Source organism: Marinimicrobium hydrolyticum, assembly GCF_030848505.1.
Taxonomy (GTDB): Bacteria; Pseudomonadota; Gammaproteobacteria; order Pseudomonadales; family Cellvibrionaceae; genus JAVDDU01.
Genome location: NZ_JAVDDU010000007.1, coordinates 1 through 56,517 on the forward strand (window position 1 = coordinate 1; position 56,517 = coordinate 56,517).

At 55.4% G+C, this 56,517-nt stretch carries 57 protein-coding genes and 1 tRNA gene (1 of these 58 only partly in view); 43 read left to right on the forward strand and 15 right to left on the reverse strand.

The genetic code is table 11. From position 1 onward, the window contains the following. The 5 genes from RBH33_RS12690 to ku (RBH33_RS12710) all read left to right on the forward strand — a co-directional run. On the forward strand, positions 1–265 hold a 265-nt coding region (locus RBH33_RS12690), incomplete at its 5' end, for a helix-turn-helix domain-containing protein (RefSeq protein WP_306732577.1). Between the two features lie 152 nt (positions 266–417). Continuing rightward, a complete protein-coding gene (locus RBH33_RS12695) occupies positions 418–1,416 on the forward strand; it encodes an SDR family oxidoreductase (protein ID WP_306732578.1) in 999 nt (332 codons plus the stop codon). A 35-nt stretch (positions 1,417–1,451) separates the two neighbouring features. Beyond that, the gene (gene ligD / locus RBH33_RS12700) at positions 1,452–3,965 is read left to right on the forward strand and encodes a DNA ligase D (RefSeq protein ID WP_306732579.1); all 2,514 of its coding nucleotides are present in this window, start codon (positions 1,452–1,454) and stop codon (positions 3,963–3,965) included. 169 nt (positions 3,966–4,134) lie between these two features. Beyond that, positions 4,135–4,983: a non-homologous end joining protein Ku gene (ku, locus tag RBH33_RS12705; protein ID WP_306732580.1), complete on the forward strand. Its 849-nt coding sequence runs from the start codon at positions 4,135–4,137 to the stop codon at positions 4,981–4,983. Then, complete coding sequence (gene ku / locus RBH33_RS12710; RefSeq protein WP_306732581.1) at positions 4,976–5,869, forward strand: non-homologous end joining protein Ku; 894 nt, start codon at positions 4,976–4,978, stop codon at positions 5,867–5,869. The genes ku (RBH33_RS12705) and ku (RBH33_RS12710) overlap by 8 nt, the downstream gene beginning before the upstream one ends. A 117-nt stretch (positions 5,870–5,986) precedes the next feature. On the opposite strand, the gene RBH33_RS12715 is transcribed toward ku (RBH33_RS12710), so the two are convergent. Continuing rightward, positions 5,987–7,885, reverse strand: a complete 1,899-nt coding sequence (locus RBH33_RS12715; protein ID WP_306732582.1) for an asparagine synthase-related protein — start codon at positions 7,883–7,885, stop codon at positions 5,987–5,989. A 262-nt stretch (positions 7,886–8,147) separates the two neighbouring features. Here RBH33_RS12715 and RBH33_RS12720 point away from each other — a divergent pair, with 262 nt between their 5' ends. From RBH33_RS12720 to folK, 7 genes are all read left to right on the forward strand, one after another. Continuing rightward, on the forward strand, positions 8,148–8,378 hold the full coding sequence (locus RBH33_RS12720; RefSeq protein WP_306732583.1) for a ChaB family protein: 231 nt from the start codon (positions 8,148–8,150) through the stop codon (positions 8,376–8,378). Positions 8,379–8,701: 323 nt separating this feature from the next. After that, complete coding sequence (locus tag RBH33_RS12725) at positions 8,702–8,863, forward strand: DUF1328 family protein (protein ID WP_306732584.1); 162 nt, start codon at positions 8,702–8,704, stop codon at positions 8,861–8,863. 115 nt (positions 8,864–8,978) lie between these two features. Then, positions 8,979–10,088, forward strand: coding sequence for an alcohol dehydrogenase family protein (locus RBH33_RS12730; RefSeq protein WP_306732585.1), 1,110 nt, complete (start codon positions 8,979–8,981; stop codon positions 10,086–10,088). 124 nt (positions 10,089–10,212) lie between these two features. Further along, the gene (locus RBH33_RS12735; RefSeq protein ID WP_306732586.1) at positions 10,213–11,034 is read left to right on the forward strand and encodes an alpha/beta hydrolase; all 822 of its coding nucleotides are present in this window, start codon (positions 10,213–10,215) and stop codon (positions 11,032–11,034) included. Between the two features lie 65 nt (positions 11,035–11,099). Then, complete coding sequence (tsaD, locus tag RBH33_RS12740; protein WP_306732587.1) at positions 11,100–12,140, forward strand: tRNA (adenosine(37)-N6)-threonylcarbamoyltransferase complex transferase subunit TsaD; 1,041 nt, start codon at positions 11,100–11,102, stop codon at positions 12,138–12,140. Between the two features lie 66 nt (positions 12,141–12,206). Further along, complete coding sequence (folB, locus tag RBH33_RS12745; RefSeq protein WP_306732588.1) at positions 12,207–12,566, forward strand: dihydroneopterin aldolase; 360 nt, start codon at positions 12,207–12,209, stop codon at positions 12,564–12,566. Next, positions 12,563–13,078, forward strand: coding sequence for a 2-amino-4-hydroxy-6-hydroxymethyldihydropteridine diphosphokinase (gene folK, locus RBH33_RS12750; RefSeq protein ID WP_306732589.1), 516 nt, complete (start codon positions 12,563–12,565; stop codon positions 13,076–13,078). The genes folB and folK overlap by 4 nt, the downstream gene beginning before the upstream one ends. Positions 13,079–13,119: 41 nt before the next feature. Here the strand turns inward: folK and RBH33_RS12755 are convergent, their stop codons facing one another. From RBH33_RS12755 to RBH33_RS12765, 3 genes are all read right to left on the reverse strand, one after another. Further along, a complete protein-coding gene (locus RBH33_RS12755; protein ID WP_306732590.1) occupies positions 13,120–13,548 on the reverse strand; it encodes an Hsp20/alpha crystallin family protein in 429 nt (142 codons plus the stop codon). A gap of 106 nt (positions 13,549–13,654) precedes the next feature. Continuing rightward, positions 13,655–14,398: a pteridine reductase gene (locus RBH33_RS12760; protein WP_306732591.1), complete on the reverse strand. Its 744-nt coding sequence runs from the start codon at positions 14,396–14,398 to the stop codon at positions 13,655–13,657. A gap of 374 nt (positions 14,399–14,772) precedes the next feature. Then, positions 14,773–16,002 carry a multifunctional CCA addition/repair protein gene (locus tag RBH33_RS12765; protein ID WP_306732592.1) on the reverse strand — a complete coding sequence of 410 codons (1,230 nt, stop codon included), beginning with the start codon at positions 16,000–16,002 and terminating at the stop codon, positions 14,773–14,775. A gap of 336 nt (positions 16,003–16,338) precedes the next feature. Between RBH33_RS12765 and RBH33_RS12770 the strand changes: the two genes are divergently transcribed. Both RBH33_RS12770 and RBH33_RS12775 read left to right on the forward strand, forming a co-directional pair. Next, complete coding sequence (locus RBH33_RS12770) at positions 16,339–17,232, forward strand: DMT family transporter (RefSeq protein WP_306732593.1); 894 nt, start codon at positions 16,339–16,341, stop codon at positions 17,230–17,232. A gap of 269 nt (positions 17,233–17,501) precedes the next feature. Beyond that, positions 17,502–18,134, forward strand: coding sequence for a TorF family putative porin (locus tag RBH33_RS12775; RefSeq protein ID WP_306732594.1), 633 nt, complete (start codon positions 17,502–17,504; stop codon positions 18,132–18,134). Positions 18,135–18,210: 76 nt separating this feature from the next. On the opposite strand, the gene RBH33_RS12780 is transcribed toward RBH33_RS12775, so the two are convergent. The 3 genes from RBH33_RS12780 to RBH33_RS12790 all read right to left on the reverse strand — a co-directional run bounded on the left by RBH33_RS12780 (position 18,211) and on the right by RBH33_RS12790 (position 20,819). Next, a complete protein-coding gene (locus RBH33_RS12780) occupies positions 18,211–18,930 on the reverse strand; it encodes a glycerophosphodiester phosphodiesterase (protein WP_306732595.1) in 720 nt (239 codons plus the stop codon). Between the two features lie 111 nt (positions 18,931–19,041). Then, the gene (murU, locus tag RBH33_RS12785; RefSeq protein WP_306732742.1) at positions 19,042–19,722 is read right to left on the reverse strand and encodes an N-acetylmuramate alpha-1-phosphate uridylyltransferase MurU; all 681 of its coding nucleotides are present in this window, start codon (positions 19,720–19,722) and stop codon (positions 19,042–19,044) included. Positions 19,723–19,727: 5 nt separating this feature from the next. Continuing rightward, a complete protein-coding gene (locus tag RBH33_RS12790; RefSeq protein ID WP_306732596.1) occupies positions 19,728–20,819 on the reverse strand; it encodes an aminoglycoside phosphotransferase family protein in 1,092 nt (363 codons plus the stop codon). Between the two features lie 304 nt (positions 20,820–21,123). Between RBH33_RS12790 and RBH33_RS12795 the strand changes: the two genes are divergently transcribed. The 9 genes from RBH33_RS12795 to RBH33_RS12835 all read left to right on the forward strand — a co-directional run bounded on the left by RBH33_RS12795 (position 21,124) and on the right by RBH33_RS12835 (position 30,851). Beyond that, a complete protein-coding gene (locus tag RBH33_RS12795) occupies positions 21,124–23,601 on the forward strand; it encodes an LPS-assembly protein LptD (RefSeq protein ID WP_306732597.1) in 2,478 nt (825 codons plus the stop codon). Positions 23,602–23,635: 34 nt separating this feature from the next. Continuing rightward, positions 23,636–24,934: a peptidylprolyl isomerase gene (locus RBH33_RS12800; protein WP_306732598.1), complete on the forward strand. Its 1,299-nt coding sequence runs from the start codon at positions 23,636–23,638 to the stop codon at positions 24,932–24,934. Positions 24,935–24,958: 24 nt separating this feature from the next. After that, on the forward strand, positions 24,959–25,963 hold the full coding sequence (gene pdxA / locus RBH33_RS12805) for a 4-hydroxythreonine-4-phosphate dehydrogenase PdxA (protein WP_306732599.1): 1,005 nt from the start codon (positions 24,959–24,961) through the stop codon (positions 25,961–25,963). Between the two features lie 7 nt (positions 25,964–25,970). Further along, complete coding sequence (rsmA, locus tag RBH33_RS12810; protein ID WP_306732600.1) at positions 25,971–26,795, forward strand: 16S rRNA (adenine(1518)-N(6)/adenine(1519)-N(6))-dimethyltransferase RsmA; 825 nt, start codon at positions 25,971–25,973, stop codon at positions 26,793–26,795. A 14-nt stretch (positions 26,796–26,809) separates the two neighbouring features. Then, the gene (gene apaG, locus RBH33_RS12815; RefSeq protein ID WP_306732601.1) at positions 26,810–27,181 is read left to right on the forward strand and encodes a Co2+/Mg2+ efflux protein ApaG; all 372 of its coding nucleotides are present in this window, start codon (positions 26,810–26,812) and stop codon (positions 27,179–27,181) included. Between the two features lie 47 nt (positions 27,182–27,228). Further along, positions 27,229–28,038, forward strand: a complete 810-nt coding sequence (locus RBH33_RS12820) for a symmetrical bis(5'-nucleosyl)-tetraphosphatase (RefSeq protein WP_306732602.1) — start codon at positions 27,229–27,231, stop codon at positions 28,036–28,038. A gap of 205 nt (positions 28,039–28,243) precedes the next feature. Further along, positions 28,244–28,942 (forward strand): putative porin, encoded by a 699-nt coding sequence (locus RBH33_RS12825; RefSeq protein WP_306732603.1) that lies wholly within the window; start codon positions 28,244–28,246, stop codon positions 28,940–28,942. Between the two features lie 227 nt (positions 28,943–29,169). Further along, positions 29,170–29,877 (forward strand): putative porin, encoded by a 708-nt coding sequence (locus RBH33_RS12830; protein ID WP_306732604.1) that lies wholly within the window; start codon positions 29,170–29,172, stop codon positions 29,875–29,877. A gap of 134 nt (positions 29,878–30,011) precedes the next feature. After that, positions 30,012–30,851, forward strand: a complete 840-nt coding sequence (locus tag RBH33_RS12835; protein ID WP_306732605.1) for a LysR family transcriptional regulator — start codon at positions 30,012–30,014, stop codon at positions 30,849–30,851. A gap of 55 nt (positions 30,852–30,906) precedes the next feature. Here RBH33_RS12835 and RBH33_RS12840 read toward each other — a convergent pair whose 3' ends face one another. After that, complete coding sequence (locus RBH33_RS12840) at positions 30,907–31,119, reverse strand: PA3496 family putative envelope integrity protein (protein ID WP_306732606.1); 213 nt, start codon at positions 31,117–31,119, stop codon at positions 30,907–30,909. Positions 31,120–31,278: 159 nt separating this feature from the next. On the opposite strand from RBH33_RS12840, the gene RBH33_RS12845 reads away from it, so the two are divergent. From RBH33_RS12845 to RBH33_RS12855, 3 genes are read left to right on the forward strand one after another with little or no spacing between them, the layout of a single operon-like run. Further along, a complete protein-coding gene (locus RBH33_RS12845) occupies positions 31,279–31,740 on the forward strand; it encodes an ATP-dependent zinc protease family protein (RefSeq protein ID WP_306732607.1) in 462 nt (153 codons plus the stop codon). 48 nt (positions 31,741–31,788) lie between these two features. Next, positions 31,789–32,694 carry a 30S ribosomal protein S6--L-glutamate ligase gene (rimK, locus tag RBH33_RS12850; RefSeq protein WP_306732608.1) on the forward strand — a complete coding sequence of 302 codons (906 nt, stop codon included), beginning with the start codon at positions 31,789–31,791 and terminating at the stop codon, positions 32,692–32,694. After that, complete coding sequence (locus tag RBH33_RS12855; RefSeq protein ID WP_306732609.1) at positions 32,694–33,773, forward strand: succinylglutamate desuccinylase/aspartoacylase family protein; 1,080 nt, start codon at positions 32,694–32,696, stop codon at positions 33,771–33,773. Before rimK ends, RBH33_RS12855 begins: the two co-directional genes overlap by 1 nt. A 34-nt stretch (positions 33,774–33,807) precedes the next feature. On the opposite strand, the gene RBH33_RS12860 is transcribed toward RBH33_RS12855, so the two are convergent. Then, complete coding sequence (locus RBH33_RS12860) at positions 33,808–36,108, reverse strand: putative bifunctional diguanylate cyclase/phosphodiesterase (protein ID WP_306732610.1); 2,301 nt, start codon at positions 36,106–36,108, stop codon at positions 33,808–33,810. 425 nt (positions 36,109–36,533) lie between these two features. Continuing rightward, complete coding sequence (gene hisC, locus RBH33_RS12865) at positions 36,534–37,610, reverse strand: histidinol-phosphate transaminase (RefSeq protein WP_306732611.1); 1,077 nt, start codon at positions 37,608–37,610, stop codon at positions 36,534–36,536. 133 nt (positions 37,611–37,743) lie between these two features. Between hisC and RBH33_RS12870 the strand changes: the two genes are divergently transcribed. After that, positions 37,744–38,943 (forward strand): amino acid aminotransferase, encoded by a 1,200-nt coding sequence (locus RBH33_RS12870; RefSeq protein WP_306732612.1) that lies wholly within the window; start codon positions 37,744–37,746, stop codon positions 38,941–38,943. A 3-nt stretch (positions 38,944–38,946) separates the two neighbouring features. Here the strand turns inward: RBH33_RS12870 and RBH33_RS12875 are convergent, their stop codons facing one another. Further along, a complete protein-coding gene (locus RBH33_RS12875) occupies positions 38,947–39,933 on the reverse strand; it encodes a DUF3530 family protein (RefSeq protein WP_306732613.1) in 987 nt (328 codons plus the stop codon). An 83-nt stretch (positions 39,934–40,016) separates the two neighbouring features. Here RBH33_RS12875 and rpe point away from each other — a divergent pair, with 83 nt between their 5' ends. The 5 genes from rpe to trpC all read left to right on the forward strand — a co-directional run bounded on the left by rpe (position 40,017) and on the right by trpC (position 44,970). Continuing rightward, the gene (gene rpe / locus RBH33_RS12880) at positions 40,017–40,718 is read left to right on the forward strand and encodes a ribulose-phosphate 3-epimerase (protein WP_306732614.1); all 702 of its coding nucleotides are present in this window, start codon (positions 40,017–40,019) and stop codon (positions 40,716–40,718) included. Between the two features lie 269 nt (positions 40,719–40,987). Continuing rightward, complete coding sequence (gene trpE, locus RBH33_RS12885) at positions 40,988–42,469, forward strand: anthranilate synthase component I (RefSeq protein WP_306732615.1); 1,482 nt, start codon at positions 40,988–40,990, stop codon at positions 42,467–42,469. Continuing rightward, on the forward strand, positions 42,466–43,047 hold the full coding sequence (locus RBH33_RS12890; RefSeq protein WP_306732616.1) for an anthranilate synthase component II: 582 nt from the start codon (positions 42,466–42,468) through the stop codon (positions 43,045–43,047). The genes trpE and RBH33_RS12890 overlap by 4 nt, the downstream gene beginning before the upstream one ends. Before the next feature lie 29 nt (positions 43,048–43,076). Next, on the forward strand, positions 43,077–44,114 hold the full coding sequence (gene trpD, locus RBH33_RS12895) for an anthranilate phosphoribosyltransferase (RefSeq protein WP_306732618.1): 1,038 nt from the start codon (positions 43,077–43,079) through the stop codon (positions 44,112–44,114). A gap of 58 nt (positions 44,115–44,172) precedes the next feature. Then, positions 44,173–44,970 (forward strand): indole-3-glycerol phosphate synthase TrpC, encoded by a 798-nt coding sequence (gene trpC, locus RBH33_RS12900; RefSeq protein ID WP_306732619.1) that lies wholly within the window; start codon positions 44,173–44,175, stop codon positions 44,968–44,970. A gap of 333 nt (positions 44,971–45,303) precedes the next feature. Here the strand turns inward: trpC and crp are convergent, their stop codons facing one another. Further along, entirely contained in the window at positions 45,304–45,939 is a 636-nt protein-coding gene (gene crp, locus RBH33_RS12905; protein WP_306732620.1) for a cAMP-activated global transcriptional regulator CRP, read from the reverse strand. A gap of 238 nt (positions 45,940–46,177) precedes the next feature. On the opposite strand from crp, the gene RBH33_RS12910 reads away from it, so the two are divergent. Next, positions 46,178–46,603 (forward strand): OsmC family protein, encoded by a 426-nt coding sequence (locus tag RBH33_RS12910; RefSeq protein WP_306732621.1) that lies wholly within the window; start codon positions 46,178–46,180, stop codon positions 46,601–46,603. Between the two features lie 8 nt (positions 46,604–46,611). Here RBH33_RS12910 and coq7 read toward each other — a convergent pair whose 3' ends face one another. After that, positions 46,612–47,259, reverse strand: a complete 648-nt coding sequence (gene coq7, locus RBH33_RS12915) for a 2-polyprenyl-3-methyl-6-methoxy-1,4-benzoquinone monooxygenase (protein ID WP_306732622.1) — start codon at positions 47,257–47,259, stop codon at positions 46,612–46,614. 139 nt (positions 47,260–47,398) lie between these two features. Here coq7 and RBH33_RS12920 point away from each other — a divergent pair, with 139 nt between their 5' ends. The 3 genes from RBH33_RS12920 to RBH33_RS12930 all read left to right on the forward strand — a co-directional run bounded on the left by RBH33_RS12920 (position 47,399) and on the right by RBH33_RS12930 (position 49,337). Further along, a complete protein-coding gene (locus RBH33_RS12920; protein ID WP_306732623.1) occupies positions 47,399–47,638 on the forward strand; it encodes a hypothetical protein in 240 nt (79 codons plus the stop codon). Positions 47,639–47,963: 325 nt separating this feature from the next. Next, positions 47,964–48,728, forward strand: a complete 765-nt coding sequence (locus RBH33_RS12925) for a sulfite exporter TauE/SafE family protein (RefSeq protein ID WP_306732624.1) — start codon at positions 47,964–47,966, stop codon at positions 48,726–48,728. 69 nt (positions 48,729–48,797) lie between these two features. Next, positions 48,798–49,337, forward strand: a complete 540-nt coding sequence (locus tag RBH33_RS12930; protein WP_306732625.1) for a hypothetical protein — start codon at positions 48,798–48,800, stop codon at positions 49,335–49,337. A gap of 39 nt (positions 49,338–49,376) precedes the next feature. Here the strand turns inward: RBH33_RS12930 and hpf are convergent, their stop codons facing one another. Further along, positions 49,377–49,733 (reverse strand): ribosome hibernation-promoting factor, HPF/YfiA family, encoded by a 357-nt coding sequence (gene hpf, locus RBH33_RS12935; protein WP_306732626.1) that lies wholly within the window; start codon positions 49,731–49,733, stop codon positions 49,377–49,379. Positions 49,734–50,081: 348 nt separating this feature from the next. Between hpf and RBH33_RS12940 the strand changes: the two genes are divergently transcribed. The 4 genes from RBH33_RS12940 (at position 50,082) to RBH33_RS12955 (ending at position 54,385) form a co-directional block, all read left to right on the forward strand. After that, positions 50,082–50,669, forward strand: a complete 588-nt coding sequence (locus RBH33_RS12940; protein ID WP_306732627.1) for a hypothetical protein — start codon at positions 50,082–50,084, stop codon at positions 50,667–50,669. 115 nt (positions 50,670–50,784) lie between these two features. Next, complete coding sequence (locus RBH33_RS12945; RefSeq protein ID WP_306732628.1) at positions 50,785–52,770, forward strand: M64 family metallopeptidase; 1,986 nt, start codon at positions 50,785–50,787, stop codon at positions 52,768–52,770. A 2-nt stretch (positions 52,771–52,772) separates the two neighbouring features. After that, positions 52,773–53,273, forward strand: a complete 501-nt coding sequence (locus tag RBH33_RS12950; RefSeq protein WP_306732629.1) for a hypothetical protein — start codon at positions 52,773–52,775, stop codon at positions 53,271–53,273. A gap of 146 nt (positions 53,274–53,419) precedes the next feature. Then, the gene (locus RBH33_RS12955; protein WP_306732630.1) at positions 53,420–54,385 is read left to right on the forward strand and encodes a cation diffusion facilitator family transporter; all 966 of its coding nucleotides are present in this window, start codon (positions 53,420–53,422) and stop codon (positions 54,383–54,385) included. Positions 54,386–54,490: 105 nt separating this feature from the next. Here RBH33_RS12955 and RBH33_RS12960 read toward each other — a convergent pair. Beyond that, a tRNA-Leu gene (locus tag RBH33_RS12960) sits at positions 54,491–54,562 on the reverse strand. A 145-nt stretch (positions 54,563–54,707) separates the two neighbouring features. On the opposite strand from RBH33_RS12960, the gene RBH33_RS12965 reads away from it, so the two are divergent. The 3 genes from RBH33_RS12965 to RBH33_RS12975 all read left to right on the forward strand — a co-directional run. After that, positions 54,708–55,982 (forward strand): site-specific integrase, encoded by a 1,275-nt coding sequence (locus RBH33_RS12965; protein WP_306732631.1) that lies wholly within the window; start codon positions 54,708–54,710, stop codon positions 55,980–55,982. A gap of 82 nt (positions 55,983–56,064) precedes the next feature. After that, positions 56,065–56,319: a hypothetical protein gene (locus RBH33_RS12970; protein WP_306732632.1), complete on the forward strand. Its 255-nt coding sequence runs from the start codon at positions 56,065–56,067 to the stop codon at positions 56,317–56,319. Then, positions 56,316–56,517 carry the 5' portion of a hypothetical protein gene (locus RBH33_RS12975; RefSeq protein ID WP_306732633.1) on the forward strand. 23 nt of this gene lie beyond the right edge of the window, so the window shows 202 of its 225 coding nt (coding positions 1–202); it begins with the start codon at positions 56,316–56,318; its stop codon lies off the right edge, out of view. Before RBH33_RS12970 ends, RBH33_RS12975 begins: the two co-directional genes overlap by 4 nt.

The following is a 56,517-nucleotide window of genomic DNA, read 5'->3' on the forward strand; positions in this document are numbered from 1 at the left end:
CGTTCAGGACCTGCCCCCGCACATCCAAAACCCCAACTCTACGGTGCGTCAACGCGGATCGAGCTTGACCATCAACATAGGCACCTCTGTGGCGGAAGTGGAAAAGAACCTGATTATGGCGACCTTGGATCAGTGCGGCGGGCGAAAGGAAAAAGCGGCTGGGATTTTGGGCGTGAGTGTGAAAACCCTTTACAACCGCCTGCGTGAATACGAAGAGCGGGTGCTGACTGACAACACCCAGAGTGACACGGAGAGCAATCAGTAAAATTTTCGCAGTGGATTGTAAGGCTTGCGCGTATAGAGCGAAGTTTACGACGCGAAACAAGGTAACGAATTGTTTTAAAACAACTTTTTTAAGGGGCTGAGCTGGCCTACCGATTGCAACCCTATGGGAGTGCCCGTCATAAGGAATGAGAAGTGCTGTCCAGGGATGGACCGGACACCGAGTGCGAACGGCGCACAGCTTCTGGCAGTGTCCTTGAATCCATTTCAGCGGTAGAGAAAATGGAGGTTGTAAGCATGGCCCACCCACAGCACAACAACTTACAAGATCCTCGCGAACGCTATCCCCGGCCCGAATACGATTCCCAGCCTCAGGATCTTCCTGGGCACGTGGATGCCATGCGCCCGGTTCCGGATCACGGCGAAAAAACCTATCAGGGCAGCGGCAAGCTGGATGGTTTGGTTGCATTGATTACCGGCGGCGACAGCGGTATCGGTCGAGCCGTAGCCATAGCTTATGCGCGCGAAGGTTCAGATATCGTTTTTACCTATCTCAGCGAAGACGATGACGCGCGAGAAACTGAGCGCCTGGTGCGCGGTGCTGGGCGGAAAGTGATCTCCATAAAAATGGATCAGGCGAACAACCGCGAAGGCTGTGAGCAGGTGGTCCAGCGTTGCATTGACGAGTTTGGTCATCTGGATATTTTGGTGAATAACGCGGCCTTTCAGAAAACCTATGAAAAGCTGGAAGATATTCCCGATGAAGAGATTACATACGCTTTTCAAACCAACATTGAAGCGTTTTTTCATTTTTCCAAGGCTGCCTTGAGACATCTCCCGCCGGGCGGCTCCATCATTAATGCCACGTCTATTCAGGCGTTTGACCCTAGCCCCCAGCTCTCGCCCTACGCGTCCACCAAAGCCGCTATTGCCAACTTTACGTTGTCCTTGGCTAACGAGGCAATCGAGAAAGGCGTGCGCGTTAACGCGGTCGCGCCAGGGCCAGTGTGGACACCCCTTATTCCAGCGACTATGCCAGAGGAAAAGGTTCAAAAATTTGGCGTCAATACCCTGCTGAAACGGCCAGCTCAACCGGCCGAGCTGGCGCCACTGTTCGTCTTCCTCGCCTCTCCTGATGCCAGTTACATCACTGGTGAGATCTATGGCATTACTGGCGGTCGTCTACAGGTCTAATGTTTTCTGTGGCCTCGCATTTGCAGGCAGCGGTTATGGCAGAAAGACTCGAAACCTATCAGCAAAAAAGGAATTTTTCACGCACCGGCGAGCCGGGTGGTTCGCTCCAGGGTGGAGCGGATCAAGCCCGTTATGTCATGCATTGGCATTTGGCCAGCCACGATCACTTTGATTTGCGACTGGAGCAGGATGGCGTGTTGCGCAGTTGGGCGTTACCCAAAGGGCCGAGTTTGCAGCCTGGAGAAAAACGTCTAGCGGTGGAGGTGGAAGATCACCCGTTGGAGTACGGGGATTTTGAAGGGGTAATTCCTCAAGGCGAGTACGGCGGCGGAACCGCCATGCTGTGGGATAAGGGGCGGTGGGAAACTCGTGGCAAGCCCAAGCGGGATAAGCTGGATTTTGAATTGCACGGAAAAAAGCTCGCCGGCCGCTGGACACTGGTCAGAATGCACGGCAAGGCGGCAGGGCGTCGCAAGGAAAACTGGTTGCTGATCAAGCGTAGCGATCCGGACGGAAACGGCTCGCGCCCAGACGACTTAAGCGTGGTTTCCGGACGGACCATGGACGAAATTGCGCAAGAGGCCAGTCCCAATCCGCCAGTGCCGGATCCAAAGGACCTGGAGCAGGCGAGTCAGGGCTCAGTTCCCGAAAACTTTACCCCCCAGCTTGCAACTCTGACCGACAGTGCTCCGGAGGGGAACAATTGGCTGCATGAAATAAAATTCGACGGCTACCGAATTATGGCCCGGCTTCAGGGTGGCAGCGTGCAGTTGACGACCCGGAACGGCAAAGATTGGACGCGACGCTTCCCGGAATTGGCCGCGCGTTTGGCGAATCTGCCGGTGGAAGCGGCGTTGTTGGACGGTGAGATCGCGTCTTTCGAACAGGACGGTTCCACGAGCTTTCGCAAACTTCAGGACAGCGTAGGCACGGCAACCCGGCCGGGCCAAACTGATCAACTCGTTTATCAAGTTTTCGATCTTCTGCAACTCAACGACTATGACCTTCGTCGCACACCCTTAATAACCCGCAAGAGCGTTTTGGCGAAACTGCTTAAAACTCTAGATGCCGGCGCTTTAGTGCGCTACTCGGATCATATCACTGGCCAAGGGCCGGAGTTTTACACTCAGGCATGTGAGTTGGGCTTGGAGGGCATTATTTCCAAGAGTGCCGACGCTCGCTATCGCTTCGGCCGCCATCGCAGCTGGTTGAAAACTAAATGCACCCTGCAGGATGAATTCATTGTCGGTGGTTACACACGACCTTCCGGTGCACGTCGTGGTTTCGGATCGCTTTTGCTGGGCGGCTACCACCATAAACAACTGGTGTACGTGGGGCGTGTGGGGTCTGGATTTACAGACGATCAATTACACAATTTGCATGAGCAACTGAAACAGTTGCAAATTGACCGGTCGCCATTTTCCGGTCCTGTTCCTGAGGCTGCGGGAGTCCAATGGGTGGCGCCCGAATTGGTGGTGGATGTGGAATTTACCGAGCGCACCCAGGGTGGCGCCTTGCGCCATCCGGTGTACCGCGGTTTGCGTGAAGACAAAGAGGCATCGGAGGTAGTTATGCATGGCCGTGCACAAGGGCATAGCGGGGAAGCGGTAGAAGATCAGACAAAGCGGCGCAGCCGAGTGCGTGCGGACCCAGTAGTCGCAGGAGTGCGCTTAAGTCACTCGGATCGAATGCTTTATCCAGAGCAAGGCATAACCAAGCTTGATCTGGCACGGTATTACGAGGACGTGCAAGATTGGATTTTACCCTACATTGTCAACCGACCCCTGTCGCTTTTGCGTTGCCCGGATGCTTGGGATCAGACGTGCTTTTTTCAAAAGCACCCCGGGCAACGAAACTTTGCCAAGGGAGTTCTGCGCGTGGCGATTGACGAAAAGCGTGGAGGCAGCTCCGATTATCTGTACGTGACTTCTGTGAGAGATCTCGTGACCTTGGCACAGTTTGGCGTGCTGGAGTTGCACCCCTGGGGCAGTCGAATTGAGGATGTGGAATCGCCCGATACCCTGGTCTTTGATTTGGACCCGGGGCCGGATGTGCCCTGGAGCAAGATTGCCCATGGTGCCAGCGGTGTGCGTGAGCGACTTCGTCAACTGGGGTTAGTTGGGTTTCTGCAGGCGACGGGAGGCAAAGGTTTACACGTTATTGTGCCCATTGAGCCAGGGCTCTCCTGGGATCAGGCGAAAGACTTTTCCCATGCGGTGGCGCGCGCTCACGCCCACGACGATCCCACTAACTTCACCACGAATATGGCCAAAACAAAACGCCAGGGGCGAATCTTTATCGACTACCTTCGTAATGGTCGCGGCAGCACCAGCATTGGCCGCTATTCAATTCGGGCCCGAAAGAATGCTCCCGTGGCCGTTCCCCTGCGCTGGGAAGAGCTCACCCCGGCGATTTCCGCCAATCGCTACACCATTAACAACCTTCGCCGCCGGTTGAGCTCCCTGAAACGGGATCCCTGGGAGGGTTATACCGAGGCGAGCCGTACCATCACCGACCAAATGTTCAAAGCAGTGGGGGGGAGCTTATGAGCGCCTTCGACCCCAGCTGTCACTCCGCGCTCGACTCTGACCTCGATCCAAGCTCAGCCGACCCCTGGTGGCTTGCGCCCGGCCCTGAGGAGTGTTGGGCTTGTGCTGAAACGGTACATCGCGAAACCTTGATCTACTGTATTGCGTGTGACCGGCCTACGTGCACCTTGTGCATAGGCAAGTGGACGAGCTCGGGGCAGCACTGCGTGGAGTGCGCCGACGTGCCAGAGGTTACTTCCTAATGGCAGCCCGGGCCATTTGGAAAGGAAGGATTCGTTGCGCCGATGCCGATATTCCGGTGAAACTCTACTCCGCTATTGAGGATCGTGCGGTTCACTTTCGTTTACTTCACAAAACCGATAAAACACCCGTAAAGCAAGCCCTGATCAACCCCGAAACCGAGGTGGTAGTTCCCTTCGGTGACACTTGGCGAGCTTACAGCACGGGCGAAGGTCAGCAAGTGCTGCTTACGACAGAAGAGCTGGATGATCTAAAGCCGGAGCCTTCCAGGGATATTCAAGTACTCAAGTTTCTTCCGCTGCAAGCCATCGATCATCGTTGGTACGACCGCCCCTACTATCTGGGCCCGGACGACTCAATGGATCGCTATGCGGCCCTCGCTCAGTTGCTCTCATCATCCGGGCGCGAGGCGTTGGTGCACTGGGTCATGCGCAACAAGGAATACTACGGAGCCCTATCTGTGTTTCGCGGCTATCCCATGCTGATGTCGTTGCGCCATACGGAGCAAGTGGTGTCTGTCGATGAATTGCAAGCGCCGGCAGGGAAACCCTTGGATGAGAAGGAGCTGGCTATGGCGCGGCAGTTGATTGGCATGTTGGAGGCTGACTTCAGCCCAGAAGAGTATCACGATGAGTATCGCGAGCGAGTTCTGGAATTGGTGGAGAAGAAGCAGCGCGGGGGTGGCGTAGAGCGTCCGCCGCCCTCCCAGAAGCCTGCACCGGACGATCTCATTCATGCCTTGGAGGCGAGTCTCAAAGAGGTGCGTGCTCATGGCTAAAGACAAGTCAGCCAAAACAGATCATCAAGAAACGCACGACGGTGATAATGAACAGTTTCAACCTCGGCCGTTTTGGTCTGGCGTCATCGCGTTCGGTTTGGTGAGTCTCCCCGTCAGTTTGTTTCCAGCCAACCGAAGCAAGGGAAATTCACTCAAAATGGTGGACCGGGAAGGGTCACCATTGAAGCGGCGATTCTACTGCGAACGAGACGGGGAAATCTTGGAGCGCGAGGACGTGGTGCGCGGCTTCCCCCTTGATAAAGAGCATTTTGTGCTGGTTGACGATGAGGAGCTGGAAGCCTTGGCGCCCGATAAATCTCGTGAAATAGACTTGCGTCGTTTTGTCCCCCTGGAACAGATCAACCCCATATTCTTTCAGCGCGGCTACTTCCTGGCGCCTGACTCTGGCGCTCACAAGGCTTATCGATTACTGGCCAAAAGTATGGAGGAAGAGCAGCGCGCCGGTGTCGCTACTTTTGTGATGCGGGACAAAGAATACATCATCGCCATCATGGCCGAGCACGGTATATTGCGTGCTGAAACACTGCGCTTTAGCGACGAGATTCGCTCACCGGAACAGATTGGCTTGCCTGCCCTGCCAGAGGCGGATTCCAGGCAAGTGGAAAGTCTACGACAAGCCCTGGAGTCTGTTGCTGCCGACACGCTGGACATTTCCCTGCTGGAAGATCAGGACACTCGTCGGTTGCGAGAATTGGCGGAAAGTAAGTTAGATGCAGGCGATCACGTCATGCAGGAGCCGGAAGTTGCCGAACCTACCGAAGAGGCCAACGTCATAGACTTAATGGAGGTGTTGAAGGCTCGCCTGAAAGGAAAGAGCGCGCCGGAGGATGAGCAAGCGGCTCCTAAGAAAGATGCAACGTCGTGAACTCGGCGCACACACCCGAATTGAATTATACTCCGCCCGAACGCGGCGCCACATCGTGGGTCCAAACAGGTTTGTCCGTTTCCACGTGCACTGATCAAGGCCGATGCCACTGAGCCACTACCCGATCGCCACGGCTTCGGTCTGTGTTGCAGTTTGTGCTCTGCGGTCGGGGAAATAACAGTCCAGCCAAAGCTCAAGGCCAATCAAGGTGTACACCAGTTGGCAAGTCGCATTTTTTAATCGACCGATACTCACTTGCTCCCGGTAGCGGGCAATAATGGCGTTAATGGCGTCTCCGTTTAGGTATTCGCGGATTTTGGCCTTGGGTGAACTCAATGTGTACACAAAATCCTGGAGTTGCTGCGACTCGCTCAGCCAAACGACGCCTGGGGACGAAAATTTGGTTTTTTCTCGGTAGGCAAACTCGGGCGAAAACAGCCTGGCCGTCAGCGCCCGGAGATACGGTTTGGTGTGTTTTCGGCAGATCTTCCCCCGATACGGCATTTCCAACGACAGATCATATAGGGCGCGACCCTGAAACGGGTGAACCACATCAATGCCGTGCTGGCTGCTCAACTGTTCGAACAGCTCGTTCCAACAATGCCCGTACATGATGTGATCCGTAAGGGTGTATTCGTCTTCGGGATTGAAGTCAGCGATGGCTTCACGAACCTGGCTTATGTGCGGCGCACATTTCGCCAGTTCCGGGTCCTCAACCAGCCCCCGCAAAGTGCCGTTGAAGCGCTCGTGTTTGAGCAGGTATTCCTGCATGGAGTCCACGTCTCCGCGTTTAAACCAAGCGGCGTAGCCCCGAACTCTGGGGATCTTTCGTAATGCGGGAAGAAGTTTTCGAATGAGGTTTCGGCTGCGTTCGGGCAACCAGTTTCGAAATCCGTAGATGGGCGTGTCATATTGCTTCTCTTCGCCAAACAGGGCATCCGCAAAAGTGCCTGTCATCAGACAGTCGACGTCGTTTTGCACAGCAGACAAGGTCTTTTCGATGGGAATCGCTATAAAGGTGCGGGGCGGCTCCTCTGTGGCTAAAACAATCCGTCTGAGCAAGCTCAGAAGATCGTCATTGGACGAAGTCAGCGTGCTTTTAAAAGGAAGTTCGCAAAGCAGAGCGTTTTGTTCGGCGATGTGAGTTTCATCGTTGTCGAGGGCATCCGGCTCGGAATAACCACAGCTCACGGCCAACGGGTTGGTTAAATCGCACTCCATCTGGGCCTTGGCCAGCAGCGCCGAATCCGTGCCTCCCGACAGCAATAAACCCGTTTTTAAATTTTCGCCACCAGAAAGGCTGGCGCGCACGTTGGTAACCAAACGTGTCCAGATTTTCTCTCCGTAGATCCGCGCAGACAGTCGTAGCTTGGGTTTTTTAGGTACGTTGGCGTAGAAGTGCAAGGTGGGCTTCGAGCCCACTTTACCTTTCGCGCAAAACCCCGGAATAGCCTTATAGATATCCTTGAACAAGGTTTCCGGACCAAAATTACCGCGATAGGTCAGTTGCTGAGGTAGGTTGCTGACGTTGACTTCCTGGGTGAAATCCGGGGCCTGAGTAATCGGTGAAATTTCCGATGCAAACCAGAAGCGGCCATCTTGGATGCCATAATATAGTGGGCGCCGGGCGAACATATCCCTGATTAGAGTGACACGCTCACTTCGATGGTCATACAGACAAATAGCGAAGCCGCCGTCCATGTCGTCAAGGAACGCAAGGCCATCTTCCAGATACGCCGCGTGAACAAACTCGGCCAAGCTCTGTGAGCCCAGGAGATTGCGTCCGTCGGTGCCGTGCACATGACCATCGGCGACAACGGTCATGGTGTCGGACGAGTGGATGCTGGCTTTGTACACCCCCGATGAATTTTGGCGGACGAAAAATCCGGCGTGGGAGCAAGGATGCAGCTGAACGTCAGCGTCTCCTCTGTGTGCGAGTGACGCACTCATCCCGCCCACGCAGCTTTCCGGCACCGTCTCACCAGCGGGATAAACAACCCCTCCAAAACCACTCATGGCGTCGCTCCTAGACAGAATGAGTGGGCGTTTGTTGAAACGCCCTCTGTTATTGGTGTAAGTGCTAAAGCATTGAAACAACTCTCGCCCCGAGAAACAAGCGCTATTGCTGACCATCAGGTTTTATGTGCCACAATGCGGACTCAACAGCAGCCGGGTTGCAGGAGCCAAAAACGGGTATAGAAAAAACTCAGGGATGTTGTTGAAGTCTAATTTTTTACGGTCCGGCGATCACAATCCACAGACTAATGAGGATATTGCCATGCCCTACAAGTCCAATGAAGAATTGCCCGACAACGTTAAGGGAAACTTGCCGCTCCACGCTCAGGAGATTTACCGTAAAGCACATAACTCTGCCTGGGATCAGTACAAAGATCCGGAAGAACGCCGGGGCGACGCGGATCGAGAGGAAACCTCTCATAAGGTTGCTTGGGCGGCGGTGAAGCAGGAATATCACAAAGAAGGTGATAATTGGGTTAGAAATCAACATTGAACTCGACACAATCGCTCTCAGTTGATAGCGCGTGGAGTAAGGATATCGATCCTACTGTAAGGTGAATATCCGTAAATTTTTCGCCGTCGACCGGTAATAGTTTCCTGGCTCAGGGTATGGCTTTGCGTTGAGAATTTTACGGCCACCGACAACATGCGGGCTACAGGCATTTCTCAAACCTGGCCCGCTCGTTGCAACGTAAGAAATGTGGTCTTCAGAAGGAGCTGCGGTAGCTGCATTGTTGTCCAAGGAAGGACCGGCCACTTTTATCGCCGGTTACCCGGAAGCCGTTTTGATTTCCGGACACTCTAAGGAGGGGACCTATGCTCTATTGGGCGTTGGTGTTTCTCATCGTCGCTATTATTTCGGGCATCCTGGGTTTTGGCGCTGTTGCCGGGGCTGCTGCGAACATCGCCAAAATTCTGTTTTATGTTTTCCTGGTTCTGCTAGTAGTGACGCTGGCGGCCAATTTTCTGGGGACATAGTTAATTAGTCTCTAGCACGGTTTGCTCAAGCGGCGATGGTTGATTGCTCGGAACACCACAAAAAATGTGGCGTTCTGATTTTTGGGGTCGGTCTCACCGGCTACAGGAGTCAACCATGCATTCCGTTAGGCTACCGGACACCATGAAGGCGGTACAGCTGATCGGCTATGGCGGCCTGGATAAATTGATTTACCGCCAGGACTTGCCCCTGCCCGAACCCGGCGCTGGTGAAGTGCTTGTCCAGGTCAGTGCCTGTGGTATGAACAACACCGATGTGTGGGTGCGTGAGGGTGCCTTTGGCGATATCAGCGCGGGCATCCCCGACGGCCGAGGCGGGCACATTGCCTTGGCATTTCCGCGCATACAGGGAACTGATTCTGTAGGGCGAATTGTCGCTGTAGGCTCCGGCGTAAACTCGCATCGTATTGGCGAGCGGGTCATTGTCGATTTTTGCCTTTATCAAGAAACCTCCGATCACACTCCTATTGCCGTCGATTATATGGGTCATGGCCGCGATGGTGGCTATGCGGAATACTTAACCGCTCCTGCTGACAATGCGCAGGCCATCAACAGCGACATGACCGATGCCGAGTTAGCCACCTTTTGCTGCGCCTATTTAACCGCTGAACGAATGCTGGACCGTTCGCGCCTGACCGAAGGTGAGCGGGTCCTGGTCACCGGTGCCTCGGGGGGCGTGGGCTCCGCCGTTGTACAACTGGCGCGGGTACGCGGGGCCATTCCTTACGTGATTACCAGTCGGGGCAAAGAGGCCGCGCTGAAAAACTTGGGCGCCGAAGCGGTTGTACTCAGAGAGAAGCGGGATGTGATTCATGGGGTTGAACAAGCCACTGAGGGCCAGCCTATCGATGTGGTGGCGGATGTGGTGGCCGGCCCACTGTTTAGCGACTTGTTGCACATCTTACGTCCAGAAGGTCGATACTGCACAGCGGGAGCCATAGCCGGTCCCATCGTGCATCTGGATTTGCGTACGCTCTACCTCAAGCAGCTTGAACTACACGGCTCTTCCCAAGGTACCCGTGAGGCCTTTCAACGTTTGGTTCGCTATATCGAAGAAAAAAAATTACGTCCGCTGTTGGATCAAACCTTCCGTCTCTCCGATTTTCATCGAGCCCAACAAACCTTTATGGGCCGATCTCATATTGGCAAGTTGGTCGTCGTGCCTGATAGCCTTTGGGAGGAAAAAGGCGCGCCCTATGCCCACTAGGCCAATGCATCGCCCGGCCATCCTTGTTACTCTCCCTGGTGTGGACTTGTGCTCCGGCAATCGTACTGGCATTGCGTGCGTCATTGCCAGGTACCGTCAATGAGCGAACAGGGGGGCATTTATTGTGAGATGGATCAAGCGCTGGTTGTTACCCTTGGGGGTGGGTTATCTAACTTTGGTGGCGCTGGCGGCAATGCTGCAAGGTTGCATGGTGCATTTTCCCAGTCGTGATTTGGTGGGTAGCCCGGCAGACCGAGGCCTGGGCTACGAGGAAGTCACCATTACCACCCGTGACGACCAGGAGTTGCACTCATGGTTTATCCCCGCGCCTGAAGCACAAGGCGTGCTTTTGTTTTTGCACGGTAACGCGGGCAACATTTCTCACCGTTTGGAATCACTGGAAATCTTTCACCAGCTCGGCATGAGTGTGCTGATTATTGATTACCGCGGTTACGGGAAAAGCACGGGTCGGCCCAGTGAAGAGGGCTTGAAGCTGGACGCGGAGGCGGGGCTCCACTATCTGGTGGAAGAGCGCGGTTACGAATCGGAGCAGGTTGTAGCGTTCGGTCGCTCACTGGGTGCAGCCTTGAGCGCGGAGCTGGCCTCACGCCATTCCCTGGCGGGTGTCATTTTAGAGTCGGCCTTTACGTCCCTACCCGATATTGGCTCGGACCTTTACCCTTTTTTGCCGGTGCGGCTATTGCTGCGCTATGAGTACGACACTAAGGCGGCTCTGGTACAAGCCTCCGAGCCGGTGTTGGTGATCCACAGCGAGGGTGACGAAATCATTCCCTACTCGCACGGCCGCGCTTTGTATGACGCTGCCCCCGAGCCGCGTTACTTTCTGACCATTCAAGGCGACCACAACACCGGCTTTCTGCGCTCGCGGGATACTTACATGGCCGGGCTGAGAGACTTCTTTGAAACGGTGTACGAGTCTCCCTGACATCGGCTGGCCCTGGGAGCGTCGGGTCTATATTATAGGCGCCTGATTAATGAGGGCCTTTAATAATGCGCGTTTTGGGCATAGAAACGTCTTGTGATGAAACCGGTATTGCGGTTTACGACAGCGACAAGGGGCTGCTGGGGCACGCCTTGTACAGCCAAATCGATGTGCACGCGGAATACGGCGGAGTGGTTCCAGAGCTTGCCTCTCGGGACCATGTGCGGAAAATCCTGCCGCTCATCGAAGAAGTTATGGCTGCGGCGGGCACAGAGCCGGAGGCGCTGGACGGTATTGCCTATACTGCAGGCCCCGGACTGATCGGCGCGCTGATGGTGGGCGCCTCCGTTGGGCGAGCACTGGCCTACGGTTGGAACATTCCTGCACTGGGCGTACACCACATGGAGGGTCACTTGTTGGCGCCCATGCTGGAGCCGGAGCCGCCTGCGTTCCCGTTTGTCGCCCTGCTGGTGTCTGGCGGACACACTCAGTTGGTGGAAGTGTTGGGCATCGGTGAGTACACGCTGTTAGGGGAAAGTCTCGATGACGCGGTGGGCGAGGCATTCGACAAAGCCGCTAAAATGCTCGATCTGGATTACCCCGGCGGACCGCAAATCGCTAAGTTGGCCCAACAGGGGCGCGCGGGACGTTTTACCTTCCCGCGGCCGATGGTGGATCGGCCCGGCCTGGACTTCAGTTTCAGCGGCTTGAAAACCCACACTCTGAACACCGTGGCGGAACACGCCGGCCCCGATGGCCTGCCGGATCAGCAAACGTGTGCCGACATTGCTCTGGCGTTCGAGTCGGCGGTCGTCTCCACGCTGGTGATCAAATGCCGGCGCGCCTTGGAGCAGACCGGCTTGCGTACACTTGTGATTGCCGGTGGTGTTTCCGCCAACGTTCATCTGCGTTCCGAATTGACTTCGGCGCTAACAAAAATCGGCGCGGGTGTTTTTTACGCGCGCCACGAGTTTTGCACCGACAACGGTGCCATGATTGCCTATGCCGGTTGCCAGAGGCTGCTGGCCGGGCAGAGCGAACCCCTGGGCGTCACAGTGCGCGCCCGCTGGCCATTGGATAGCCTGCCAGAGTGTAAAGTGAATAAATAGTACGGCACGGCTAGCCCGCATTTTGAGACGCGCTCTAACTAATCGTCATGACCACCGGAAAACACCATGGATATTGTTTACATCAGAGACTTGCGCATTGAAACCATCATTGGCATTTACGATTGGGAGCGCGAGGTCAAACAAACCGTCAGTCTGGATTTGGAAATGGCGACGGACATCCGAGCGGCCGCGAGCAGTGATGACATTGAGCATGCGCTCAACTACAAAGCGGTGTCCAAACGACTGATTGCACACGTGGAAAATCGTCAGGCGCAGTTAGTGGAGACGCTGGCTGAAGAAATCGCCGGCTTGGTATTAAAAGAGTTTCCTGTGCCTTGGTTGCGATTGCGCGTCAGCAAACCCGGGGCCGTACGGGGCGCCCGGGATGTGGGATTGATTATTGAGCGGGGGAGCAAACCCCAATGACGTCCGTCTACTTGAGCCTCGGGAGCAACATTGACCGGCATCGGCACATCAAGGCCGGACTGGACGCTCTTGCCGAGCAGTTCGGTGACTTAACCGTTTCATCCGTGTTTGAAAGTGAAGCGGTGGGCTTCAGTGGTAACAATTTTTTAAACCTGGCCGTGGGTATCGACACAGATTTGAGTGTGGCAGAGCTGTCGGAACAGCTGAAGGGGATTGAGGCGGCCCACGGGCGCGAACGTCAAGCGCCGAAGTTCAGTTCCAGAACTCTGGATATTGATATCCTTACCTACGACGACTGGGTGGGCGAGCAGGCCGGTGTTCGGTTGCCAAGGCCGGAAATTATCCAAAACGCTTTTGTATTGCAGCCCTTAGCGGAGATCGCGCCGGATCAAAAACACCCTGAGTTAAACTTGTCGTATGCGGAGCTGTGGCGCCGCTATGACAAAACAACACAAATTCTCTGGCCAGTGGATTTTCACTGGCGAGGGCAACAAGTATCGGTAGCGAAATAAGCCTGGAGTGAACCGATTGGCTCGCTCCAGGCACCATTGCCTCAGTGAATTTCAATCCGACGGCTGACAGGGGCTTTTTCTTCCACTTTGGGAACTCTAAGTTTCAGTACCCCATCTTTAAACTCAGCCTTGATGTCCTTTTCTTTTACGTCAGTGCCCAGATTAAAGCTGCGCACAAACTTTCCGTAGCGACGCTCCTGGCGAATTAACCGGCCTTCTTCTTCCTGTTTTTCTTCCTGGCGAGATTCCGCTTGGATGGTCAGAATGCCATTCTCCAGCGTTACTTCAATATCCTTTTTCTCGATGCCGGGTAGCTCGGCATTAATTTCATAATTCTTCTTGTGCTCAGTTACGTCCACTCGCGGGGTGAAGGATACCTCGCTGCTGGCACGCTGCTGATTCACGGGTGCCCAGAAGTTATCCAGTACACTGTCAAAGTCAAACAGGGAGTTACGTGGAATCAAGTTCATAGCTGCACCTCCTTTGAAAGGTTTCTGTTGCCTCACTTATAAGGTGGGGATTTTGGACGGAAGTTCAAGCGGTTTTTCGCGGGGAAAAAGCAAAAAAAGTGGCTCTTTAGGCGACGCTTCGGCCGCCGTCCACAGCGATAATCTGTCCAGTAATATAAGGAGAATTTTTTATTAAAAACAGTACTGTTTCGGCGATATCCAAAGGGTTGCCGGAGCGCTTTAACGGGACGCGGTCCAAAATATCTTGACGGTCCTGGGGAGCCAATTCGGCGTCCTGCTCTGGCCACAAGATGGCGCCGGGGGCGATCGCGTTCACGCGCACATCCGGTGCCAGCTCCCGCGCCAGGGATTTGGTCAGCATCACATGGCCAGCTTTGGCGGCGGAATAAATGGGGTAGCCCTTCAGTGGGCGCTCGGCATGGATGTCCACGATATTCACAACACAGCCGCGCCCTTGGCGCAGAGGTTCCGCCAGGGCTTGGGTTAAAAAAAACGGGGCTTTCAAATTGCTGTTGATCAAGTCGTCCCACTGCTCGGCAGTGGCGGTACCTAAAGGTGTGGGGTAAAAACTCGAAGCGTTGTTGATCAGCACGTCCAATCGCTGCCATTGCGCCAGCGCAGCGCGCGCCAGCTCGTTAATCTGGGTAATATCATTGAGGTCAGCTTGGAAGGCGGCAGCGGAGTCGGGCCTTTGTTCATTGAGCTCCGCAACCAGCGCGCTGGCTTCCTCCACAGAGCGATTGTAATGCACAATAATTCGGTAGCCTGCTTCATGCAGGCTTCTTGCCAGTTGCGCGCCGATACGACGGCCGGCGCCAGTGATTAGTGTTACTGGGGATTTGTTGGTCATGGGATTACCTTCTTAAGAAACTCAAGTATCGGGGTTCGATCGAGACGCTGGCATGGCGAACCACTCTGCGGGACACGCTGTGAATACATCCCTGTAAGCTCGACGTCGGCATCCCTGCCTCCGACGGTCCCGCAGAGTGGTTCGCCATGCCACCTTAGCGCCACCCAACGAGTTTTGAACCCCGAAACTTGAGGAAGAAAGAATAGCCTGCAGGCGCCACGGGGTTTACGAAGTCGCTTTAGAACGTGTCCGCATACTCTCAGCACCGAAGGAAAGGATATCGGCATTTTGAGACCCTCGGAGGCGGGAAGCCGACGCGGAGCGTACAGGGACGTATCTACAGCGTGTCTCAAAATGCCGATATCCTTTCCTGCTCAGTCGGTTAGCGCACTTTTCACTTTGCTCAACTGACGCAAGCGCTCCTTATCAAGCGCCTGCCCAAAAGCTTTGCCGGTGAATCCCTGGGCCGCAATCTCGCCATTGTCGATAGCGCGACAGCGTGCCAACGCCGAGCGCAAATAATTGGCCTGCGGGTAAGGGCGATCTTCGAAGCCGGTGCGCCCGCGTGCGTCGGCCTCGCAGCACAACAAAAATTCTTCGAAACGTGTCGGGCGGCGGAAGGCGTCCGCTGCCTTGAACAGTTTCAGCACCGTGCTCGGCTTTAGCTCCATCGCTCGGTGGCCATGGGTGTGATACTGGGCGGCTAGCCGGGCCAGCTCCCGGAATTCCTTTGGGGCTGCCAGGCGTTCGCACAGCTCGTTAACCAGAGACAAACTTCGCTGTTCGTGACCAATGTGTTTCGGCCACTCGGCTGGGGGCGTGGCGCCCTTACCTAGATCGTGCGTAAGGGCCGCAAAGCGCACGCGCGCCGAGCCGTTCATCCGGACGGCTTGCTGCAGAACCATTAAGCAGTGTTCGCCGGTGTCGATTTCCGGATGGTGCTCGGCCGGTTGCGGTACGCCAAAAAGTGCGTCCAGCTCAGGCATGATTCGCGCCAGTGCTCCGCAATCACGCAGGCTAGTAATAAACACCTCGGGTGATTTTTCCATCAGCGCGCGTTCGGTTTCCTTCCAAATACGCTCGGCCACTAAGTGGTCGACTTCTCCGTTGTCGACCAGCTGTTTCATCAGCTCTACAGTTTCTGGCGCTATGCGAAAACCCAGGTGATGATAGCGCGCTGCCAAACGCGCGACTCGCAATACACGAACCGGGTCCTCCGCGAAGGCGGGTGACACATGCCGAAGCAGTTTCCGTTGCAAATCTTCCCGGCCGCCGTAGGGATCGACAAGCTGGCCGGAATCATCCTCGGCCATGGCATTAATGGTCAGGTCACGGCGACGTAAATCTTCTTCCAGGGTAACTTCCGGAGAGCTGTGGAAGCTGAAGCCCGTGTAGCCGGGTCCGGTTTTGCGCTCGGTGCGCGCCAGGGCATACTCTTCCTTGGTTTTTGGGTGCAGGAAGACAGGAAAATCTTTCCCCACCGGGATGAAGCCCTGGGCCTCCAACTCCTCCGGACGGGCGCCCACCACCACCCAGTCCCGTTCGTGATGAGGGTAGCCCAACAATTTGTCGCGCACTGCGCCGCCTACCAGGTAGATCTTCATGCTTGCGGTGTTTGGCCTTTTAAGTCGATTGAACTAGGTGCACCATATTGACACAAAAAAAACCGGGCTGCTTATTGTGTGCAGCCGATGCTTGAATTACAGTAGCCGCTTACTGTTCATTACCGGTTAATTGTATGCCGCTTTCTTTTGCCGCAAAACCCGTCGTCTGCGTGCTACGCCAAGTTTGGCGTATGGTGCGCGCACGTGCGTATGCGGCAGGGGATTTGTAAAGCGAAAACCACTTAACCCCAAAAGGCCGCAGCATCTTCTGCGGCCTTTTTTGTTTTACCTCTGTTAAAAAGCCCCGGAACATGCTGCACGACAAAGGAGCGTCCCGTGCACGTTTACCTGGCGTACACCCTCGTAATCTTAATTTGGTCCACCACGCCGCTGGCCATTCAGTGGAGCAGTGACAGTGTGCCGTTTATGACGGCCGTTGCGTTGCGCATGAGCTTGGCCCTTGCGCTGGCACTGCTTGCCCTGGCGTGGCTGCGTCGCGGTTCCCTGTTCGCCCGCCCTGGTGCCTGGAAAGTTTATCTGGTGGCATCACTGGGAATATTCCCCAATATGCCCCTGGTGTATTGGTCAGCGCAATTTATACCCTCCGGTTTGATTGCTGTGATCTTTGCACTGTCACCCTTCGTGACCGGGCTTTTGTCCATGGCGATTCTGCGCGAAAACCCATTCGATCGTTTTCGGGTATTGGCACTGCTGATTGCTCTGGTTGGGTTGCTGGTGATTTTCTGGGGCCAACTGCGGATTGATGCTCGCTCCGTCTACGGGATTGTGGGTCTGCTACTGTCCTGCGTCTTGTTTGGCACCAGTAGCGTGACGTTAAAGCGCTTGAATCAAGGCACCGATGCCTTCAGTCAGACGGCGGGCGCGCTCTTGTTTGCACTGCCGGGGCTTTTGCTGACCTGGTGGTGGACGGATGGCCAATGGCCCACAGAGATGTCCGATAAAACATTTTGGGCGGTGCTTTATTTAGCCGTGTTTGGCTCGGTACTCGGTTTCACGCTGTTTTACTTCGTGCTCAATGAGCTCTCGCCAAGCTCGGTTTCGCTCATCACCTTGATCACGCCCGTTCTGGCGCTAGTGATCGGCGCTTTGGTGGCCCAGGAGCGGCTGACCCTTTCACTGCTTCTGGGGGCGGGCCTGGTGATTGGCGCACTGTTGGTCTATCTGGACCTGAAACCCTGGTTACGACGCTTATGGGCGGCGTGTAAATAGTCGATCTGACGCCCGGCTCTTCTTTGCAAGTAAAAGGTGCACGCTTATGGTGCGCCTGGGGGGTAGGGGTGCGTGCGGTCTGCTTCACTTTGGTGCGCTTTGTGTGCTGAGAACCCCGGTCTCTGTGCTGAATCTCACTTAAGTGGATGATTTTAAACGACAATTTAAAGTTGGCTCGCTACCTGCTAATACCTGGGCAAGCTTGTTCGGTGTGGCATCGACAGCTGTAAAAGACAAAATATTGCCCAAAATACTTAGAGGAAGAACTCATGAAAATGAAGCAAAAATTACTGGCCAGTGCTATCGCGGTAACGGCCTTGGCTGGCACGGCTATGGCTCCCTTGGCATCTGCTGAAGTAGAAGTTTCCGCCTCGGTCGGCGCTGCCAACATGTACTACTGGCGCGGTTTTGATCTGGGTAATGGCACACCGGCCGTTTGGGGTGACTTGACTGTTAGCGCTGGTGGTTTTTACGGCGGTATGTGGACTTCTTCTGGTGATTCGTCAAGCGTCGAGTACGATCTGTACGTGGGATACGGTGGTGAGGCCGGAGCCTTTACTTACGACGTGAGCCTGTGGAGTTATTCCTATCCGTCTGCTGCTGACCCTGTCGGTCCGGGCGAGCTGATGGAAGCAGTGGTTGGTCTGGGTTTTGGGCCCCTTTCGCTGACTTACTTCCACGGTTTGGAAGATCTGGATGACTATTGGTATACCACCGTAGGTTTGGATGTAGGTGATTTCAACTTTACCTACGGTCATCACGAAGACGACGTATCACACTTGGACGTCACCTATGGTTATAACGAGAATTTGAGTTTCACCTTGGGCCTGATACTGGACGACGGCGGTTACGCCAACGACGAACCCAAGTTCATCGTAAGCTTTACTATCCCCATTAATTAAGGGGAGCCTGCCCAGAAAGTGGGGCAGTGAGTACTTCGTTAGAGGGCAAGCCATTCGTGGCTTGCCCTCTATGCGTTTAGGAGCGTTGCTCAGCGTTGAAGGCCATCAGTTCTGCGGGAAAATCAGTAAAAGCACCGTCCACGCCCATGGCGGACAGGGCACGCCATTCGTCTTTGTGATTGGCGGTATACACCCAACTTTTCAGGCCACGTGCGTGAGCATCATCCACCAGAGACTGGTTTAGGAAGTCGATGCTGGTGTTGAAGGAATAGGCGCGCAGCGCGTCGCAACAGCGGGCGTAATCCAGGGGTATGCCTTCCACCAGAACGCCTCTTTTTAGTTGGGGTGCTCGGTGCATCAACTGGTACAGCTGTTGGTGATCGAAGCTGGAAACCAGGTATTGCTCCAACTGGCCCCCATTGTCGTGGCAATGGTCCAGGATGGCTTCGGCTAGGGGTAATGCACACGCCGGCCCTTTGATCTCTATGTTCAAGAGTGCGCGCTCGCCCACGGTGTGCAGTACATCGTGCAGGGTCGGTACCAATTCGCCATTTTTCAGGCGCAGATTTTGGAGTTTGCTGTGGGGTTGGTCCAACAGCGGGCCTTCGCCGGGGATCTGTCGCCCCAGTCGCCGGTCATGGGTTACCAGCAACCGGCCTTCCACATACCAAATATCAATTTCAATGGCATCCACGCCCAGGTCGAGGCTTTTCTTAATGGCTTCGAGGCTGTTTTCGGGGCTGTGTTCGGTGCCTGGCCCACCGCGATGGGCGATGCAAAGTAGCCTGCGAGTCACGGCTTCCTCCTGAAGGTGGTGTAATGAGCGCCCCTAAATCACCGGTGGGCAAATCAGGGTCGCTGAAGGACAGCATACAGAAGACGGGTATCGGTGTGCAGGCCCCAGCGGTTATTGAGGGCGGGAAGCCAATTCTGATTGTAAAGAGTGCAATCGCTCCGGCGTGCCCACGTCACTCCAGGAACCGGTGTGAACTTCGCCTTCCAGCCGTTGCTCGGCGATGGCCGAGTTGAGTGCCTCCAGCAAAGGAAACTTGCTGCGTTTGTCCGGGTAGTCGCGGATCAGGGCAGGGCGCAGCAAGCTGATACCGGCAAAGGTAAAACGGGCGTGCTCCGGTGCGTGAGTCAGATAGCCGTCCGTGGATAGCCCAAAATCCCCGCGCGGATGGAAATCGGGGTTGGGCACCAACAGTAGGCGGCCTAGGCTAGAGTCCCGAAGCGGTCTGTTGGCAAGCGTGGTCGGATCGTAATCCGTCCAAACGTCACCATTAATTAATAAAAAAGGCGCTTCCCCAAGCAGCGGCAGGGCGTGGGCAATGGCGCCACCCGTTTCTAACGGTTCGGGTTCGGGGGAATAAGTCACTTGGATCCCGAAGCGACTTCCATCGCCCACAAAAGCGCGAATATGATCGCCCAAGTACGCCAGATTGATGATGACCTCGCGCACCCCTGAAGCGGCCAGGGACTCCAAATGGTATTGCAGCAGAGGTTTGCCGGCGAGCTTGAGCAGCGGTTTGGGGGTGTCGTCGGTGAGTGGCCGCATGCGCTTGCCAAGGCCTGCGGCCAGGATCATCGCTTTCACTCAGGCCGATCCCCCGCGCACCGGTAATCACGGTACCAGGATTGTTGTTGGGCCAGTGGCAGCAGCCGCTGCTCGAACCACTGTTGGAATTCAGCCAACTCTGGATAGCCTTGACAGGCTTCCAATACATAGCGAATCACCAGGGGCAGGTCGTCCATATAATGATTTTTGCCGTCGCGCAGGGACAGGCGGGCAAAGATGCCCAGCACTTTCAAATGTCGTTGCAGCCCCATCCAGTCGAACCACCGCAGGTACTGAGCTTCGTCCACATCCGTCAGTAAGCCCGCCTCCGCCGCCATATTGCCGTAACCCAGCGCCCACTGGCGCACCTGCTCGGCAGGCCAGCGCAGGTAGCAATCCCGCAACAGTGATACCAGATCGTAGGTAATAGGCCCCCAAAGTGCGTCCTGGAAGTCGACGATGCCCAGGCGTCCATCGGTCTTCAGTAGCAAGTTGCGCGAGTGATAATCCCGGTGCACCAGTACCTGGGGTTGTTCCAGAGCGCTGTCTTCCAGGCGCGTGAACACGTCTTGTACAAGCTGATGCTCTTGGTCAGACAAGCTGTACTGCAGCAGCTCTGCGAGGAACCAATCAGTAAACAGTGCCAGTTCGGCGCCTAAATTCTCTCGGTCGTAAACGCCCAGCAGTTCGCGCGCATGGGGGCTCTGCTGAAGCGCTAGAAGCTCGATTAACGCCTCCCCGTAAAGTATCGGGGCCGAGTCGGGCGACTCTTCCAGCTCGTATTGGAGAAGTTGATCACCAAAATCCTCTATAAGCAGAAAACCCCGTTCCGCATCCGCAGCAATGACAGCTGGAACATCAATGCCCTGGGGGCGGAGATATTGCGCAAGGTGCACAAACTGCTTGCTGTCCTCGTGGGCCGGAGGCGCGTCAACCGCCAGCATGGAGGGCTGGGTGTTCAAACGATGGTACTGCCGGAAGCCGGCGTCTCCCCGCAGTGTGGTCATACTCAATTCATTCAGCGGTCTTGTTGGGTGTAGCGTCTGCAGCTGCTGACGAATCCAGGTCTTGAAGTTGTCCGAGCGTTCCTTGGAGGAAGGCGAGTGCTGTGCGTGCTGATCGGCCATCGTAACTCCGCCGCGAGTATCGGCAATTAAAGTGGAATAGCGGATTCTACCCCGGCGATGCAGGTAAAAGTCAAAAGCTATTGCGGTTCACGCCAAGTTCATTCCAAGCGCTTGCATATTCAAGTAGAATTCCCGCCTTTACTCGCGTTGGCCTGTAAGCGGGGCCCGCCAATCCCGTGTGGCCAGTGACGGGCAGCCGGATCTGAGAATGTCGAGACGTCTATTCATGCATTTTGCCCACTCTGGTAATCGGAGTTCTGGCCCTGGTTCGACTCCCGGAGCCAGACGCGGGCGCCTGGTCCCAATGCTGGCCCTGCTGGTTAGCCTAGGCGCTGCGGCAGAGGATCCCTATGCACCCTACGACTGGGTGCCTATTGATGACTTGACCGAGGAGCAACTGGAGTTGCTACGCCCCGGTTGCTGCGGCGTGTATATCTCTCCCGTACGAGACGATGAAGACGCTCTGTTACACCCCGATGACTCCCCCATTCGCGCATTTTCCGATACGGCCGAGCGCAGCCGGGAGGGGCTGACCACCCTGGAAGGCAATGTGCTCTTTACTCAGGGTTACCGCAGTATTGAGGCCGAGTGCGCGCGCTATGACCCCGTTGCTGGTTCAGCGGAGGCCAGCGGAAATGTGGTGCTGCGCGAGCCCGGCGTACTGTTGAGGGCCGATAGCGCTCAGGTCGATCTGGACACGGGTGACGCGCAGCTCGATGGTGCCCGGTTTGTCTTGCACGGAGCGCATTTTCGCGGCAGTGCTGAACAGCTGGACAAGGTGGGCATGGACATGTTGCGCCTGACCAACAGTGAAATTACCCGCTGTGAGCCGGGCCGCAACGACTGGGTGCTGGAAGGGTCGGATATTCGCATATACCCGGATCAGCATTACGGCACCGCGCGTCATGCCCGGTTCAAGCTTTTTAATGTACCGGTTTTTTATACTCCCTATGTGCGCTTTCCTGTTGGGGACGAACGCCAAACCGGCTTCCTGTTCCCTGCCATCGGCGAAAGCCGACGCGACGGGGTGGAATTCTCCTTACCCTTTTACTGGAACATTGCCCCCAATTACGACATGACGATCACGCCCAACTATATGTCTCGGCGTGGCACCTTGTGGAATGTAGAGGGTCGGCATTTAGCGCGGCACTTTGAGACCACGGTGGACGGCAGCTGGATTAGCACCGACCGGGGCGGCTATAGCCGGCGCCTGGAGAACCAGATCGCCCGCGGTGAGATTACCGAGGAGGAGGCCTACCCCTTTCGCGGCGAGGAGCGCTGGCGCGTGCAGTTGGACCAGACCGGTGGCGCAGGTGAGCGTTGGAGCACTGAGATCGACTACACGGATCTGAGTGACAACGATTATTTGCGTGATTTGGACAGCGGCTCCCTGGACGTCAACCGTTCCGCTGTGGTTCGGCAAATGGCCGGGGCAGGCTATCAAAGCGAACATTGGACCTACGGCATCCGGGTGGAGGAACTACGCTCACTGACCACCGCCCGCTGGCCGCATCGGGAGGTGCCGCGGGTTAATGCCGACGGTCGGTATTACTGGAACAATTGGCAGCTGGATCTGGATAACGAGTATGCTCGCTTCGATTTGAGCCGAACCTTTGAGGGCACCGAGCGGCAAATCGAAAACATTGTCATCGGCGAACGGGTCCGCACGGACTATGGTTTAACCTGGAATCAAGAGTGGCTCTGGGGCTTTGTTCGGCCCCGGGCCATGGTGAAAACCCTGTCCTACGAGTTGGACGACGGTAATCTGCTGGAAGGCGCTGAGACCCGCCCCTCCCTGGTGGTTCCCCAGGGCTCATTGGACACGGGTTTGTTTTTCGAGCGCTACGGTAGCGCTTTGGGCACGCCTTACCTACAGACTTTTGAGCCGCGCCTGTTTTACTTTTACAGCGATTACGAAGATCACGGCGAACTGCTCGACGTGACCGCTGGCGGGCGCGCTGTCAACTTTGACACCAAAGACTTGACCTTTAGCTACGACCAGCTTTACCGTACCACGCGTTTTGCCGGTGGCGACCGAATTGACGATGCCAACCAACTGTCGGTCGGCTTGACCACTCGCTTTATCGATGCTTTGAGTGGGACCGAGCACTTAAGCCTAAGCGTGGGGCAAATTTTTTACTTTGAGGATCGTCGAGTCGGCCTGCGTGAGCCCCGGCCAGCCCCTGAAGGGGAAATCGCAGATCACGAACGCACTCGATCGGACGTGGCTGCTCAAGTGAACGCCCGCGTGACGGACCGCTGGAGCCTGACCACCAACGTAACCTATGACCCGTTTGAACACGAGTACACCCGAGCGAATGCCTCGTTGCGTTATTTGGACTCGCAGTACCGGATCTTCAACGTGTCTTACCGGTTCAACCGCCGGCCCCCGGCTCCCGGTCGCTTGGACCCTACGGAGGAGCTGGATCGAAGTCAGAATCAGATCGATGCAACGTTTCACTGGCCAGTGTATGGCCGCTGGAGCTTGATTGGCCGGGGCCACTACGACATTACGTACCGCCAGGAACTCGATACCTTTCTGGGACTCGAATACGACGACTGTTGTTACCGGATACGCCTACTGGCCCGGCGCTGGCTCAACTTCGACTACACCTTCAGCTCCAATTTCTTGGAGACTGTGGGTCCCGAGGACCTGGAAGACAGCATTATCCTGGACATTCAGTTTAAAGGTTTGGGCAGTGTCAACAGGCGGGTCGGTGACCTGCTGCAGAAAGCGATTCCAGGCTACGGCGCCCGGGAAACGCATTACATTTCAGACTAACAATACATCAATCTATAGTGATCAATATATGCCTATGTCCCGGATGAAACCCCTGCTTTTTTGTCTCGTACTGTGTCTGCCCTTTGGTGGCCCAGCGGTATGGGCGCAAACCGAGCGGCTGGATCGAATAGTAGCCATTGTCGATAGTGACGTGGTGCTGGAAAGTGAATTGCAACAGCGCTATCAGGTGGTCATGGAGCGTCTGAGCCAATCGGGTAATCGGCAGCAGCTGCCCCCGGAAGACGTCCTCAAAAAACAAATTCTCGATCAACTCATTCTCGAAAGCCTGCAGATTCAGATGGGCCGGCGATACGGTATTGAGCTGACCGAACAGCAACTGAATATGGCCATTCAGAACATCATGCGCAGCAACCAGATGACCGAAGAAGACCTGCGCAGAGATCTGGCCCTCAGAGGCGAGACCATGGAACAGTTCAGGGCTCAAATCCAAACGGAGATGGCCGTGAATCAGATTCAGCAGGCCGTGGTAAACAGTCGGCTGCAAATCAACGATCGGGACATTGACAGCTTCCTGGCTTCCACCGACGGCAAGTTCGCCACCTCTCCGGAGTACCGGCTGGGGCACATACTGATTGCCGTTCCCAGTGGCGCCGATGCCGAAGTGGTCGCACAAGCGCAAGAAAAGGCAGAGGGCCTTCAGGCCGAATTGATCGAAGGTGCGGATTTCGAACAAATGGCGATTACTCACTCCAACGACCCCAACGCACTACAAGGTGGGGAACTGGGATGGCGGCGGCTGGAGCAGCTGCCAGAGTTGTTTAGCGAACCGGTGAGCCGCTTGCGAGCTGGGCAGGTAACGGCACCTTTGCGCAGTGGCGCGGGCTTTCATATTCTCAAGGCCCACGAAACTCGCAGTCGGCGCGACGACAGTATTATTGAGCAGACTCGCGCCCGTCATATCCTGATCAAAACCTCAGAATTGATTGATGACGCCGCTGCTGAGCGGAGATTGAGCGATATCCGCCAGAGAATTTTGGATGGGGAAGATTTCGCTGCGTTGGCCCGCGAACACTCAGAAGACATCGGCTCCATGCTGCAGGGCGGCGATTTGGGCTGGAGCAACCCCGGCCAGATGGTCCCCGCTTTCGAGCAGGTCATGGCCCAGTCAGAGCCCGGTGACATCAGTGAGCCCTTTCAGAGCCGTTTCGGCTGGCACATACTGCAAGTCCAAGAGCGGCGAAAAAAGGATATGAGTGATGTTATGTTGCGCAACGAAGCGGCCGAAATGCTGCGCGAACGACGCTTCGATGAAGAGCTGCAAACCTGGTTGGCTGAGATTCGCGAAGAAGCGTACATTGAAGTCAAACTCTGAGCCCCAGCGTGAGGCGGGACTCTAATGACTAGCCCTCGTATCGTCTATACGCCTGGAGAACCCGCCGGCATTGGGCCCGACTTAATCGTGGCCCTGGCTCAAGCGCCGCAGCAGGCGGAGCTTGTGGTAGCGGCCGACCCAGCCCTGCTGGAAGCGCGGGCCGCCGCCCTGGGGGTGCCTCTGAGGCTGCGCGAGTGGAACCCGGCGCTTGCTCCCCGCCCCTCGCCGGGAGGCGAGCTGTTGGTGGCGCCGGTGTTTTTGTCCTCGCCAGTGACTGCCGGGAAGCTCGATCCCAATAATGCCCATTACGTCTTAACGACTTTGGATCTCGCCATCGAGGGTTGCTTAGGCGGCCAATTCGACGCCTTGGTGACTGGCCCCGTTCACAAAGGAGTCATCAACGAGGCGGGCATCGCCTTTACCGGACACACGGAATACCTCGCCGATAAAACCCATACCTCGCGCGTGGTGATGATGCTCGCCACGGAAGGTCTGCGCGTGGCGCTCGCCACCACTCACCTCCCGCTGAAAGACGTAGCCGCCGCACTCAACGCACAGCTACTGACCGAAGTGATCGATATTCTGCATGCGTCCTTGCAAAGGGATTTCGGTCTGGTGCAGCCGCGAATTCTGGTGTGCGGTCTCAACCCCCACGCCGGGGAAGGAGGGCACCTGGGGAGAGAAGAAATCGACATTCTGGAGCCGGTTTTGGCCCGGGGTCGGGAGCGCGGTTTCGATCTTATCGGCCCCCTACCGGCGGATACCCTGTTTACGCCCAAACACCTGGACGGCGCCGACGCGGTTCTGGCCATGTATCATGATCAAGGTTTGCCAGTGCTCAAGTACAAAGGGTTTGGTCAAGCTGTAAACGTCACCTTGGGGCTGCCTCTGGTGCGCACCTCTGTAGACCATGGCACAGCTCTGGATCTCGCCGGCACCGGCCGTGCCGACTTGGGCAGTCTCAGAACCGCGTTGGATTACGCCGTGACCATGGCACAAGCCAGGGGTCGCCACTTCGCACAGGAATAAGCGACGAATGACAAAATTTATAAACGGTGAGGCACCGCACCGGGCACGTAAGCGTTTTGGCCAAAACTTTTTGGTGGATCAAAACGTCTTGGACAGAATTCTGCGCGCGGTAAATCCATCGGCGGGGCAGCACCTGGTGGAAATCGGTCCCGGCAAAGGCGCTTTGACGTCGCTGTTGGCGGAAGCCGCCGAACGGCTTACCGTGATTGAGTTGGACCGGGATTTGGTGCCCTGGTTGAAAGTGAAGTTCGAGCGCTACCCCGGCTTTGAATTGTTTCAGGCCGACGCGTTGAAATTTGATTTTGCGGCTCTGGCTGGCGAGGCCGAGCCGTTGCGCATTGTCGGCAACCTTCCCTACAATATCTCCACGCCGCTGATTTTCCACCTGTTGGCCTGTGCAAGCCAGGTGCAGGACATGCACTTCATGCTGCAAAAGGAAGTGGTTCAGCGCATGGCCGCTCAACCGGGTGACAAAGCGTACGGTCGTTTGGGGATCATGGTTCAATACTACTGCAAGGTGGAAAACCTGTTCGAGGTGCCACCGGGCGCCTTTGCGCCGGCCCCCAAAGTGGACTCAGCCGTGGTGCGCCTTGTGCCTCATCAGAATCTGCCTTACCCCGCCCAACATTTGAAAACGTTGGAAAAGTTGGTCAACGTGGCTTTTCAACAACGGCGTAAAACCTTGCGCAACGCCCTAAAACAACTGTTGCCGGTGGAGCTGATTGACGAACTACCGGTGGACACAGGCTTGAGGCCGGAAAATATTTCCTTGGAAACTTTTGTGGACTTGAGTAACGTCATCGGCGATCTGGACGCTCTTCCAGAACCTTGACTGTGGATGACATCATGACCAGTGCCATAGAGATTACTGTTAAAACCCACTACGTGGCCGCGCAGTCACGTCCGGCCGATCGGCGCTACGTTTACGCTTACACGATCACCATTGCTAATCGCGGTGACTTGGCTGCACAGCTCATTGCCCGGCACTGGATTATTCAGGACGACCAGAACAAACGACAGGAGGTCAAAGGTGTTGGCGTGGTCGGTGAGCAGCCCCACTTGGCTCCGGGTGCGAGCTATACCTATACGAGCGGTGTTGTTCTCGAAACCGAATCTGGCTTGATGGAAGGCAGTTACCAAATGCGCACCGACGAAGGCGCGCAATTCCAAGTGCCGATCCCCGCCTTTGCCCTCGTGCCGCCCCATGCCATACACTGAGCCGATGAAGAGTAAGCGCAAGCGCAAGCGTTAATCAGGGAGTCGCAATGAGCACGTACGCCATCGGTGATTTGCAAGGCTGTTTGGAGCCGTTGAAGCGTTTGCTGGGGCAGGTCAACTTTGACCCCTGTGCGGACCGGCTCTGGATCGCGGGAGATTTGGTTAATCGTGGCCCCAGCTCCCTGGAAACTCTGCGCTATCTCTACGAGCTGCGAGACTCGGTAACCGCCGTGCTGGGTAATCACGACCTGCACTTTTTGGCCGTCGCCTTCGGGCACAAACGAAAAAGCCGCTATGACACGCTTGAAGATTTGCTCAAGGCGGAGGACTGCACCGACATGATTGCCTGGTTGCGCCAGTGCCCCTTGTTGCATAGAGACGAAGCGCTGGGATTTACCATGGTACACGCAGGCATCCCGCCCAACTGGACCATGGAGCAGGCCGAGGCCCACGCGCGTGAAGTAGAAGCTGTCCTGCAGAGTAACCAGTTGGATCATTTTCTCTCTCACATGTACGGCAATAAACCCAGACGCTGGAAGAACAAGTTAATTGGTGTGGATCGTTTACGGCTAATCACCAACTACTTTACCCGCATGCGCTTTTGCACCGAAGATGGCGAGCTGGAATTGGAAAGTAAAGCGGGCGCCGACCAACATCCACCAGGTTTTGCGCCATGGTTTGCGCACCCAAAACACAAGTGCCGAAAACACAAAATCGTGTTTGGTCATTGGGCGGCTTTGGAGGGCAAAGCGGATGCGCCCAACGTGTATGCCTTGGATACAGGCTGTGTTTGGGGCGGCTCGCTGACGGCTCTGCGTCTAGAGGATGAGCATCTATTTCGGTGTCAGTGCGGCTGAGTCACGGATTCTTATCGCTGCTCGTTAGTTTGCTTGTTAGGTTTCCCCTTTTTTGCCGCTGGCGGCCAACTCATCCTGTGTTGTTCAACACTACATTTGGGTGCAAAGTGTGGCTCAAAACTCCTCTCTATGGCACAATAATTTTGATGGGCGTCGGCGAAAGCTCCGACCCCGCCCGCCGAGTCATGAATGGGAGAACCCCCGGATGAAAGTCGTTAGAGCGTTTGCCGCCCTGGGGCTGGCCCTGTGTTGTGTATCCGCACTGGCCAATACGTATCAAGTTGAAGGTGGAATGAGTTTTATCCGTGACTCCGGTATTGGCAATGACCGACTGAGCTTGCGCGGAGAATATTTTTTCACGCCCGTGCTGACGTTAAACCATCCATTGGCGGAAGCGGCTTTTCTGGAACAATCCCCCCGCTTGTTTGTAGAAACCGATACCGATTTTGATTGGATGAAGTTGGGCGGGGAAGTGTATCTCCCCGACACTATGTTCTACGTTGGGGCGGCCATCGTTCGTACCCAAGACGGTGGTTCGGAGACCCGGTTGGTGGCGACTTTTGGCTTGGTGCCACTTGAGGGCTTGCTCATTACCACCCACTTGACCGACGACGGTTACGACCCCAATGTGCGCGCCAAATACTTGGCCGACCTCGGTGGCGGCAACTTTGTGAATGTCGAAGCCGAATTTATCGACCGGGACATCGATAACTTCCTGAGCCTGATGGCCGACTTCTATATTAATCGAAGTTGGAGTATCGGCGGTGGATACGCCGATAACTATGGTGATGAGTTCACTCTGCGAACGCGTAAATTCTTTAACAATGAATTGAGCGGTGAAGTGTCCGTGACGGATACCGACTGGGGAAGCCGAGTAATGGTTGGTGGCACTTTGCGATTCTGACAATCGTTGTGAAAGTGAAACCTAAAGCCCCGCTTCGAGTGGGGTTTTTTGCGGCTGAAAAAAGTTCAAGCAAGAATGGCAGCGCAATCAAAAGAAACATGTGCCAGAATCGTCAAAAGCTGTGAGGAAAATGTGCTGTGGGTTATGACAATGTTGAGTTTTCCGTCTAAAATGCGCGCCGCACTGAGTGGTGCGACTGGACACTTTAGCTAACGGAGAATTAGAAAATGAAATTGAAAGCATTGGCGATTGCCACAGGAATGATTTTTAGCTCTGCAGTTATGGCTGCTCCCTACCAAGTTGAAGTTGGCGCGAACTACCAGCACTGGGACGTTGACGGCGGCGGCAGTGACGGCGCGTTTGGCGTGCGCGGCGAATACCACTTTGCTCCTGTACAGACCGGAAATCACCCCTTGGCGGAAGCGGCCTTCTTGGAGCGCTCCACTAACGTATACGCGGAAGCAAACGACGACTTCGATCACCTGACTTTGGGTGGCGAGTTGTATATTCCCAATACCATGTTTTACGTAGCCGCTGAAGTTTTCCGCACTGACTACAACGGTTCGGACACCGGAGTAGCCGGCGCCGTAGGTATCATGCCCATCGACGGTCTGTTGGTAAGCACCCGTTTTACAGACGACGGCTATGATGCCAATGTCAGCGTCAAGTACGTTACCGCTATCGGTACTGTTAACTACTTGAACGTGGAAGGTACCTACCAGGATGGCGATTTCGATGATTACTTGAGCGTGTCTGCCGATTTCTACATCGATCGCACGTTCAGCGTAGGCGCTGGATATGCCGATGAATACGGCAACGACGTGTTCAGTTTGCGCGCACGCAAGTTCTTCACCAGCGAAATCAGCGGTGAGCTGCAGTTGAGCGACAGTGACTGGGGCACCGGTGTTCTTGTAGGCGCTTCCATACGCTTCTAAGCGGTACCCGTTCTCAGGAATGAAAAAGCCCCACCTTTAACGAGGTGGGGCTTTTTTTGTGTCCAGTGCAGAGGCTTTCTTGCTGTGAATGCCGTGTCGGTGTAGATTCGCCCTAAACCTTGCTAGTGGGCATTATGGACATAGAGCTTCTAAAAACCTTCATTGAGGTCACCCAAACCCGCAACTTTGCTCGAGCCGCCGGCAACATGCACTTGAGTCCCTCGGCCGTCAGTGCCCGTATTCGCCAGTTGGAGCAGGCCCTTGGGGTAACGCTCTTGTTCCGCAAGCGGGGCAATATTCAAATGACCGCCGAAGGCGAACTGTTGCTGCCCAGGGCTCATCAAATGCTGGAAACCTGGGCCCAAGCGCGTGGCGAGATGGCTCGCCAGGCAGAGCCGGCCAGTCATTTGAGTCTGGGCGCTACGCCAGGCCTCTGGCGTTTTGTGTTAAATAATTTGAGCGTGCATTTGCGCCGAGAGCTGCCGGAACTGACCTTGCGCGCGGAAGCTTATTCGCAGGATGATCTGGTAGAGCGCGTGCTGGCCAAGCAGTTGGATGCCGCTCTGGTGTACGAACTGCCGGGCGACCCTGCATTGAAATCCCGTCGCGTGGGCCAGTTGAGCCTGGTCCTGCTGAGTTCCATGCCAAATCTGGACCTGCGCAGCTCCCAAGCCCTGGACTATGTGTATGTGGACTGGGGAGCGGCTTTCGCCCTCTTTCACGCCCGCCGCTTTGGCAGTCGGGATAGTCATCTTTATACCAACCAGCCGGGCGTGGCGCTGGACAGCCTGTTGGCTGGCGGCGGATGCGCCTATTTGCCGGCGAGCTTATTGGACGACGCGAATCCCGGTCTGTACCGGGTGAATGACGCCCCAGAGTTTTCTCGCTCCCTGTATCTGGTGTGTCGAGTTGAGAATGAATATGCCCATGGTATCCAGCAGCTTCTGCCACTGCTGGAGCTCGGGAGCCTCTGAACAAGTCCAAGCCGAGCTTTGGCTTGCAGGGCTTCCCGAGAGGCTCCCTAGATGATTAGAAATCCAGCTCCCATAGATCGTCGCAGCCCAGCTCATCCCGCAGCCGTCGCCGTTCGAGCCGGTCTTCCAGTTTGCGGCGGATCTCTAGGATGTGCTGGCTGGTTTCTTTGGCGGAAAGTTTGGGCTGTCCGTCATCGTCATCCATATCAGTGTTAATATCGTGCAACAGATCAGAATCGTTTTCAGAGTGGTCGACTTCGACAGCCATGGGGATACCTCCTATCAGGGCGTAAGGCCAGGTGAACAACGCTGGCCCTAAGGCTTTACCTCAGGCGCTATGTACCATAGCCTCAGCTTGCGGCAAAGCAAAATATTTTTGACGTGACGAACACTTTTTTTGTTGATGGCAGCACCGTAAGGAGATCCAGTGCAGACGAACAGTATGCAGACCATCGGTTGGCGCGAGTGGGTGAACCTACCCGGCCTTGGAGCCGTAGTAACCAAGGCCAAAATTGATACCGGAGCCCGCACCAGCGCCCTGCACGCCTATTACGTGGAGCCCTTCAGGCGGGACGGAAAAAACTGGGTGCGCTTTGGCTTGCACCCCTTGCAGGGGGATAAGGATACGGCGGTGGACTGCGAAGCGCCGGTGGTGGATCGACGCCAAGTGACAGACTCCGGCGGCCACCGGGAAATGCGTTATGTTATTGCTACCCCGGTCCAGTTGGGAGCGGCCCGCTTCGATGTGGAGGTTACCCTAACCGACCGGGAGAACATGCGCTTTCGCATGTTGCTGGGGCGCACTGCCCTTAAGGCCCGCTTTCTGGTGGATAGTAATCGCTCTTTCTTGCTCGGTGGCGACAAGACTCATCCACCGAAACAGGCTTAAACGATTCCGCCTGTTCCGTTTTTCACTTCCATAGACGTAGGAAAGCCTATGAAAATTGCCATACTCTCGCGTAACCGCCGCCTGTACTCCACCCGCCGCTTGGTGGAGGCGGGCACCGAGCGCGGCCACGAGATGCATGTTATCGATATTCTCAAGTGCTACATGGATATTACGCCGGGAAATCCGACCATTTGGTACATGGGTGAGAAGCTTGAAGGTTTCGATGCGGTCATTCCCCGTATCGGCGCCTCGGTGACCCATTACGGCCTGGCGGTGATTCGCCAGTTTGAGATGACTGGGGCTTACTGCTTGACCGAATCGGTGGCGCTGGGTCGCTCCCGGGACAAACTGCGCGCCCTGCAGTTGCTCTCTCGTAAAGGGTTGGGGTTGCCCAAAACGAGTTTTGCCTACAACGTCCACAACACCAAGGACCTCATAAAACTGGTGGGTGGGGCGCCGCTGGTGGTGAAATTGTGCGAAGGCACTCAGGGTCGGGGCGTGGTCCTGGCAGAGACCGTAAAGGCGGCGGAAAGTGTTATCGAAGCGTTTCGCGAGTTGCGCGCGGAATTTTTGGTGCAGGAATTTATTAAGGAAGCGGGTGGCAGTGATATTCGCTGCTTGGTCATCGGCGGCAAAGTTGTGGCCGCCATGCAGCGCACGGCTATGGAGGGGGAGTTTCGCTCCAATCTGCACCGAGGCGGTAGCGCCAAACTGGTCAAGCTTACGCCCACCGAGCGGCGCACGGCAGTGAAGGCCGCTCAGACCATGGGCCTGCATATTTCCGGCGTGGATATACTTCGGTCCAGCCGCGGCCCGCTGATTATGGAAGTTAATTCCTCTCCGGGCTTGGAAGGCATAGAAGGTGCCACCCAGAAAGATGTCGCCGGCGCTATTATTGCCTTCGTCGAAGAAAACGCCCGCCCCAACAAAACCCGTACCCGGGGTAAAGGGTGATGGCGAGTAAATCCGCTGGGGGGAACAAAGCCATTGAGATTGGCGGGGTCCGAGTAGAACCCGGTCAACGGACCACGGTGGATATACCCCTGGCGGCCATGTACACCCACGCGGATGTGGTGTTGACGGTTCACGCCATCAATGGCCGCCGGCCCGGACCCTGTATGTTTGTGTGTGCCGCCATTCACGGCGATGAACTCAATGGCGTGGAGATTATTCGGCGTTTACTGGAGTCCAAACAACTCAGTCAGCTGCGCGGCACTTTGTTGGCCATTCCCCTGGTGAACGTCCATGGCTTCCTGACCCAGTCCCGCTATTTACCGGATGGCCGGGATCTAAACCGCAGCTTTCCCGGTAACGAGCGCGGCTCTCTAGCGGGCCGCGTGGCGAACACTTTTCTCAACGACATTGTTCGACACTGCACTCACGGCATTGACCTGCACACTGGCGCCCGCCATCGCACCAACCTGCCACAAATCCGGGCCGACCTCAGTGATGACCAAACTCGAGCGTTGGCCATGGAGTTTGGCGTGCCAGTGGTTCTGGATGCGAAGTTGCGAGATGGGTCGCTGAGAGAAGCAGCGGCGGATAGTGGCATTCCCCTGTTGTTGTACGAGGCGGGTGAAGCCCTGCGCTTCGACGAGCTGAGTATCCGCGCGGGGACGCGCGGCATCATCAACGTGATGCGGGCGCTACGCATGCTGCCAGCGCGCAAGAAGTCCGCAAAAGCGCCCAGCGCGGTGGTAGCGGATGACAGCCGATGGGTGCGGGCCCCTCACAGCGGCATTATGCGCTCACTGGTGCGCCTGGGTGATCGAGTCAAAAAAGGCCGGGTGCTGGGCTATATTGCCGACCCAATGGGGCTGAATGAATATCCGGTGGTGGCTCCCGACGAGGCGATTGTGATTGGCGCAAACAACTTGCCTTTGGTGCACGAAGGAGAAGCCTTATTCCACCTGGCCAGCTTTAAACGTCACACGCGCCGGGTGGCGGATCAGCTGCAGGGCTTTCACGAGCGATTCAATAGGGAAGAAGGGGAGCCATTCTTTATCGGTGAGGATGAGTCGCTGGAGGACTAGGCACTCTGTATAAAAAACCGGGCAAGGTGGCGACCTAGGCACCGAGCTTGGTGACACTCCCCAATTCGATAACATTCCCCTCGAAGCAGAATGTTGAGCCTTTAAATCGGCTTTCGAGCTGCTTTGCGGTCAGGGGTTTGGCGAACAGATACCCTTGCCCCTGGTCGCAACCTTGTTGACGCAGCCACTCCGCCTGGGCTTCCTTTTCCACCCCTTCGGCCACCACGTGCAACTGCATGTTATGGGCCAGACCAATGATGGACTTGGCGATGGCGGCGTCATTGGCGTCGTCGTGAATATCGTGAATAAAGCTGCTATCGATTTTCAGTTTTTGAATCGGGAAGCGTTTCAGATAGGCCAAAGATGAGTAGCCGGTGCCAAAATCGTCAATAGCCAGGAACAACCCCATTTGATTCAACTGATTCAATTGGTTGATGGTTTCTCCAGCGTGCTCCATGGCACAGCTTTCGGTAATTTCCAGCTCCAGGTGCTCAGCAGTAAGCCCGGTTTCTTTCAGTATGGCTTCAACCTTTTCCGGGAAGTTGCGCTGCCGGAACTGGCGCGGTGACAGGTTGACGGCAATCCGGCCGACCTTTTTCCCGGCGCTGAGCCATTTCTTTTGTTGGCGGCAGGCTTCTTTCAGCACCCATTCGCCAATGGGCACAATTAAACCGGTTTCTTCCGCCAGAGGAATAAAATGTACCGGCGAGACAAGCCCCCGTTCCGGGTGCTGCCAACGCACCAGCGCTTCCATACCCACCAACTCACCGGTCTGTAAGTCCACCTGGGGTTGGTAATGCAAAATCAGCTGTTCTTGCTCTACGGCGCGGCGTAAATCGTTTTCCAGCAGTAGATAGTTCACCGCCGTAGCACTCATGCCTTTGGTGTAAAACTGGCAGTTGTTTTTACCCGCTTCTTTCGCCTTGTACATGGCGATGTCGGCGTTCTTCAGCAGTTCGTCCGCATCCACGCCGTCATCGGGGTAAACGCTGACACCGATGCTGACGGTGGTGGTGATTTCATGACCGCAAATTTCCAGCGGCCGGGCTAAAGTCACCAACAACTTGTTGGCGATAAAAATCACGTCCTCAATGTCATTGACGCCTTCCAGTACCACGACGAACTCGTCGCCTCCCAAGCGCGCTACAGTATCCATATCGCGCACGCCCTCGTTTAGGCGCATGGCAATGGCTTTTAGCAGCAAGTCACCCGAGTCGTGGCCGAGGCTGTCGTTGATGTTTTTAAACCGGTCGATGTCCAGCAGCATCAAGGCCAGTTTGCTGTTGCTGCGCTGAGCGCGCGCCAAACCGTGGTAGATGCGATCATAAAACAAGGAGCGGTTGGGCAAGGCCGTGAGCGAATCGTGAAAGGCCATGTAGTTCAAGCGGGACTGTTGCTCGCGCAGCGCATTCTCGGCCAATTTGCGCTCCGAGATGTCGGTACAAATGGTACAGACACCGAACACCTCGTCGTTTTCATTGCGCAACGGGAATTTCACCATGAAGTAGGTGTGCAGAGTCCCGTCGTTGTGCATCAATTCCAGCTCGGTTTCGAACGTCTGGCGGCGGTCTTTGGCCGCCAGGTCGATGTCCCACAGCGTTTGGGCCACGTCACGCGGGTAAACGTCAAAGACGTTCTTGCCCACGAAGCCTTTTTCGTCAATGTTTTCCAGATGCTTGTAATGATCGCTGGCGAGCACTACGTTGCCATCGAGGTCTTTGACGGAGATTAGGGCGGGCGAGTGGTGCAAAATGGCGTGCAAGTAGGTTTCACTGGCCCACAGAGCTTGCTTGGCGAGGCGGAAGCGTTCGGCCTGTTCGTCGTGGCGCCACATCTCGATGACCTGGCGGGCGAGAAGACCGCTGAACGCCCACACGGTGTCTAAATCCGTCACGCTCCCCGTCAACGCTTCCACGCTGTCTTCGGACTCCATATAGAAAGCGGCGATGACTTTTTGGTTTTCCAGAATTGGCTGGATGTAGCCTGCCTGACAGCCTTTGGGCGCTGAGCTGGGTTCCAGCTGAAAACGGCTATGGGGGCTCAACTCCAGCGCTTCGCCGGAGGCGAATACCTGTTCAATGTGCAGGTGGGGGAAAAGTTTTAACTTGTCGAGAGCGGTGGCCAGGCTGTTGACTCGGGGCTCTACCGGGTGGTCCTGGGCGATGGACTCGACATAGAGCCGATCGTCCCGCTTTACGATCAGCGCGACACGGCTGATGGCAGGTTTAACCACCACCAATTTCACCAAGCGTTCAGCAATCTGCTTGTGATTGAGATCGGTAAACAACTGTTGAAATTTCTTGATCAGCTCAACAGCGGAGTGTCTGTAACTCATAGTCGCCCAACTGGGTGATCCGTAAATGGGGAATCAGCTTAGGTTCCACAAGGCTTCTGACGCCTCTAGTCGGTTCCCGTCTGCGACCCCGCGATGGCTCAGCATGGCCCATTCTTAAAACTATTGGCAATATATTCTTTAAAAAAAGCCAAAAAAGGTAATAATGCCGCGTAAAACAAACCACCTCAGGTTTCGTTACTTCCACCTTAGATGTCGCGATCTCGCTTGCTAGTACCTGATAAATCTCGAGGGCCGGTACCCTTGGGGGTTCAACCGGAGCCTAACCGTTCCGGCTGTGAATGCCTCACCAGCACTAATTATCTTTTATATATGAAGCATAATAAGCCGCGAATGACGCGAGAATCAAGCCCACTATGTCACTAATATCAACGGGTCGCGCTCAGGGCGCCGAGCGCGTTCCGGGTTTACCCATTAGTCTGCGGCGGAAGTAACGTTTTCAGCGTCTCGACCAGTCGCGTCATTTGCTCATCAGTACCCAGGCTAATACGCAAATAGTCGGCAATACGCGGGCGGCCAAAATGGCGCACGAGGATTTTCGCCTCACGAAGTGCCTGGGCTAAATCCGCCGCCTTGGTAGAGCTTGGGGGGCGTGCGAACAGGAAGTTGGTCTGGGAGGGTAGAACGGCAAAGCCCAGATCCTCCAGGGCGCGCGTGCACCAGTCGCGCGTGGCGATGACCTTGTCCCGGCACTGTTCAAAATACTCCCGGTCGTCCACGGCCGCGCAGGCGATGGTCTGCGCCAACTGATCGACAGGGTAAGAATTGAAGGAATTTTTAACCCGATCCAGACCGTCTATCAGATCCTCATGGCCAATGGCAAAACCCACACGTAGACCCGCCAGGGAGCGTGACTTGGACAGGGTTTGTACCACCAGAAGATTGGGGTATTGGTTCACCAGCGCCACAGCGCTTTCTGCGCCAAAATCCACGTAAGCTTCATCGACCACCACCACGGAATGGGTGTTGCGCTGCAACAGCGCCTCAATATCGCTCAGCGGCAGGCCCATGCTGGTAGGGGCATTGGGGTTGGGAAATATGATGCCGCCGTTGTCTGCCGGAAAATCTTCAAGGGCCAGTCTGAAATCTTCACGTACCGGAATTTGCTCAGCGGTGATGCCCAGAAGCTGGCAGTACACCGGGTAAAAACTGTAGGTAATGTCAGGGTACAGCAGAGGGCGATCCTGCTTGAAAAACGCCATAAATGCGAACGCCAAGACCTCATCCGAACCGTTGCCGATGAACACCTGCTCGGGCCGTACGCCGTACAGTTGGCCGATGCTGTCTTGCAAACGCCGGGAGTAGGGGTCCGGATAGAGCCGCAAGCGCTCTACGGCGCTGGCCTTGAGGGCTTGTTCGACTTTTGGCGACGGCGGATAGGGGTTTTCGTTGGTGTTGAGTTTGATCAGCCCATCCACTTGTGGCTGTTCGCCGGGGACGTAGGGTTCCAGTTGGCGAACCAACTCGCTCCAGTACTTCGACATGCTCAGGTTCCAGTCTCGTGAGGCAAAAGCCCATTATACATAACCCCAACTTAGTCGCTGGCAAAGCGATGGACGATACGTATAATTCGACGAACTGTTTGGGCATTCGCCCCGTTCACACCCGGAGTCCCCTATGTTTGAAGACCTGCCCTTACTGCCTAGCGACCCCATTTTGGGCTTGAGCGTTGCTTATAGGGAAGATCCCAATCCTGACAAGGTGGATTTGGGGGTGGGGGTTTACCGCAATGAAGCCGGTGCAACTCCGATCATGGCCGCCGTGGCGGCGGCGGAGCAGGAGCGGCTGCGAGCAGAAACCAGCAAAGCTTACACCTTCCCAGCCGGTTATCCGGGTGCTAATGAGGTGGTCAATGAGCTTTTATTGGGCGCTGGGCACTCCGCTCTACGGGCAGACCGGGTTCGGAGCATTCAAACGCCAGGTGGCTGCGGTGCTCTGCGTGTGGCGGCGGAGCTGATTACGCGTGCCCGACCGAAAGCGCGGGTCTGGGTTAGCACACCCAGTTGGGCCAATCACGTGCCGCTGCTGGGTGGAGCGGGGCTCACTTTGGAGGAGTATCCCTACTACGACTATGAAAGCCACAGCCTGGATTTCGAGTCTATGCTCTCAGTCCTGACTCGAGTACCTGCTGGGGATGTCGTCTTGTTTCATGCGTCCTGCCATAACCCCAGCGGCGCTGATCTGTCACCGGAGCAGTGGCGACAACTGACGGACTTGGCGCTTGAGCGCAATTTTGTGCCCTTGATTGACTCGGCTTACCAGGGGTTGGGGGAGGGGCTGGAGGAGGACGCCTTTGGGCCCCGTTTGATGGCGGAACGGTTGCCGGAGGTGATCGTTGCCAGCTCTTTTTCCAAGAACTTTGGCCTCTACCGGGAGCGTGCAGGCGCTTTAACGTTGGTGAGCGCTAACACTGAACAGGCTCTGGCGTGTCACAGTCAATTGCTCAGCGTAACCCGAGGGCTTTATTCCATGCCGCCAGCCCACGGCAGCGCCATAGTCGATATCATTTTGCATTCGCCCGAACTTACTCGTTTGTGGAGCGATGAGTTAGCTCAGATGCGCGCCCGCATTCAGGGGTTGCGGCAGGCCTTGGTGGCGACTTTGGCGAATCACCTGCCTGAGCGTGACTTTTCTTTTATTGCCCGGGAGCGGGGCATGTTTTCGTTTTTGGGGTTGAGTGAAGCCCAGGTGGCGCGGCTGCGCACTGACTACAGCATTTATATGACGGCGAACAGCCGCATCAATGTGGCTGGCTTGAGTGATGACAAAATGGATTATGTGGGCCGGGCCATTGCGCAGGCGGTGAGCACTGACTGACGTTCAGTCAATGCGCCGGCGTGTCTCTGCATTGTTCTGGTGTGTCATAAAACTGTGTAGTCTCAGCACCGAGTAGCTACTTGAATCATCCAAGTCCGGCGTGCGGGGGTAGGGCAAAGCCAGCGCTTGGTAATGTGCCATGTTCTGACGCTGAGCTAGCCCGCGGTGCAGTTGGCGCTGGCGCCGGTTGGCCGGTGTTTCGTTTTCCGGAAATACATCCAGAACGGGCAATTCGGGCACTGAAAACAATTCTTCCAGTTGCCCTTGGGATAGCGGTTGGCTGGGGTATAGGTTAGCGAGCACCAGGGCGCGTATCGGACCCGCCAAAGGGCTGTGGCCTGGCTGCTCGCCTGGCTCTCCCACCTGCAGTTCGGGTTTTACATGGGCAAACACCGCACTGGCGTTCACGTTATCCACCAACAGAACCAAATTTTGAGCGGCGTCGGCCTCTAGCAGAGCTAAGACGCCATCTAGGCGCGCGGCTATACGTTGTTCCCGGGTCAGGGGTTCCTCCTCAGCGGGAGCTTCCTCGGGCGGTGCCGCGTCAGCCTCAGCGGCGGTTTCCACTTCTTCCCGTGTTTCCACCGGCCGGGGCGGAATTACTGGCCCCGGTGGCGTTGGCACGGCCAGCGCCAACGTGGCCCAGCCATAATAGGGTAGCGCCCGGCGCAGATTCTCCCAGGCGGGGGGCCAGTCGCCTGCTCTGTCCGCGCTGTGTACCATCACTAAAGTGCCTTTGGGCTCAGCGTGCAGCGCCGGTTTGAGCAGCATCAGAACTTCCCCCTCCGGCGTGTTCAGCCGGTGTGCTTCGCGGGGAAACGCACTTGCCAGCAACGCCCGATCGCGCTCGGCGCGGGACGCAAAACGCGCCGGCTCCTCAATGGTCGCCTCGGCCTCTTCCTGCTCATCTTCGGCATGGCTGGGCCACGCCAGCAGGGCGGCCAGGCAAATGGCGCAGAGCTTACTGGGAGCTGGGAGGAAATACCTCATGATGCTGTGTCGCTCCGCGTCTGGGGATTGGGTACAATGCTGGGGACGAGTGACACCCCTGTAGAGATTACATCGGAAACTTTATGCAGAACTTTAAACGGGACTTTAAAATCGCCCCATCCATCTTGTCAGCGGATTTCGCCCGACTAGGAGAAGAGGTGGACGCCGTGCTGGAAGCCGGTGCGGATATAATCCATTTCGATGTGATGGACAATCACTATGTCCCCAACCTCACGTTCGGTCCCATGATGTGCAAAGCGCTGCGAGATTATGGGATCACAGCGCCCATCGACGTGCACCTAATGGTGGAACCGGTGGATGCCCTGATTGAGAAATTTGCCCAGGCCGGCGCCAGCTATATCACTTTTCATCCCGAGGCGTCCCGCCACGTGGATCGCTCCCTGCGCCTGATCAAAGACGCGGGCTGCCAGGCGGGATTGGTGCTGAATCCCAGCTCCACCTTGGACCAGATTCAGTACGTACTGGATGAGCTGGATATGCTGCTGTTGATGTCGGTGAACCCTGGCTTTGGCGGCCAAACGTTTATTCCTTACACCCTCGACAAACTGACCCAGGCACGGGATTTAATTGATCGCAGCGGCAAGCCGATTCGCTTGGAGGTGGACGGGGGGGTAAATCTGGACACTATTGGTGCCGCAGCGCTGGCCGGGGCGGATACCTTTGTGGCTGGCTCGGCGATTTTTGGCGCGCCAGATTACCGACAGGCCATTGCCGGTTTGCGAGCCCAGATTGCCCAGGTGGTCAACGACTCTGGGGCAGGCTAGCCAGCCGCCTCGTAATTCAGTAGACTCTGTTTCACGTTTACCAGGAGAAGCCCTGTGACCCGGTCCGGCTTATATCTGCATATCCCCGCACTGCTCCCTGCCCGATGGCGTGGCTGAGACCCTTTGCCTGCGGCTAACTCAGTCTTCAGGCGTCTCCGCTCTCCGGGCAAATCCCCGCTTGGCCCAGTTAGGCCCAGCATGGAAATCTCCAGAAAAAATAACGTGATGCGCAGAGGCTCAGCCATCTGCGCGATCAGAAAGGTATAAGCATGACCCCCGAACACTTTTCCCAATTGGCCGCTCAGGGCTACAACCGCATTCCGGTAATGCGCGAAGTCCTGGCGGATCTGGACACCCCTCTATCGTCGTATTTGAAGTTGGCGCGCGGGCCCTATTCCTACTTATTTGAGTCGGTGCAGGGCGGCGAAAAGTGGGGCCGCTATTCCATGATTGGTCTGCCCGCCCGCACCGTGCTTAGAGCATACGGCAATCAAGTTCAGATCGAACGCGACGGCGAGCAGGTCGAGAGCTTCGAGTGCGACGATCCCCTGGCCTTCGTGGAAACCTTCAAAGAGCGCTACAGAGCTCCGGAGCTGGACAATCTGCCCCGCTTTACCGGTGGCCTGGTCGGCTATTTTGGGTACGACTGCGTGCGCTATGTCGAGCCGCATCTGCGCGAGAGCACGCCCAACGATGTGCTGGGTACACCGGACATATTGCTCACCGTTTCCGACGAAGTGTTGGTGTTCGACAATTTGGCCGGCAAGCTGATTCTGGTGATTCACGCCAACCCGGAATTGGAATCCGCGTTCGATCTTGCACAGGCACGCCTGGATGAACTCGTGGCCCGCTTAAAGTTGCCCGTGCCGGAAGTGCCCGCTATGAGTTTGGAAGGCACCAGCGCTACTGAGCAGGCATTCCGTTCGCACATGGGTCAAGAGCGTTACATGGAAGCGGTGGAGCGCATTAAACAGTACACCCTGGCCGGCGATGTGATGCAGGTGGTGCCGTCCCAGCGCCTGTCCATCGACTTCTCCGCCGAGCCACTGAATTTGTATCGCGCCCTGCGCAACTTGAATCCTTCCCCCTATATGTATTTTCTGGATTTGGGCGATCATCAGGTGGTAGGTTCCAGCCCGGAAATTCTGGCCCGCCTTGAAGATGGTGAGGTGACCGTGCGCCCTATTGCCGGAACTCGCCGACGTGGCCGCACACCCGAAGACGACAAAGCCATGGAAGAGGATCTGGTCAACGATCCCAAAGAAATTGCCGAGCACTTGATGCTGATTGATTTGGGCCGCAATGACGTAGGTCGAGTGTCGCAAACCGGTACGGTCAAGCTCACCGACAAAATGGTGGTGGAGCGCTACTCTCACGTGATGCACATTACCTCCAATGTGACCGGGCAGTTGTTGCCGGATCTGACCGCCATGTCGGTGCTGCGCGCCGCTTTGCCCGCCGGGACTTTGTCTGGGGCGCCCAAAATTCGCGCCATGGAAATTATTGACGAACTGGAAACCGAAAAGCGCGGCGTTTACGGCGGCGCTGTGGGCTACATCGCCTGGAACGGTAATATGGATACGGCCATTGCCATTCGCACCGCCGTGATCAAAGACGGCAAGTTGTACGTGCAGGCCGGCGGCGGCGTAGTCGCTGACTCCGTGCCGGAATTGGAGTGGAAAGAAACCATGAACAAAGCGCGCGCCATTTTCAGGGCCGTCGACATGGTGCAAAGAGGAGTCGAGCAATGATCCTGATGATCGATAACTACGACTCCTTTACGTACAACGTCGTGCAGTATTTGGCCGAACTGAACGCTGATGTAAAAGTGGTGCGCAACGATGAAATCGAAGTGGCCGAGATTGCTGCTTTGGCACCGGAAAAAATTGTCATTTCGCCGGGGCCCTGTACTCCCAACGAAGCGGGCGTTTCACTGGCCGCGATAGAAGCGTTTGCGGGCAAGATCCCCTTACTGGGCATTTGCTTGGGACATCAGGCCATTGGCCAGGCGTTTGGCGGTTTGGTGGTGCGCGCGCCTCAGGTTATGCACGGTAAAACCTCGCCGGTTTATCACAATGACACGGGCGTGTTTAAAGGCCTGAAAAATCCGTTGATCGCAACCCGCTATCACTCGTTAGTAATTGACAAAGCCAGCTTGCCGGATTGTTTGGAAGTCACCGCTTGGACGCAAAGTGAAGATGGCGAGCGCGCGGAAATTATGGGGGTGCGGCACAAAACCCTGGACGTGGAGGGTGTTCAGTTTCACCCCGAATCCATCTTGACGGAACAAGGGCACGATTTGCTGCGTAATTTTCTGGATCCTAAGTAAAAGCTCGGTCACATTAGCGGGAGACGCACATGGACATCAGACAAGCACTGACCAAATTGGTGGATCGCATTGACCTCAGTACCGATGAGATGACAGCGGTTATGCGTGAGGTGATGACTGGAGCGGCCACGCCGGCCCAGATCGGTGGTTTTTTGGTGGCCCTGCGCATGAAAGGCGAAACGCTGGATGAGATTACCGGCGCGGCTACCGTCATGCGCGAGTTGGCTACCAAGGTGGACATCAACGCTCAGTATTTGGTGGATACCTGCGGCACCGGCGGCGATGGCGCCAACTTGTTCAATGTGTCCACCGCCAGCGCCTTTGTGGTGGCCGCAGCCGGCGGGCAAGTTGCCAAGCATGGCAATCGCTCGGTATCCAGCTCCACGGGTAGTGCGGACGTTCTGGAACAGGCGGGCATTCATTTGGGATTGAACCCAGAGCAGGTTGCCCGTTGCGTACAGGAAATCGGCGTTGGCTTTATGTTTGCGCCCGCCCACCACAGCGCCATGAAACACGCCATTGGGCCGCGCAAAGAGTTAGGGCTGCGGACCATTTTTAATATGCTTGGCCCCATGACCAATCCCGCGGGCGTGAAGCGTCAGGTGATTGGAGTCTTTAACGGTGCCTTATGCCGGCCCATGGCCGAAGTGCTCGGCCGCTTGGGCAGCGAGCATGTGATGGTGGTGCACGCCCGTGACGGTTTGGATGAAATTTCCCTGGCAACAGAAACCCAGGTGGCGGAACTGAATAAGGGCAGGGTGACCGAGTATGTTATCAAGCCCGAAGATTTCGGTATCAACAGCCAAAGCCTACTTGGCTTGAGCGTGGATAGCGCTGAAGCCTCCCTGGCCCTGATACAGGATGCTCTGGGAAAGCGACGTGGCGAACACGGCTCCAAAGCAGCGGATATCATCGCCCTGAATGCGGGTGCCGCCATCTATGTGAGCGGCGTTGCCCAGAGTTTGGCCGAGGGTGTGGATATGGCTCAGGACGCCATTGGCAGTGGTTTAGCCGCCGAAAAAATTAACGAGCTGGCCGCGTTTACTCAGTGCTTTACGGCTGAATAATCAGAAAAAAACATTCTGTCCATTTCGATAATACATCGTTACCGTAAGGAATCCCGGCGTGACTGATACACCAACTGTTTTACGCAAAATCATCGCCCGCAAATGGGAAGAAATCGCTGAGCGTAAAAAAACCGCGCCGCAATCCCTGGTGCAGCAATTGGCCACCGAGCAACCACCTACGCGTGGCTTTGTGAAAGCCATCGCTGATCGTGTGGACGGCGGTGAGCCGGCGGTGATTGCGGAAATTAAAAAAGCCTCTCCCAGTAAAGGTGTGATTCGCGAGGACTTTGTGCCAGCGGATTTGGCGCGCAGTTACGAGAAGGGTGGGGCGGCTTGCCTTTCAGTGTTAACCGATGTGGATTTTTTCCAAGGCTCTGACGACTACTTACGTCAAGCGCGCGCAGCAGTTAGCTTGCCTGTAATCCGTAAAGACTTTCTGGTGGACGAATATCAGATCTACGAAGCGCGCGCCATGGGAGCGGACTGCGTGCTGCTGATTGTGGCTGCACTGGAGCCGGAGAAGCTCAGAGCGTTAAACACTTTGGCGTTGGAGCTGGGGCTGGATGTGTTAGTGGAAGTGCACAATCTTGAGGAGTTGGAAGTGGCCCTGGGCCTTCCCAATAAACTGATCGGCATTAACAACCGCAATCTGCACACGTTTGAAGTTAGCCTTAAAACCACTTATGAACTGTTGCCCGCTATCGACAGCGAACGCATTGTGGTAACGGAGAGCGGCATTCTGGCCCCGGCCGATGTACAGGCCATGCGCGGCCGGGATGTGCATGCGTTTTTGGTAGGGGAAGCGTTTATGCGCGCACCGGATCCGGGTTTGGCGTTGCAGCGTTTTTTCAGTTGAGGCGAGGGGTGTAGAGAGTAGGGAAAGTCTCCGGCAGTTTGATACACGCTGCGAGTACAGCCTTGGAAGCTCTCGTTGGCTTCCCACTACTGTCCAGAATAAATAGTCGAATTAGTAGCTTCGTAAGCAAGTCCCCGGGCCGCGCAGGGTGAGTGTTCAGCAAACGTCGTAAACCCTTCCCTGGGGACTGCCTCAAAAGATCCCTCTTTTGAGGCTTGCTGAACACTCACCCTGCACGCCCCCAGTAACTCCGGCTATAGCACTCTTATCCCCAGCCCAACGGTAAGGACGCCCTAATTGCTGTGACGGAGGCGATGCTCGTAGCTATTTGAGTTAGCGTGTTCCGTACACCACCATCGTTTTGCCTTTCACTTCCACCAGGCCCTGATCTTCCAGAGTCTTTAACACTCGGCCGACCATTTCGCGGGAGCATCCGACGATGCGACCAATTTCCTGCCGGGTAATTTTGATCTGCATGCCGTCCGGGTGGGTAATGGCATCGGGTTCTTTGCACAAATCAAGCAGAGTGCGAGCTACGCGACCGGTGACATCAAGGAATGCCAAGTCACCCACTTTACGGGTAGTGGCACGCAGCCGGCGCGCCATTTGGCTGCTTAATGCGAAGACGAATTCGGGGTATTGTTCGGCTATTTCCTGGAATTTGCTGTAGCTGATTTCTGCCACTTCACACTCGGTTTTAGCGCGTACCCAGGCGCTGCGGGAATCCTCTTGGTCGAACAATCCCATCTCACCAAAGAAGTCGCCGTCATTGAGGTAGGCGACAATCATTTCCCGCCCTTCATCGTCTTCAATCAATACAGTGACCGAGCCCCGGACTATATAGTACAGGGAGTCGCTTTTGTCGCCGGCGTAGATAATGGTGCTTTTGGCCGGGTAGCGGCGACGATGACAGTGGCTGAGAAATTCTTCCACATTCTTGATATGGGGTGTAAGTGAGACGGCGACCAAGGTGCGACTCCTGAACATTGCTAAAAACAAGCGTTGGTGTATCTTAACGCGCTGAGGCAGTCATAACCACCATAGAGAGTATGCATGCTACCAACTTTGAGTAGCAGTTATAAGCCCACTCACAAGTCTTGTCCAGAGAAAATACCAAATGCTCCGCCGCTTGTGGAATTGGGTGACAAACCGCGAATGTGCTACTCTTGGCGCCGCCAATCGGTGCTGACAAGAAAAGAGGTCAAGTATGCAAGGAACCGTTAAGTGGGTCGATGGGGCCCAGTTTTTGGCTGAGTCCGGCAGTGGGCACAGCGTTGTTATGGATGGCCCGCCGGACCATGGTGGCCGCAACACGGGTGTAAGGCCCATGGAGATGTTGCTGCTCGGACTGGGAGGCTGCTCGGCGTTCGATGTTATGAGTATCCTCGGCAAATCCCGTCAGGCGGTTACCGATTGCCGGGTAGAATTGAATGCCGAGCGAGCCGAAGGCGTGCCTTCACCCTTCACAAAAATCCATATGCGCTTTGTCGTGACGGGTCGTGCACTCAAGGAGTCGCAAGTTAAACGGGCGGTGGAGTTGTCGGCCACCAAGTACTGTTCTGCCTCCATCATGCTTGAAGCGGCCGGTGTGGAAATCACGCACGACTATGTAATTGAAGAAACGCCAGCCTAAACAACCGATTAAAGACGATAGCTGGTTTCCGTCATCACCTTGGAAACCATCGTCATAAGACTTTTCACCGGCGCGGGGAAGCGCATGCCACCCGCCGCCAACGCCATGTCCGCGTGGCGCGCTTCGTCGTCGAGCATTTGTTCGACCACCGCTCGACTCTTGCGATCACCCACGGGCAGTTTTTTCATGTGGGATTCCAAGTGTTGGCATACCTGATCCTCAGTGGCGGCGACGAAACCTAGGCTTACTCGATCGCCCACCAGGCCGGCGCCCGCACCCAGCGTAAACGACAAGCCGTACCAAAGGGGGTTGAGGTAGCTGGCATGGCTGCCCAGCTCATCAAGGCGTTCTTGACACCACACCAGGTGATCCACTTCTTCAGCGGCAGCGCGCTCCATATCATTGCGCACCTGCGGCAGCTTGGCGGTGAGTGCTTGCCCTCGATACAGCGCCTGGGCGCACACTTCCCCCGCGTGATTGACGCGCATTAACCCCGCGGCGTGTTTCCGTTCATGCGCTTTTAAGGGCGCCTCGGGTTGTTTGTGTGCTGGGGAAGGCCGCTCGGCCTTCGGTGCTGTTGAGGTATGAGTTATCCCTCGCAAGAGCCGATCGGCGCGAGTAATGAACTGATCCAGAGGTGTCAAAGTGCGAGACATAATCAAGTACCCATGTATCAGAGAAAGTGGTCCTCATTGTAACGCCAATGAGCTTAGCCGCCTAACGGCGTTAGGTGGTTGCCGCAAAACTTGCCGGCCAGTAGTGTGTCAAAGTACCAACAAGCCTGGAGGGCACGCCATGAAGCTGGATTTCCTCAAGCACCACAAAAAAGAGCCGCCAAAAGACCACAAAGATCTGGAGGCAAAGCACCCGCAAACGGATGACCATTCCCTGCAAGCCCAGGCAAAAAAGCGCGCCCAGCATCCGGAGCATATCCACGCCGGCACCCCCTTCGATTGGGAAGACATCGACGCCTATCAACGGGAGCTGGATCGTATGGATCGGGAAGGCCCTGGCCGCTCACAGAAAAAAGACTAATTTCCTAATGATTAGACGGGTGGCGCCTACTCTCGCTTATCATTCCGGCGCACGCGCACTGCTGTCCAGAATAAACCTTTGATTACCAACTTCGTAAGCGAGCCCTCGGGTCGCAAAGGGTGAGTGTTCCGCGGTTTGGCCGCTATCGGCGCTTCTCGGACCAGCTGAGCTTCGGCCGACGAGGCGGTTCGTTCCCTTCACTTCTGCACAACGTCCCCGCTACTGGTAAACTGCCGCGCTGATTTCAGACAACCTGCCGTCATTCCCGCGAAAGCGGGAATCCACGGGCGGGTTCCACCACTAAGGCCGGAGCAAAGCAGCAAACATGATCGAAGGATGGATGTTTTACGCCCTGGCCGTACCGGTCGTACTACTGGTCGGCATTTCCAAAGGCGGCTTTGGCGGCGGCTTGGGTACTTTGGCCGTACCGGTTCTTTCGCTGCTGGTGGATCCGCGTCTGGCGGCCGCGGTGTTGTTGCCAATCCTTTGCACCATGGACCTGGTCAGCCTGTGGAGCTTTCGCGGCGCCTGGGATAAAAGCAATCTGCGCATCATGCTGCCACCGGCCATGCTAGGCCTCGTCGGCGGCGCCTTGACCTTCCAGTATATGGATGCGGACATGATTCGCTTCATGGTGGGCCTGATGGCGCTGTATTTTGTCGGTCACTACCTCTGGGGTAAGTACTTGCTGCAACGTCTTAAGCCCCAGCCTCGCAGTGTGTGGCGTGGTGGCTTCTGGAGCACCCTGTCGGGTTACGTCAGTTACATTGCCCACGCGGGCGGCCCGCCCATTGCCATTTATCTATTGCCACAACACATGCCTAAAACCGTGTTTGTGGGCACTACCGTACTGTTCTTTTCCGTGGTGAACTACGTAAAACTGGTTCCTTACGCCTGGTTTGGCCAGCTCAGCCCCGGTAACTTGCTCACCTCGTTGGTGCTCCTGCCCTTGGCACCCCTGGGTGTGCTGCTAGGGGTTTTCCTGCACAAGAGGGTGTCGGAAAAGTGGTTCTACTTGAGCTGTTATGTGCTGTTGCTGGTCGCGGGGGTGCGGTTGGTGGTGGACGGCGCCACCGGTATTTGGGGTTAAGCGCTGTTCAGCCACGATTCAGTTGGCCAGTCGTAGGATGAGGTGACACCTAAAAAAGGAGCCACCGCCATGAATCCTATCAGAGCACTTGCCGTCATCCTCGTCAGTTTTGTGTTGCTGGGCTGCAACGAACGGCGCACCGTCTACGTGAGCGATCCAGGCCCCAGTGGTCCCACCGCGTACGACCTCCGCCCCATATTGCTGGATTTTCATCTAATCGACAGCTACGGCGTCAACACCGAGTTTGACCACCGCAGCGCTTTAGTGCTCGACCCTTACTACGACGCGGGCCTATTTGAAATCGACTGGCGGGTGGATAGCCCGAGAAGTTATCGAGTGGATTTTCGAATCAATGATGTGCCGACTATGTCTGGCAGTCGACGGGTGTACACGGAAGTGTGCGGGGCGGGGCGGCAATGCGATCAGGATGCCATTCGCCTGTGCCAGTACTACTCGGATCTGACCATGGCTTGTGGCTGGGACGATACAGTGACGGACATTAGCCACCTTATCTACGAATTACCGCAAAAGGTCTACGCCATACTCAGAGTGTGCGATATGGCTGGTACTTACTGCCAGTATGAGTACTACCCGGTTTGGCTGGAGTGAGGATTTCTATGGCCTCCATCCGTGGAAGCCGGGGCCTGATCAGCCTTCAGCAGCAAGAGGCTCTGAATCCTCCATTTGAGGCTCGTCGTCCAATTGCGGCTTGGCGTTGCGATGTGCCCCCAAAGCACCTTTACGTTTTGCCAGGGCCGCATCCAACTTGCGAGCGGCATCGGCGATAGCGGCGTACAGGTCGCCCTGAGCGGCATGAACCGCCACGGTGGCGCCCAGGTACTGGGTGGTAAGGTCTACCCGCTGTTCTTGCCGCTCAACCGTCAGGGCGACGGACAAGCTGCTGATGTCGGGGTAATGGGATTCAATCTTGGCGAATTTGCTATTTACTGCGCTACGGATGCCGTCGGTGATGTCGAGATGGTGGCCGGAAAGGTTTATTTGCATAGTTAGGATTACCTCAGTTGTAAAACAAACGTCTACAGGGCCTGCAAACCATAAATCCAAGGTCTTCTTTTTCGCGCCTCTCACCTATAAAAATGTGCCCGAGCGAGCCATAAGTCAAGGGGGGTACCCACAAAATTTCGGCATTCCCTAGAATTCGCCGGTTTTTGGGAAGGCTCCCAGGCACCATCAAATTACATGAGCCAGCCCCCGAAACGCGCTTCCCAGAGATAACCATCCTGGCTAGTGCTGGTTTTCAGGGGAAAATGCGCCATGCTCCGCTGTGCGTGAAATTGCGCCGCTTGCGTGATATAAAGATTGAAAATTAATAATCAATTAAGGACACTTACGATGAAAAAAATGGCGTGTGTTTTGGCGCTTCTGTTTATTGTACTTACCGCTGGGTGCACCATTAACCATCCGGTTGCGATAGATTATGATCGACATCTCGCCAATTACGGCGCTGAAACTGTCCTTTCTCACACTGAGCTGGATGCAGAGTACTTCATTGCGGACGAAACCAAGAATCATAGCTACCAATTTAGAGCCGGATCCGTTGGGTACGCCCATCTATGGATAGTTGAGTTTGGGAAAATACTAGACCAAACGCTGAGCGCGGATTATGTCCAGTCTGCCTTTGGGAAACTCAAGAAAAGTGAAGGCGGGGCGGGGAATTTAATCGAGTTTGAGTTGGAGGATTTTGAGTTCAAGAACTATCGGGCCTATACGACTTTGAATATAAAAGTTCTCAACTCCAACACAGAGATCTTTAACAAGACATATCGCTCAGAAGGTGGAGCTCAGGGTGGTCAGATGTGGGTTGGAGGCCCGTTTGCTATGACTAATGCCACATTGAAATCCACAAAACAATCAATCGATAATATTCTCGAAGAATTTATTAATGATGTTAATTCCAAAAATCTGGCGTCTAGCGAATAGCTGAGTAATCCCTGATACGACCCACTGTCAGAAAAATGCTAAAGCCGTAGGTGCTCCTGGAATCTGATGCGCTATAGAGGCAAAGCCTACTCACCGAGAAGAAGGATCATTCAAGATGAGGCAAGTCCTAAAAATAAGAAGCTACCGATGCTTGGTGGTGAGGGCCGTCGAAGTGCTTACCAGCGGCCGACCTCAACACAAGCAGGCAGCCAGATGCGCGCTTTTCCTTCCGTTGATCGTGTCCTTGTTCCTGATAACGGCCTGCGATGGTGGGTCGGACGATAGTCCTGAAGCCCACCTCGTTACATCATCGGCTTCCGACGGTGGCAGTATTACCCCAAGTACTCGAACAGTGTCTGAGGGCAGGACTACCCGATTTACTGTAGCGCCCAGCGAGGGGTATACACTCGACTCAGTGACCGGTTGTGGTGGCAGGCTGGATGGAAACACCTACGTGACAGAGCCCATTCATCAGGGCTGCACAGTCAGTGCGCATTTTGAACAACTAGTAACCATCACTAAGGCGGTCCAGCGGGATGGCCATACTGAATTCACCTCGTTTGAGTTGGAGCCGGGCGAGACTTTCACAGTGCCGGTTGAAGACTTAACCTGGTACTCCTCAACATTGGAGAGTGATTGTCAGGGTCAGTTGGACGAGGCGGGCTATGTTATCTCTTCAGCAACGCAGCCTTGTACGATTAGTCTGAGCTACCATTTGGATTACCTTCCTGCCGATGCTCAGCCCGCTGTTGGGTTTACAAGAGCATTCTATGATGTCGGTTCGGGTGAATCCATCACCATTGACATCTTCGGGCATAGCTTTACTTCAACGAAACTTATCTATGAGGTTGAACAAATCGAAGGGCCAGAAATCGAGTTTGTTCAGTCAGAAAATGAGCTGGTGTTACATGCGCCCATCGTGGATGAGTCTACCATTGCTACTTTCCGAGTAAGCCTATCGGATGAGCACAATTTACAAATAAGTCGGCACTTTGACTTAATCGTATACCCGACCTATTCAGATCAAGTATCCGTACTTCAGGGCACCTCCAATGGTGTCGGTGTCGACTTGATGATCACCGGGGATGGCTTTACTGGCGATCAACAAGACAAACTGGTAGAGAACGCCGCGCGGATTATGGATAAGTTCTTTGAAGAGCCCACCATAGCTGTACACAAAGACTTCTGGAACGTACATCTCGCGCCAGCCATTTCTGCGGAATCAGGCGCTGTTGATGGGTCTGAAGGTCATTCAACATTGGACACCGCCTTCGGCAGTTACTTCAATTGTGGAGGCACTGAGAGAAGCTTGTGCACGGATCTTAGTGCGGTGATCGGTTTTGCCGGAAAAACAGTGCCTCAGTTTGATCAAATACTGATCATGGTTAACGATCTTAAGTATGGTGGGGCAGGGTACTGGGGCATAGGCATTTCGACGTTCTCGCTAAACCAATGGGCTTTCGACGTTGCTATTCATGAGATGGGGCACAGCTTCGCTTTACTTGCCGACGAGTATGCTTACGGAGAATGCCTCAACGAGGTGGAGTTTGAGCAGGCAAACGTTACTATTGAAACTAATCCCGAGAAAGTTAAATGGAAACATTGGTATGCGGATACGAACAATATACCCACCAGTTTTTATGGTGTCTCGAACGATGTAGTAGGGTATTTTCGTGGAGGAAACTATTGCGAGCATGGAGTTTGGCGCCCAACCAACAACTCATTGATGCGTACAATGGGCATGCCGTTCGGGCCCGTTAACGCTGAGCAGTGGGCGCTATCCGTTTATCGGGACGCTGGCGTCATTCGGGGGGATTTTCCTATGTTGCGTGAGTTGGCGATCCAGCCTACGCGAAGCCGAGTGTTTGCTGTCGAACCCTTTGCCGGATCAGAGGTGCAAAAGGTACGCTGGTTCTTTAACGATGAAGAGCTTTCAGAAAGCTTAAGCAACGGCCACGTCCTGTTTGTGCCCCCGCAGGAAGAAGACTTTTCCATTCGGGCCGTCATCGAAGATGTAACCGGACTCATTCGGTCTGACCCCGAACAACTCAGCTCAACATCGGTAGAGTGGCAAGTCACCGTAACGGAGTTAGGAGAGTAACCATGCGCGCACTGATTGCCAGTATTTTACTGGGTCTCACTTTCGCTTCACATGCACAAACCTTGCTGGTGCATGTTGATTTTGATCAGCATGGGTATTATGTCAACAATATGCGGGTGTTGGATCGGACCTTTAATGCCACCTCTCCCCGGCCGGCACAGAAAAACGCCGTGCGCTACCAGTTTCTCGATGTCGACGGGAATATTCTGAAAGAGGGCATTGTGCATAACCCGCTGTTAGTGGCCGGCGAGTTTCATGGGAATTCATCGGAAGGTATTGATGGAGAAGTTGCTCAAAAGGCCAACGGCAGCTTTATGATCCGGGTACCCTATGTGGAATCCATGGCCACGCTCTCTCTTTCAAAGCTTGAGGCCTCTGATGATACTCACCAGACTAGCTATTCGGGAAGTGGGAAGCCATCTTTAGCCCAATCAGCGCTGAAACCCAGCTTACTTAATGAGTTTGACCTACAAAACTACCTGAACCAGCCTAAAAATCAGTAGTTCACTGAAGAACCGAATGCTGTGTCATTGAAATAGTGAAAAATTCCATATTCACTTCGGAAGCAGGCAACCCAAAGTCGATATCCGTGGAACCGCCGTCTGGCTTCAAACTCTGTAAGTTAGAGTAAGGATGGAGAAGCTTGTGAATGGAGGCGACTTTGACGAATGGCGGCCGGCTCTTCGATTTGAAAGACGAGCGTGGTGTACTCAAGGTATCCATCACGGCAACACTGATGATTGCCGTTTTTGGCCTCGGGTTTGGCTTGGTTTCGGGATCTTACTCAATCATCTTCGACGGTGTCTACGCCATGGTGGACGCCTGCATGAGTCTGCTTTCGCTGCTGGTTGTTCATCTCATTACGTCCTTCGCCCACTCCAAAGGACTTTCCCGCCGTCTCACCGAACGCTTTTCTATGGGCTTTTGGCACCTGGAGCCCATGGTGCTGGGGATGAATGGTACCTTGCTGATTGCAGTGACGGTTTATGCGTTGCTCAATGCCGTGACCAGCCTGATGGCCGGCGGGCGTGACTTAGAATTCGGGTGGGCGATGGTCTATGCAGTGATCACGTTGGTCGTCTGTATAGTAATCGCCGTGGTCGCGGCGCGCGCAAACCGCAGAATAAACTCGGATTTCGTCCGCCTGGATGTAAAGGGCTGGATTATGTCTGCGGGGATTACGGCGGCGCTCTTGGTGGCTTTTTCACTGGGTTACGCCGTACAGGAAACCCAGTGGCATTGGATTTCCCCCTATATCGATCCGGCGGTGCTTGCGATCGTTTGTCTGGTTATCATCCCGCTGCCGGTCTCGACTGTGAGGCAGGCGCTGGCCGACATATTTCTTGTGACGCCACCCGAACTAAAGCAGCATGTCGATGAAGTCGCGCAGGCTTTTGTCGAAAAACACGGCTTGGTAACCTACCGCGCCTATGTCGCCCGGGTTGGCCGCTCGAGGGAGATAGAGTTGTACTTAATTGTTCCAGAGGAAGCCCCCGCCCGCACCATCGGAGAGTTGGATGCGCTGCGTGATGAGATTGGCGAGGCGATCGGCTATGAGGGCCCTCACCTCTGGCTCACCGTCGTTTTCACCGGGGACCTGAGTTGGGCAGACTGATACTCTAGGAGGCATGCGTATCACTGGCCTGTTGGTAGCAGTGAGATTTCTGATAGGGCAATAAAAAAGGCTGACAAGCGTTAACCTGTCAGCCTTTTCGAATAGTGGTAGCTAGGGGCGGACTTGAACCGCCGACCCCAGCATTATGAATGCTGTTGCTACCCATTTACCCCTGCTTACCCGTATTTACCAACCCTTGCTAAACCCTTGCAATGTAGCTATATTCTAGTTACTTTCAATGCTGCGGTTAACCTTTCTTTTACCGCATCTTGCTTACCCTGTGCTTACCCGCGCTTGGGTAAGCAGAAAACAAGGGTTCCAAATGGCTAAGATAACAAAGCGGTTAGTTGATGCGTCCGAGCCAAAAAAGGCGCGTTACTATGTTTGGGATGAATCGCTTCCAGGCTTTGGCTTGGTGATTCAACCGAGCGGCACCAAATCATTCTGTTTTCAATATCGCACCCCAGAGGGGCAAACTCGCCGTATTTCACTGGGGCGCTTTGGATCGGTTACGCCAGAGCAGGCCAGGACTAAAGCGAAAGGTTTTCAATCTCAAGTTAACCAGGGCGGTGACCCACTGGGAGAGAAGCGAACTCGGCGCGCTGCCCTGAAAGTCTCCGACATTCTCGACCGATACCTAGCGTCTGCCAAGTTCGGACAAAAGACCGACACCACCCAATCAATTGACCGTGGCCGGATAGAGCGACACCTCAAGCCGCTGCTAGGCAATAAGATTGCCGACAAGCTCACTGTTGATGTGATCTGGCGAGCCTATGCCGACATTGTGGCCGGTAAGACTGCCACTACTGTAAAAACCGGCCCTAGAGGATTAGCCCGAGTGAAAGGCGGGGAGGGTGCTGCGCGCATGTCTATACGATTACTCAAGTCCGCGTATTCGTGGGCGACCGAGGAAGGGCTGCTTTCCGTGAACGTGGCAGCGTCCGTAAAGGTCAGCCAAGACGGGCGCAGACAGGCTGTGTTAGCGCCAGAGGACTACCAAGCACTATTCCAAGCAATCGACGACCTAGAGAGCGTGGCGGCCCTCAATTCAGTGGCGGGAGATGCCGTGCGGGTGATTGCGCTCACTGGTGCCCGTCGGGGTGAGATTGCAGGGCTTCGCTGGCGGCATGTAGATCTAAAAAAAGGCATAGCTATCTTATCCAGCGGCGAACACAAGACCGGGCGCAAAACCGGTGATTCGCGCACGATAGGATTGCCCGCAGCAGCACAGGCGATTATCTCAAGACAACGCAACGGTAAGCCCGATGATTACATTTTCCCGCCAGCGCGTGGCGAGGGCCCCATAAGCCTATCCAAGCCTTGGCGACTGATCCGCGACAAGGCAGGGCTCGATAGCAGCATTGTCTTGCATAGCCTGAGACACAGCTTGGCAACGTCTATGGCGGTCAATGGTGCCGAGGCTGCGCACATTATGGCGGTGATGGGGCATAAGGACTTAGCGACGAGCCAGAAATACATTCACATTGCGAAAGATATGCGGGCCGATATGGCCGAGAGAGCCGCGTCCGGTATTAGTGCCGCAATGAATGGATCAGCACCCGCCAAGGTGGTAAAGCTGACCGGAGCAAAGAATTGACCCGAAAGGGCAATAGACGGGCCGCGAGGTAGTAGCAGTACCCCGCGGCCCTAACCACAACTGACTGACTAAGGAGTCAATCATGGCTACACAAGATGTTACCACACAGCAATCCCCCGGCCCGGGTGATGTACAGGACACAATCAATCGGATACAACTCAGCATCTCTGGTTTGGGCGGCCTGTTTGCCGGTCTACAGGAGCTTAAAAACGACGCGCAGTACAACCAAAAGGCAATTGGCGGCATGTCATACCTTGGTGAAATCGTCGCCGACTCAGTGCGGCGTGAACTGGACGAAATCGAAGCTAAGCTAAGCCAAGAGGAGGTGCAATCATGAGCGACGAGAAAATGACTCCAGAGCAAAATGCGGAAATGATAGCGGAAGGGTACAAGCAGATGCCGCCGGCGCAGCGGGAAGCGTTCCTTGCCGCATTCAAGCGTCTACAAGGCGGTGATGATGAACACGAAGTCGTTGATTTTTTAGCCGGAGAGCTTGGTTGGTCACCTGAGAGGGTGGCGGCAGCGCACAAGCAGA

Coding starts and splice junctions, on each gene's coding strand:
- ligD (WP_306732579.1), top strand. CDS start 1,452: ATGGCAGAAAGACTCGAAACCTATCAGCAAAAAAGGAATTTTTCACGC.
- ku (WP_306732581.1), top strand. CDS start 4,976: ATGGCTAAAGACAAGTCAGCCAAAACAGATCATCAAGAAACGCACGAC.
- RBH33_RS12715 (WP_306732582.1), bottom strand. CDS start 7,885: ATGAGTGGTTTTGGAGGGGTTGTTTATCCCGCTGGTGAGACGGTGCCG.
- RBH33_RS12720 (WP_306732583.1), top strand. CDS start 8,148: ATGCCCTACAAGTCCAATGAAGAATTGCCCGACAACGTTAAGGGAAAC.
- RBH33_RS12725 (WP_306732584.1), top strand. CDS start 8,702: ATGCTCTATTGGGCGTTGGTGTTTCTCATCGTCGCTATTATTTCGGGC.
- RBH33_RS12730 (WP_306732585.1), top strand. CDS start 8,979: ATGCATTCCGTTAGGCTACCGGACACCATGAAGGCGGTACAGCTGATC.
- tsaD (WP_306732587.1), top strand. CDS start 11,100: ATGCGCGTTTTGGGCATAGAAACGTCTTGTGATGAAACCGGTATTGCG.
- folB (WP_306732588.1), top strand. CDS start 12,207: ATGGATATTGTTTACATCAGAGACTTGCGCATTGAAACCATCATTGGC.
- folK (WP_306732589.1), top strand. CDS start 12,563: ATGACGTCCGTCTACTTGAGCCTCGGGAGCAACATTGACCGGCATCGG.
- RBH33_RS12755 (WP_306732590.1), bottom strand. CDS start 13,548: ATGAACTTGATTCCACGTAACTCCCTGTTTGACTTTGACAGTGTACTG.
- RBH33_RS12760 (WP_306732591.1), bottom strand. CDS start 14,398: ATGACCAACAAATCCCCAGTAACACTAATCACTGGCGCCGGCCGTCGT.
- RBH33_RS12765 (WP_306732592.1), bottom strand. CDS start 16,002: ATGAAGATCTACCTGGTAGGCGGCGCAGTGCGCGACAAATTGTTGGGC.
- RBH33_RS12775 (WP_306732594.1), top strand. CDS start 17,502: ATGAAAATGAAGCAAAAATTACTGGCCAGTGCTATCGCGGTAACGGCC.
- murU (WP_306732742.1), bottom strand. CDS start 19,722: ATGATCCTGGCCGCAGGCCTTGGCAAGCGCATGCGGCCACTCACCGAC.
- RBH33_RS12790 (WP_306732596.1), bottom strand. CDS start 20,819: ATGGCCGATCAGCACGCACAGCACTCGCCTTCCTCCAAGGAACGCTCG.
- RBH33_RS12795 (WP_306732597.1), top strand. CDS start 21,124: ATGCTGGCCCTGCTGGTTAGCCTAGGCGCTGCGGCAGAGGATCCCTAT.
- RBH33_RS12800 (WP_306732598.1), top strand. CDS start 23,636: ATGTCCCGGATGAAACCCCTGCTTTTTTGTCTCGTACTGTGTCTGCCC.
- pdxA (WP_306732599.1), top strand. CDS start 24,959: ATGACTAGCCCTCGTATCGTCTATACGCCTGGAGAACCCGCCGGCATT.
- rsmA (WP_306732600.1), top strand. CDS start 25,971: ATGACAAAATTTATAAACGGTGAGGCACCGCACCGGGCACGTAAGCGT.
- apaG (WP_306732601.1), top strand. CDS start 26,810: ATGACCAGTGCCATAGAGATTACTGTTAAAACCCACTACGTGGCCGCG.
- RBH33_RS12820 (WP_306732602.1), top strand. CDS start 27,229: ATGAGCACGTACGCCATCGGTGATTTGCAAGGCTGTTTGGAGCCGTTG.
- RBH33_RS12825 (WP_306732603.1), top strand. CDS start 28,244: ATGAAAGTCGTTAGAGCGTTTGCCGCCCTGGGGCTGGCCCTGTGTTGT.
- RBH33_RS12830 (WP_306732604.1), top strand. CDS start 29,170: ATGAAATTGAAAGCATTGGCGATTGCCACAGGAATGATTTTTAGCTCT.
- RBH33_RS12835 (WP_306732605.1), top strand. CDS start 30,012: ATGGACATAGAGCTTCTAAAAACCTTCATTGAGGTCACCCAAACCCGC.
- RBH33_RS12840 (WP_306732606.1), bottom strand. CDS start 31,119: ATGGCTGTCGAAGTCGACCACTCTGAAAACGATTCTGATCTGTTGCAC.
- rimK (WP_306732608.1), top strand. CDS start 31,789: ATGAAAATTGCCATACTCTCGCGTAACCGCCGCCTGTACTCCACCCGC.
- RBH33_RS12855 (WP_306732609.1), top strand. CDS start 32,694: ATGGCGAGTAAATCCGCTGGGGGGAACAAAGCCATTGAGATTGGCGGG.
- RBH33_RS12860 (WP_306732610.1), bottom strand. CDS start 36,108: ATGAGTTACAGACACTCCGCTGTTGAGCTGATCAAGAAATTTCAACAG.
- hisC (WP_306732611.1), bottom strand. CDS start 37,610: ATGTCGAAGTACTGGAGCGAGTTGGTTCGCCAACTGGAACCCTACGTC.
- RBH33_RS12870 (WP_306732612.1), top strand. CDS start 37,744: ATGTTTGAAGACCTGCCCTTACTGCCTAGCGACCCCATTTTGGGCTTG.
- RBH33_RS12875 (WP_306732613.1), bottom strand. CDS start 39,933: ATGAGGTATTTCCTCCCAGCTCCCAGTAAGCTCTGCGCCATTTGCCTG.
- rpe (WP_306732614.1), top strand. CDS start 40,017: ATGCAGAACTTTAAACGGGACTTTAAAATCGCCCCATCCATCTTGTCA.
- trpE (WP_306732615.1), top strand. CDS start 40,988: ATGACCCCCGAACACTTTTCCCAATTGGCCGCTCAGGGCTACAACCGC.
- RBH33_RS12890 (WP_306732616.1), top strand. CDS start 42,466: ATGATCCTGATGATCGATAACTACGACTCCTTTACGTACAACGTCGTG.
- trpD (WP_306732618.1), top strand. CDS start 43,077: ATGGACATCAGACAAGCACTGACCAAATTGGTGGATCGCATTGACCTC.
- RBH33_RS12910 (WP_306732621.1), top strand. CDS start 46,178: ATGCAAGGAACCGTTAAGTGGGTCGATGGGGCCCAGTTTTTGGCTGAG.
- coq7 (WP_306732622.1), bottom strand. CDS start 47,259: ATGTCTCGCACTTTGACACCTCTGGATCAGTTCATTACTCGCGCCGAT.
- RBH33_RS12920 (WP_306732623.1), top strand. CDS start 47,399: ATGAAGCTGGATTTCCTCAAGCACCACAAAAAAGAGCCGCCAAAAGAC.
- RBH33_RS12925 (WP_306732624.1), top strand. CDS start 47,964: ATGATCGAAGGATGGATGTTTTACGCCCTGGCCGTACCGGTCGTACTA.
- RBH33_RS12930 (WP_306732625.1), top strand. CDS start 48,798: ATGAATCCTATCAGAGCACTTGCCGTCATCCTCGTCAGTTTTGTGTTG.
- hpf (WP_306732626.1), bottom strand. CDS start 49,733: ATGCAAATAAACCTTTCCGGCCACCATCTCGACATCACCGACGGCATC.
- RBH33_RS12940 (WP_306732627.1), top strand. CDS start 50,082: ATGAAAAAAATGGCGTGTGTTTTGGCGCTTCTGTTTATTGTACTTACC.
- RBH33_RS12945 (WP_306732628.1), top strand. CDS start 50,785: ATGAGGCAAGTCCTAAAAATAAGAAGCTACCGATGCTTGGTGGTGAGG.
- RBH33_RS12950 (WP_306732629.1), top strand. CDS start 52,773: ATGCGCGCACTGATTGCCAGTATTTTACTGGGTCTCACTTTCGCTTCA.
- RBH33_RS12955 (WP_306732630.1), top strand. CDS start 53,420: ATGGAGGCGACTTTGACGAATGGCGGCCGGCTCTTCGATTTGAAAGAC.
- RBH33_RS12965 (WP_306732631.1), top strand. CDS start 54,708: ATGGCTAAGATAACAAAGCGGTTAGTTGATGCGTCCGAGCCAAAAAAG.
- RBH33_RS12970 (WP_306732632.1), top strand. CDS start 56,065: ATGGCTACACAAGATGTTACCACACAGCAATCCCCCGGCCCGGGTGAT.